The organism is Agromyces archimandritae (genome assembly GCF_018024495.1).
Classification (GTDB): Bacteria; Actinomycetota; Actinomycetes; order Actinomycetales; family Microbacteriaceae; genus Agromyces; species Agromyces archimandritae.
Genome location: NZ_CP071696.1, coordinates 2,221,859 through 2,277,954, shown reverse-complemented (window position 1 = coordinate 2,277,954; position 56,096 = coordinate 2,221,859). Strand labels below are relative to the sequence as shown.

Sequence of the window (56,096 nt, the reverse complement as noted above, 5' to 3'; positions counted from 1 at the left end):
GCGCATCGACTCGCCCGACGGCCCCCATCTCGTCGTCGACGGCATCGAGCACTGGAGCCGCCGCGCCGTCGCCGAGGGCCGCACCTTCGCCGAGCTCGGGGCTCCGTGGGCCGTGGCCGAGCCGAGGTAGCCCCGGGTGCGGCGAACGGGCGCCGCATCCGAAGATGCGACGCCCGTTCGTGCGTTGCTGGAGGCTGCCGCCCCTCACACCGATGCCCGCGGAACGCGGGCGCCGGATCACTTGAGGGTGACGGTGGCGCCGGCGCCCTCGAGGGCTTCCTTCGCCTTGTCGGCGGTCTCCTTGTTGGCGCCTTCGATGACGGCCTTGGGAGCACCGTCGACGACGGCCTTGGCCTCGCCGAGGCCGAGCGAGGTGAGCTCGCGGACGACCTTGATGACCTGGATCTTCTTGTCGCCGGCGGCCTCGAGGATGACGTCGAACGAGTCCTTCTCCTCCTCGGCCGGGGCGTCGCCGCCGGCGGCCGGGGCACCCGCGGCGGCAACCGCGACGGGGGCGGCGGCGGTGACCTCGAAGGTCTCCTCGAACGCCTTGACGAACTCCGAGAGCTCGATGAGGGTCAGGCCCTTGAACTGCTCGAGCAGCTCCTCAGTGGACAGCTTTGCCATAATGTCTTCTCCTTGTTTCTGGGTACTCACCGCGTGCGGGCTCTCGCCTACGCCGCGGACTCCTGCTTCTCACGCAGCGCGTCGACCGTGCGGACGGCCTTCGAGAGCGGTGCGTTGAACAGATATGCGGCTCCGAACAGCGAGGCCTTGAAGGCGCCGGCGAGCTTCGCCAGGAGCACTTCGCGGGACTCGAGGTCGGCGAGCTTGCCTACCTCTTCAGCGGTCAGGGGCTTGCCGTCGAAGAAGCCGCCCTTGACCACGAGGAGAGGGTTCGCCTTGGCGAAGTCGCGCAGGCCCTTCGCGACGGCGACGGGGTCGCCGTGCACGAACGCGATCGCCGACGGGCCCTTGAGGTCGTCGTCGAACGCGGTGATCCCGGCCTTGTTGGCCGCGATCTTGGTCAGCGTGTTCTTCACCACGGCGTAGCTCGCGTCCCCACTGATGGACTTGCGCAGCTCCTTGAGCTGGGCAACAGTGAGGCCGCGGTATTCGGTCAGCAGAACGGCGGTCGAGCTCTCGAACAGCGTCGTGAGTTCGGCAACCGAGGCTTCCTTGTTCGCCATGGCCACTCCTTGTATCTTCCACGTGCACCGCAGCGGCGGTGCACGGCCTCGACACGACGGGCCCGTGACATCAAAAAAAGCTCCGACGCAGTTGCGCGGAGCTTCGGCCCGGTCTCCCGGGAAGTCTTCGTCACACCTGCGCAGGCCTCTCGTTCCTCACGAGACTTCGGTCGCGGCGAACAAGCGGGGCTTGCGCGCGCACGAACGACCGGCGGTCTTCGGCTCGGATCAGCTTACGACATACCGGGCGCACCGCCAAATCGGCGGCAGCCCGGCATCCGCACCCGGCACATGCCCCGGCTCAAGTGTCGCGTTCGGGGATGGCGTCGTCCTCGCGGTGGTCGTCGGTGCCGCCGGGCGGGTAGTCTTTCCGTCCGGGGCGGCGGCCGAGCGCGATCATGCTCGCGATCATGCCGCCCCACACGACGAGGAGCGCGAACACCATGAGGGCGATGGCCGCAGCGTTCATCGCGTCGCCTCCTTCCCCTCCGGCACGGCCGGCGGGTACGGCGGCCATGCGGTGAAGCGATCCGGATCCCGCCGCCAGCGCATGGCCGAGAGCAGGAGCGCCCCGGCGAGCAGCACGACGATCGTGCCCCATCCGGCGATGAGCAGGTATCCCGCGTCGTATCCCTCATAGCCGTTCACGATGAGATCCACCACCCGCGAGACGAGCATGTAGCCGAGGATCGCCGGCACGACGACGCCGACGCACACGTACCACCAGCGGCCGACCTGGAACGTCGAGACGGCGTTCAGGTGGGCGCGCAGCTCGGGGCCCTTCCGCAGCACCCAGACGAGCAGGATCGTCATGACCACCGCCGAGGCGACGATGCCGATGTTGTTCGCCCAGTTGTCGATCGTGTCGAGGGCGATGAGGCCCGTCGTCGTCGCGAAGCCGGCGATCGAGAGCACCGCGGCGACTCCGCCGATCCAGAACACGGCCTGGAGGCGCGTGAGGCCGAACTTCTCCTGGAAGGAGGCCATCACCACCTGCAGGATCGAGATGAGCGAGGTGAAGCCGGCCACGGCGAGCGAGAGGAAGAAGAGCGCGCCGAAGATCTGGCCGGCCGGCATCTGCGAGACGACCGCCGGGAAGGTCACGAACGACAGGATCGGCCCGGTGATGCCCTCGAGCTCGGCGACGCCGACGCCCTGCTCGTGGGCGAGGAAGCCGAGGGCGGAGAACACGCCGATGCCGGCCAGCAGTTCGAAGCCGGAGTTCGAGAACGCCACGACGAGGCCGGGCGAGGTGAGGTTCGCCCGCCGCGCCCGGTAGGAGGAGTAGGTGATCATGATGCCGAAGGCCACCGAAAGCGAGAAGAAGATCTGCGAGTAGGCGGCGATCCACACGTTCGGGTCGCCGAGGGCGCCCCAGTCGGGCGTGAAGAGCGCGTTCAGCCCGTCGACGGCGCCGTCGAGGAAGAGGGAGCGGACGACGAGGATGCCGAAGGCGATGACGAGGATCGGCAGGAAGACGATGTTCGCCTTCTCGATGCCCTTGGCGACGCCGGCGGCGAGGACGGCGATCGTGGCGATCCAGACGATCGCGAGCGGGATGAGCACGGCCGGCACGAAGTCGAGCGTGAACCACGGCTCGCCGGCGGCGGTGTCGGACAGGCGCAGGTACTCCCCCGTGAAGAAGGCGGCCGTGTCGGCGCCCCAGCGCAGGTCGAAGGAGTAGACGAAGAAGCTCAGCGCCCAGCCGATGATGACCGCGTAGTAGATCGCGATGACCAGGCAGATCATCACCTGGAACCAGCCGAGGCCCTCGAGCCAGCGGCGGATGCGGCGGAGGGCCATGGGCGGTCCGCCGCGGAAGCGGTGGCCGATCGCGTAGTCGAGGAAGAGGATCGGGATGCCGGCGGTCAGCAGCGCGATGATGTACGGCAGCAGGAAGGCGCCGCCGCCGTTCTCGTAGGCGACGCCGGGGAAGCGCCAGATGTTGCCGAGGCCGACGGCCGAGCCGATCGCCGACAGGATGAATCCGAGCTGGCCGGTGAACTGCTCCCTCGGCGGCTGGGACGTGGACGCACTGCTCATCCGATCCAGCCTCCCCGCTCGGCCGGGCGAGGTCAAATACCCCCGGACGCGGGTCGGGAATAGTTGACCGACGTCCATAGTTGACATCTCTCAACGATCAGGTATCGTTGATCTTCGTCAACTTTTTTCTGAGGGGTTCTCCACACTTGACTGTCACTCCACCTGAAGCCGAGACGAAACGCTCGCACCGCGAGGTCCTCACCGCGATCTCCGGCCTCGTCATGGGCATGTTCGTCGCCGTCATCTCCGGCACCGTCGTCTCCACCTCCATGCCGATCATCGTCGGCGACCTCGGCGGCGACCAGACCGCCTACACCTGGGTCGTCACGGCCAACCTCCTGGCCACCGGCGTCACCACCCCGATCTGGGGCAAGCTCGCCGACCTCGTCAACCGCAAGATCCTCTTGCAGGTCGCCCTCTCGCTCTTCGCCGTCGGCACCGTCATCGCCGGCCTCTCGCAGAACATCGAGTGGCTCATCTCCATGCGCGTCGTGCAGGGCATCGGCGCCGGCGGCCTCATGTCGCTCGTCATGATCGCCATCGCCCTCATCATCTCGCCGCGCGAACGCGGCAAGTACATGGGCTTCGTCGGCGGCATCATGGCCCTGGCCACCATCGGCGGCCCCCTCCTCGGCGGCGTCATCACCGACTGGCTCGGCTGGCGGGCCAACTTCTTCGTCGGCGTCCCCTTCGCCATCGCGGCCCTCATCCTGATCCAGATCACCCTGCACCTGCCGAACCCGAACGGCAAGGTCCGGATCGACTACCTCGGCATCGTGTTCCTCGTCGTCGGCATCTCGACCCTGCTCATCTGGGTCTCGCTCGGCGGCAACCAGTTCGACTGGGACTCGACGACGAGCTACGCCCTCGCCGCCGTCGCCGGCGCCGGCATCATCGCCTTCGTGGTGACCGAGTTCTTCGTGAAGGAGCCCATCGTGCCGATGTCGCTCTTCGCGAACCGCACCTTCACGCTCTCGGTCGTCGCCTCCATCGGCATCGGCGTGGCGATGTTCGCCACCGCGATCTACCTCGCCCAGTACTTCCAGCTCGCCCGCGGCGCCACGCCCACCGAGTCGGGGCTCCTCCAGATCCCGATGATCGTCGGGCAGATGGGCGCCTCGATCGTCATCGGCCAGGTCATCAGCCGCTTCGGCAAGTGGAAGGGGTGGATGATCTTCGGCAGCGTGCTCGCGATCGCCGGCGTCAGCCTCATGTCGACCATGCGGCACGACACCCCCTACGTGTTCGTCGCGATCTACATGGTCGTCCTCGGCGCCGGCCTCGGCATGGTCATGCAGAACCTCACGCTCATCGTCCAGAACGACACCCCGGCCAAGCACCTGGGCGTCGCCAGCTCGAACGTGAACTTCTTCCGCACCGTCATGGGCACGGTCGGCGTGACGATCATGGGCTCGGCGCTGGCCAGCCAGGTCACCGAGCACATCACGAACGGCTTCGACGGCTTCGTGCCGAAGTCGCCGGAGGAGATCGAGGCGCTGAAGGGCCTCTCCTCGGGCGCCGTGCCCACGGTCAGCGCGCTGCCCGAACGCATCCGCGTGATCGTCGAGAGCGCCTACGGGCACGGGATCGGCGACGTGTTCCTGCTCGCCATCCCGCTGGCGGTGCTGAGCCTCGTGGCGATCCTCTTCATCAAGAACAAGCCGCTGTCGACGAAGAACGCCGCCGAGGAGCTGCGCGAGCAGGCCGAGGCGTCGGCCATCGAGGTCGCCGAGGCCGAGATCGGCGCGTCGGCGACCGGCTCGATCGCCACCGTCCACGCCGGCGGATCGGACGGATCGCCGGCGACCGGATCGGTCGCCGTGCTCGAGCGGCCGGACGACGAGGAGCGGACCCGCTGAGATGACCACCGCGGCGCGCGCTTCCGTCGAGGGCACCGCCCTCGGCGGAAGCGGCGACGTCTCCGCCCTGCCGGCCGAAGAGATCGAGGCGGCGATCGTCGAAGTCGAACTCGGCATGAACCTCGCCTTCAACCGGGCACGGCTGCGCTGGAAGGAGTCGGCGGCCGAGATCGCACCCGAACTGCAGCCGGCCGGCTACAAGCTGCTCTCCTACATCGCCCGGGCCGGCGAGGCGAACGCGCACCAGCTCGCAGAGGTCTTCGAGATGGACAAGTCCGTCGTCAGCCGTCAGGTGCGGATGCTCGAGGAGCTCGGCCTCATCGTCTCGCGCGCCGACGAGCACGACGGCCGTCAGCGCATCCTCACGGCCACCCCCACGGCGAGCGCCTGCATCGCCCGCGCGCACGAACGCAACCGCGCGCGCTTCCACGAGGTGCTCGGCGAGCTCCGGCCCGAAGAGCTCGCGGCGGCCGCGAAGGTCTTCCGCCGCATGGCCGAGAGCTGAGCGGATGCCGGCCGAGCGCGGTACGCCCGGCATCCCGCGCCGCGCGCCCGCACCGGCATCCGGCGACCGTCGTACACTTGCGGGCATGACCGTCGACGCCGCGCCGGGCGAACCGCCCGCCGACGCCCAACGCCCCGCCGAAACCGCCGGCCCCCTCGCCGGCGACACTCCGGACGATCTCGAGACGGCCGTCCGCCGCGTCGAGCAGGAGCTCGGTGCGCTGTTCGCACGCATCCGCAGCGGTTGGCGCGAAGCGTCCTCGACCGTGCACCCCGAACTGCAGCCCTTCGGCTACCAGGTGCTGACCTCGATCGAGAGCGGCCGGGCGACCACGGCCGGGGCGATCATGGAGCGCCTGCAGACCGACAAGTCGACCGTGAGCCGTCAGGTGCGCCGCCTCGAAGAGCTCGGCCTCGTCGAGAGCGTGCCCGACCCGGCCGACCGGCGCGCCCGCATCCTCGCGGCGACCCCGCTCGCCCGCGAACGCATCACCCGGGCGCGGGCGAAGTACCAGTCGAACATGGGCGACCGCCTGCGCGACTGGTCTGAGGAGGATCTGGCCCGGTTCAGCGAGCTGCTCGGCCGCCTCGGGCGATAGCCGCTACGCGCCGGCCGGGGCGTCACCGGCATCCCGGCCGTCGCCCGCCTCGCCCAGCGGCAGCACCACCGTGAACACCGTGGAGCCCGGTTCGCTGTCGACCTCCACCCGGCCGCCGTGCCCCTCGGCGACCGCGCGCACGATCGAGAGCCCGAGGCCGGTGCTGCCGGCCCGGCGCGAGCGCGAGGAGTCGCCGCGGGCGAAACGCTCGAAGAGGGTGTCGCGGAGTTCGGCCGGGATGCCGGGGCCGTCGTCCGCGACGACGAGGCGCGCCTCGCCCGCATCCGCCGTCACCGAGACGCGCACCCGGGTGCCCTCGGGCGTATGCAGGCGGGCGTTCGCGAGCAGGTTCGCCACGAGCTGCCGCAGCCTCCCGTCGTCGCCCGAGACGTGCACGCCCTCCTCCGGCGCCTCCAACGACCAGTCGTGGTCGGGGCCGGAGACCTGCGCGTCGCCGACGGCGTCGGCCACGAGGGCGCCGAGATCCACCGGCCGGCGTTCGAGCTCACGGCCCTCGTCGAGCCTGGCGAGCAGCAGCAGCTCTTCGACGAGGGTCGTCATGCGCACCGACTCCGACTCGATGCGGCCGAGGGCGCGGCGGACGTCCTCCGGCAGTTCGCCGCCGTGCAGGCGCATGAGCTCCGAGTAGCCGCGGATGGACGCGAGGGGTGTGCGCAGTTCGTGGCTCGCGTCGGCCACGAAGCGGCGCACCTGGCGTTCGCTGCGTTCGCGCGCGTTCAGCGCCGTCGAGACGTGCCCGAGCATGCGGTTGAACGCGGTGCCGAGGCGGCCGACCTCGGTGCGCGGATCGCCCGTCGGCACCCGTTCGTCGAGGTCGACGTCGCCGCGGTCGAGCGGCAGTTCCGAGACCGCCTGCGCGGTGGCGGTGACCCGCTCGAGCGGTTCGAGCGCACGCCGTACGATGAGCGAACCGGCCACGAGCGCGACGACGACCCCGCCGAGGGCGACCACGGCGACCGTGACCGCCAGCTGCCTGGTCTGGGCGGCGACATCGGCCAGGGGCAGCGCGAGGATGACGGTGACACCGGGGTCGGTCTGCACGGCCAGCGCCCGGTATTCGCCGTAGCCGCGCGCCGTGATCGTGTGCGGCCGCCGGTCGGCGGCGACGTCGGCGAGCGCGGCGAGGGCGGCCCGCGATTCGGTGCCGAGATCGACGATGACGCCGTTGTCGATGACGGCGGCGACGGTCCGCCCGTCGTAGCGGAGGCCGGCGAGCGTACCGTTGGGCTGGCCGGGCACGCCGAGGAACTGGCGCACGGTCTGCAGCGGGTCGGCCGGCGCCCCCGAGGGGGCGACGGCCGTGGCCCGGTCGGATGCGGCCCCGAGGCTCGCGTCGAGCCGGCCGACGGATGAGGCGTGGAAGAGCAGCACGCCGACGACGCCGATCGCCGCGCTCACGGCGATCAGCAGGGCGGCGATGAGGACGAGCAGGCGTCGGCGGAGCGTCCAGGGGGCGCGCGAGCCGGCATCCACCGCCGCCGCGTCGCCCTCGCGCACCGCCGCCTCGCGCGCCGCCCGCGCGGCGGCGGCGTGGCCCGGCTCGCCCGGTTTCGTCATCCGGCGGCTTTCAGCACGTATCCGGCCCCGCGGACCGTGTGGATCATGGGCGTGCGGCCGGCGTCGATCTTCTTGCGCAGGTAGGAGATGTAGAGCTCGACGACGCTCTCGCGGCCGCCGAAATCGTAGTTCCAGACGCGGTCGAGGATCTGCGCCTTCGAGAGCACGCGGCGGGGGTTGCGCATGAGATAGCGGAGCAGTTCGAATTCGGTCGCGGTGAGGTCGATCTCGTCGCCGTCGCGGGTGACCTCGTAGGCGTCCTCGTCGAGCACGAGGTCGCCGACGACGATGCGCGGGTCGTGCTCCTTGGCGAGCATGAGCGTCGAGCGGCGGATGAGGCCGCGCAGGCGTGCGACGACCTCTTCGAGGCTGAAGGGTTTCGTGACGTAGTCGTCGCCGCCGGCGGTGAGGCCGGCGATGCGGTCGTCGAGGGAGTCCTTGGCGGTGAGGAAGAGAACGGGCACCTCGGAGCCGTCCGAGCGCACCCGCTGCAGCACCTCGAGTCCGTCGATGTCGGGCAGCATGATGTCCAGCACGATGGCGTCGGGGCGGAACTCGCGGGCGGCGCGGACCGCGCCGAGGCCGTCGGCGGCGGTGCGCACCTCCCAGCCTTCGTAGCGGAGGGCCATCTTGAGCAGGTCGGTGAGGGATGCCTCGTCATCGACGACGAGGACGCGCACGGGGGTTCCGTCGGCCTTCTCGATGGCCTGTGCGCGAGCGGGGGAAGGAGTCATGTCTCCAGTATTGCGATTCCACTTTGCAATTCCTATGGATTCCACGAAGAAGCCCTTCATGTTTCATAGCGCCGCCATAGCGCCGCGGCGTGGATGCCATAGCCGCGCGGCATACCGTGACGGCCATGTTCCCGACCCTGCTCCGGCGCGAGCTCGCCGGCCGACGGCGCCAGACGATCGTCATCGCCCTCGGCACCGCGCTCGCCGTCGCCCTCGTCATCCTCGTCAACTCGATCGCCACCGGGGTGAAGGACGCCCAGGCATCCGCCCTCGCCTCGGTCTACGGCGTCGGCACCGACCTCACCGTCACCGCGGCGACCCCCGAGCCCTCCGCGGACGGCGGCCGCGGCGAGGGCGGCCCCGGCCGCTTCGAGTTCGGCTCCGGCGACGGCACGAGCGACGGCGACTCGACGAGCCTGTCGACCTCGCGCCTGACGGCCGGCTTCGGCTCGCAGACCTTCGACGCGGCCGCGGCCGAGACCGTCGCCGGCATCGACGGAGTGCAGGCGGCCGCCGGCATCCTCGAACTGCAGAACACGAGCTTCTCGGGCGAGCTGCCCGACTTCTCCGCCATGCAGCAGGGCGAGGCGCCCGCCGCGCCGGGCGCCGGCGGGGCCGGCGACGAAACGGCGAACGAGGGCGGGCGCGGCGGCTTCGACGGCCGGGGCGGATCCGCCTTCGACGTCGACACGTTCTCGGTCATCGGCCTCGACCCGGCCCAGGAGTCCGTCGGCCCGCTCTCTGCCGTCGAACTCGCCGACGGCCGCGGCCTCGACGCATCGGACGCCGGCTCCGAGGTCGCCGTGCTCGACGCCGGCTACGCGACCAGCGCCGAGCTCGCCGTCGGCGACACGATCGACATCGGCGGCACGGACTTCGAGATCGTCGGCACCGTCGCGAGCACCTCGGCCGACGCCGACACCGCCGCGAACGCCTACATCCCCCTCGACATCGCCCAGCTCGTCTCGGGCGAGGAGGCGATGATCTCGACCGTCTCGGTGTCGGCCGCCTCCGCGGCATCCATCGGCGAGGTGCAGGCCGCCATCGAGGCCGCACTGCCCGAACTCGACGTCGCCACCCAGTCCGAGCTCGCCGAGACCGTGTCGGGCTCGCTCGGCTCGGCCTCGACGCTCGTCTCCTCCCTGGGCCTGTGGCTGTCGGTCGCGGTGCTCGTCGCCGCCTTCCTCATCGCCGTGCTGCTCACGCTGCAGTCGGTCTCGCGCCGCACCCGCGAGTTCGGCACCCTCAAGGCGATCGGCTGGTCGAACGGCCGCATCGTCGGCCAGGTCGCCGGCGAATCGCTCGTGCAGGGCCTCATCGGCGGCGCCGCAGGCCTCGCGCTCGGCCTCGCGGGCATCTGGATCGTGAACCTCGTGCGGCCGACCATCGGCGGCGGGGACGTGAGCGCCGGCGGGCCGGCGGGGATGCCGGACGGCGGCATGGCGGACGGGATGGGCGGCGGGATGCCCGGCGGGATGCCCGGCTTCGGGCAGGGCGGCGGCAGCACCCTGGCGAGCGCCGAGATCGTGCTGAGCGCCCCCGTCACCCCCTGGGTCATCGCCATCGCCGTCGCCATCGCGATCGCCGGCGGGCTCATCGCCGGCGCCTTCGGCGGATGGCGCGCCGCCCGACTCCGGCCGGCCGCAGCGCTCCGGAGCATCCAGTGACCGCGCAGCCCTCCCCCGCACCCACCGCACCCCCAACGGAGAACGCCATGACCGACACCGCCGCCGCCGCAGGCCTCGCCGCCGACGCGGCCTCGCCCGCGGCATCCGCACCCCGGCCGCAGACCGCCTACGAACTCGACGCCGTCACCAAGCGCTACCCGCAGAACGGCCGCACCGTGACCGCGCTGAACGACGTCACGCTCCGCATCGGCGCCGGCGAGCACGTGGCGATCCAGGGCCCGACCGGCGGCGGCAAATCCACCCTGCTGCAGATGCTCGGCGCACTCGACCGGCCGAGCTCGGGCACCGTCCGGCTCGGCGACGTCGAACTCTCCCGCATCGGCGACCGGCAGCTCACGCGCGTCCGCGCCGAACGCATCGGCTTCGTCTTCCAGAACTTCAACCTCGTGCCCACCCTCACCGCGCAGGAGAACGTCGAAGCCGCCCTCGTTCCGCTCGACGCGACGCCCGCCGACCGGGCCGAGCGGGCCGCCGCCGCGCTCGCCTCGGTCGGGCTCGCCGACCGGGTCACGCACCGACCCGCCGAGCTCTCCGGCGGGCAGCAGCAGCGCGTCGCCATCGCCCGTGCCATCGTGAAGGACCCGGGCGTGCTCCTCGCCGACGAACCCACCGGCGCCCTCGACGAAGACACCCGCGACGACATCATGGCGCTGCTCGAACGGCTCCGCGCCGACCGCGGCCTCACCCTGGTCGTCGTCACCCACGACTCGGCCGTCGCCCGGCGCGCCGACCGGCGCCTGCACCTGAAGGCGGGGCGCGTCAGCGAGCGGTGAGCCGAGGGCGAGGCGGAGCCTCGTTCGCCACCCGCGACTCCGACACGCCCGCGCGCCCGCGTCGCCGGGCCCGAGTACCCTCGAAGGGTGACCGACACGCCCTTCGCCCTCTTCGAGCTCGACGGCGAGGCGGGCGTGAAGGCCGAGGCCGCCGGAGCCGATCGGCGGCTGCCCCACGAACGGCGCATCGTCGCCGACTCGGGCGACCGCGTCGCCTGGCTCCGGGCGAGATCGCAGGGCATCACGGCGACGGATGCCGCCAAGCTCGCCTCGCCGGCATCCGTCCGCGGGGCCGTCTGGGAGAAACGCCACGGCACCCGCTTCGGCGGCAGCGCCTACACCGACCACGGCCGGGCGCGCGAACCCGAGATCGCGAAGTGGGTGCTGCGCGAGCACGGCATCGCCGGATCCACGCTGCTCTTCCACGCCGAAACAGAACGCCGCCACCTCGCCACACCCGACGGCCTCCGCGTCGACGCCGGCGGCCGGCTCGAACTCTGCGAGATCAAAACGACCTCGAAGCCGTGGCGGGCCATCCCCCGCAACTACCTGCGGCAGGTGTGGTGGCAGCAGTACGTGCTCGGCGCCGAACGCACCCTCGTCGTCTGGGAACGGCACGAGGACTTCGTGCCCGTCGGCGACCCCGAATGCCGCTGGGTCGACCGCGACGACGACCAGATCGCCGTGCTCGTCGGCCTCGCCGGGCAGCTGCTGGCGGCCCTCGGGAGCGGCCGGTGACGACCCTGCTGCTGCACGGCCTCGGCGCCGACCGCCGCCAGAGCCTCGAACTCTTCGCACCTGCGGTGCGCGCCGTGTTCGGCGAAGACGAACTCATGGTCTCCCCCGATGTGCGGGCGCACGGGGCATCCACCGCGATCGGCGATCCGGCCGACTTCGCACTCGACCGGCTCGCCGACGAGGTCGTGCTCGAAACGCTCGAGGCCGCCGACGCCGCCGGCCGCCCGCGAGGCGAACCGGTGACCGTCATGGGCCTGTCGATGGGCGCCGCGATCGCGCTGCGCATCGCCCTGCGCGGGCTGCTGCCGATCGAACGCGCCGTCTTCGTCCGCCCCGCCTTCGGCGACCGGAGCCTGCCGCCGAATCTGCGGCCCTTCCCCGTGATCGGCGAGTTCCTGCGCACCGGCGGGCCGGCGGCCGTCGACCGCTTCCGCGAGACGAGCGTGTTCCATGCGGTGGATGCCGTCTCGCCGTCCGGCGGGCTGGGACTCCTCTCCCAGTTCGCGGCCCCCGCCGCCGCCGCACGCGCGATCCGCCTCGTCGAGATCCCCCGCAACCGCGCCTTCGACGACGACGCCGAACTCGCCGGGCTCGCCGCCCGCGGCATCCGCAGCCTCGTCATCGCCGCCCCGCGCGATCCCGTGCACCCCCTCGAGCTCGGCGAACGCTGGGCCGGCGGCCTCGGCGCCGCCTTCGGCCTCGCCCCCGCCCGCGACGACGGCCCCGCCGCCCAGCAGACGTGGATGCGCGAGCGCATCGCCGACTGGCTCGGCTCGGGGGCGTAAGGGCGGTCGCCGACACGTTCGGCGCACGGGTCGCCGACCAGCTCGGCGCACGCGTGGGTCGCACGCGCGGATCGCCGGGCGCCCGGCGTCGGCGGTCCGTGGCAGCATAGGCAGCGGACGAGAGGACATCATGCGCGCACTGACGATCGACCGCACCGGCGGGCCCGAGGAACTCACGATCGGCGAGGTGCCCGACCCCGTCCGTGTGAGCGACGAGGTGCTCGTGCGCGTCATCGCCGCGGGCGTGAACCCCATCGACGCGAAGACGCGCGCCGGGCGCGGGGTCTCGGCTGCGATCCGCGACTACCCCGTCGTGCTCGGCGGCGACTTCGCCGGCGTCGTCGAGGCCGTGCCGTACGCCGCGCATCCGCTGCAGCCCGGCGACCGGGTCTACGGCATGGCACGTGTGCCGCGCACCGGCGGCAGCTACGCCGAACTCGTCTCGGTCAGCAGCCTGAGCGTCGCGCCGATGCCCGCCGGGCTCGGCTTCGGCGAGGCGGCCGCGGTGCCCTTGGCCGCCCTGACCGCCTGGGGTGCGGTCGTCGAAACGGCCAAGGTGCACGACGGGCAGCGGATGCTGATCCACGCCGGGGCCGGCGGGGTCGGCCACTTCGCGGTGCAGTTCGCCCGCATCTTCGGCGCGCGGGTCACGGCGACCGGCTCGGCACGGAACGCGGAGTTCCTGCGCGAGCTCGGCGCCGAACGCGTCATCGACTACCGCAGCGAACGCTTCGAAGACGTCGCCGGCGAGCAGGACGCCGTCATCGACCTCATCGGCAACGTCGCCGACGACACCGGCACCCGCTCCCTCTCGCTCCTCGGCACCGACGGCATCATCGTCAACGTGCCCACCGGCAGCTGGCCGACGATGGCCGAGGAGGCCGCCGCCCGCGGCATCCGCGCCACCGGGTACTCGGTCGCCCCCGACGCCCGCACCCTGCAGACCGTCACCCGCCTCATCGAAGACGGCGAACTGCGAGTGCACGTCGAACGCGAGTTCCCGCTCGAAGACGGCGCCGAGGCCCACCGCCTGCTCGAGGCCGGGCATGTGCGCGGCAAGCTCGTGCTGCGCGTCGCCGCCGAACCCTCGTGAGCGGGGCCCCCACCCCTCGCACGCGCAACCTCATCGGGCGGATCTCGGCATCCATCGCCGACCCCGTGCTGCGCGTCCTCGTGCTCGCGACCGCGATCAGCCGCACCGGCCGGGGCGTCTTCCTCACCGTCACGGTGCTGTACTTCACCCTCGTCGTCGGGCTCACAGCGGGCGAGGTGGCACTGATCCTCGCCGCGACGAGCGCCGCAGGCCTCGTCACCTCGGTACTCGCCGGGCAGGCCGCCGACCGCTTCAGCGCCCGCCGTATGCTCATCGGCTTCACCGCCGCAAGCGGCATCGGCCTGATCGGCTACGTGTTCGCCGGCGACTTCGTATCGGCGCTCATCGTCGCCGTCTTCCTCGGCGTCACCGACCAGGGATCGAACTCGGCCCGCATGGCGATCATCGCCCGCGCCTTCGACGGCCCCGAACGTGTGAACGCGCGCGCGATCCTGCGCACGGTGACCAACCTCGCCATCGCGATCGGCAGCGGCGCCGGCGCCATCGCCCTGGCGGTCGGCACCGGCGAGGCGTACCGCATCGCCCTCGCGGGGGCGGGCGTCGTGTTCCTCGCCGGGATCACGCAGCTCGTGCGGCTGCCGGCACGAGTGGATGCGCCGCGGGCCGCGGGGGCCGGCGGCGGTGCGGCGGGCGACGGCGGTGCGGCGGGCGACGGTGCGGACGCGGTGGACGATGCCGGCGCCCGGGACGACGGGGTGGATGCCGCGGTGGATGCCGCGGACTCGGCCGACGGCGACGACACGGCGGGCACCGCGAGCCCCGCGAGCACCGCCCGGGCGGCGGGCGCCGCGGCACGGCAGCGGGCCGGGGCATCCACACCCGGACGCTCGCCCTGGCGCGACCCTCGCTACCTGCTGCTGACGCTGCTGAGCGCGGTGTTCGGCATGCAGTTCGGCGTCGGCGAGGTCGCCGTGCCCCTCTGGATCGCCCACGACACGGCGGCGCCCGAGGTGCTCGTGTCGGCCGTGCTCATTCTGAACACGATCGTCGTGATCGTCTTCCAGGTTCCGCTCTCGCGCGGAACCCACGACCTCCGCGTCGCGGGGCGAGTCAGCGGCATCGCCGCCGTGCTCATGGGAGTCGCGTGCCTCGTCTACGCGATCGCCGCCGACGGTCCGGTGTGGTGGGCGGTCGCGTGCATCGTCGCCGGCGCCCTCGCCCACGGCTTCGCGGAGGTGCTCTCGCAGGCCGGCGGCTGGGGCATGAGCTTCGAGCTCGCCGACCCGGAACGCCCTGGTGCCTATCAGGGGGTGTTCTCGATGGGGTATTCGCTGGCGTCGCTGGCATCGCCGCTGCTCGTGAACGCGACGGCCCTGTCGATGGGATTCGCCGGCTGGGCACTGCTGGCCGCGATCTTCCTGGTCTCCGGCCTCGGCCTCGCCGCGGTCGGCATCCGTGCCGCCCGCCCCTGACCCACCCCTCCGCGCTCCTCCGCCCCCTGCTTTCCGCCCTGCTCTCTCTGTTCGGCCCTTGCACTCCCCCTCCCCTGCTCTGCTCTGCTCCCTCTCTCCCTGCGCAATGCAGGAGTGCAACCGTGTCGCGGGGCGTTCTCCCGCATGGCGGGGACGACACGCCGGGTGCGTTCCTGCATTGCGCAGAAAGCGGGAGCGAATTCGGGGCCGGGTGCAGCGGGCGGCATCTGGGGGCGGCGGATGCCGGGGGCGGATGCCGGGGGCGGATGCCGGGGGCGGTGGATGCCGGCTGCATCTACAGCGGCAGCCCTTGCGCAATGCAGGAGTGCAACCGTGTCGCGGGGCGTTCTCCCGCATGGGCGGGGACGACACGCCGGGTGCGTTCCTGCATTGCGCAGAAAGCGCGGGCGAATGCCGGTGCGGATGCGGTGGGCGGCGGATGCGGTGGGGGTTGCCGAGGGCGGAGGGTGCGCGCATACTGGAGGTGTTCGTATTGCGGAGTTCTGTTCGCATCGCGAACCGGATCGGAGCCGGATGCGCTGAGCGGCGCGCCCCGGCATCCACACCCGAAGCCCGCGCACGCCGAGACCGAGAAGGCCGCATGATCCAGAAAACCGCAGGCAGCATCGACGCCGCCGTCGCCGACATCCCCGACGGGGCGACCGTCATGATCGGCGGATTCGGCCGCGCCGGCCAGCCGGTCGAGCTCATCGACGCGCTCATCGCCCAGGGTGCGCGCGACCTCACGATCGTCAACAACAACGCGGGCAACGGCGAGACCGGCCTGGCCGCGCTCCTCGCCGCCCGTCGCGTGCGGAAGATCATCTGCTCGTTCCCCAGGCAGTCCGACTCGCAGGTGTTCGACGCCCTCTACCGGGCCGGCGACATCGAGCTCGAGCTGGTGCCGCAGGGAAATCTCGCCGAGCGGATCCGCGCGGCCGGCGCCGGCATCGGCGCCTTCTACACGCCGACGGGCTTCGGCACGGAGCTCGCCGTCGGCAAGGAGACCCGCACGATCGACGGCCGCGACTACGTCCTCGAGCACCCGCTGCGCGCCGACGTCGCTCTCATCTCGGCGCTCGCCGGCGACCGCTGGGGCAATCTCGTCTACCGCAAGACGGCGCGCAACTTCGGCCCGATCATGGCGTCTGCGGCGGCGATGACGATCGCGCAGGTCGACCGCATCGTCCCCCTCGGCGAGCTCGACCCCGAGCGCGTCGTCACGCCCGGCATCTTCGTGGACCGCGTCGTCGAAGTCGGCGTGCGCCCGTGGCTGCGGGATACGGATGCCGGTGCGGATGCCGCGAGCGCCGGTCCGGCATCCACTCACGAACCCCCGACACCCACCTCGACCTCGACCTCGAAGGAGCAGCACGCATGAGCGGCCGCATCGGACGCACCGAACTGGCCGCGCGCATCGCAGCCGACATCCCCGAGGGCGCGATCGTGAACCTCGGCATCGGAGCCCCCACCCTCGTCGCCGATCAGCTGCCGGCCGACCGCGAGATCATCCTGCACACCGAGAACGGCATGCTCGGCATGGGCCCGGCGCCCGAGCCGGGGCACGAGGATCCGGACCTCATCAACGCCGGCAAGCAGCCCGTGACCGAGCTGACGGGTGCTGCGTACTTCCATCACGCCGACTCGTTCGGGATGATGCGCGGCGGGCACCTCGACGTGTGCGTGCTCGGCGCGTTCCAGGTCTCGGAGCGCGGCGACCTCGCGAACTGGTCGACAGGCGAGCCCGGGGCGATCCCCGCCGTCGGCGGCGCGATGGATCTCGCGATCGGCGCGAAAGCCGTCTACGTCATGACCGACCTGTTCACGCGGGCCGGGGAGCCGAAGCTCGTCGAGACGTGCGGCTACCCGGTGACCGGCCTCGGTTGCGTGACCCGCGTCTACACCGACCACGCGGTCTTCGACGTCACCGAGGCGGGTTTCGCTGTGACGGAGCTGTTCGCCTGCAACACGGTCGCCGAGCTCTCCGAGCGCACCGGGCTTCGGCTCGTGGATGCCACGGGCGGCGCGGGCGCGGCCGCCGCCCCCGAGGAGACCGCACGATGAGCGCCGCGTACGTCTACGACGCCGTCCGCACCCCCTTCGGCAAGCTCGGCGGCGGGCTCGCCGGCATCCGCCCCGACGACCTCGGCGCGCACGTGATCGCTGCGCTCGTCGAGCGCAGCGGCATCGACCCGGCCACGATCGACGAGGTGTCCTTCGGCGACGCGAACCAGGCCGGCGAAGACAACCGCAACGTCGCCCGCATGTCGGGGCTGCTCGCCGGGCTGCCCACCTCGGTGCCGGCCGTGACGGTGAACCGTCTCTGCGGGTCGAGCGTCGAGTCGGTGATCCAGGCGAGCCGGGCGATCGAGACCGGCGATGCCGGGGTCGTCGTGGCCGGCGGGGTCGAGTCGATGAGCCGGGCGCCGTGGGTCGTCGGCAAGCCCTCCCGGCCGTACCCGCACGGCGACCAGGTCATGCACTCCTCGACGCTGGGCTGGCGCTTCGTGAACCCGCGGATGGATGCCCGGTGGACGATCCCGAACGGGGAGTCGGCCGAGATCCTCGCCGACCGTTTCGGCATCTCGCGCGAGGAGCAGGACGCCTTCGCGGTGCGTAGCCACCGAAACGCGGCCGCCGCCTGGGACACCGGTGCCTATGACGCCGAGTCGGTTCCGGTGCCGGGCACCGCGCTCGAGCGCGACGAGGGCATCCGCCCGGCATCCACCCTCGAGACCCTGGCCCCGTTGAAGCCCGCGTTCCGCGCCGACGGAACCGTCACCGCCGGCAACTCCTCGCCCCTCAGCGACGGCGCCTCGGCGCTGCTCGTCGGCGGCGAAACGCTGCCCGGCTCCGCTGTCGAACCCCTTGCCCGTATCACCGGCCGTGGCATCGCCGGCAACGACCCCGACGTCTTCGGCATCGCCCCCGTCGAGGCCGCGAACCGTGCCCTCGCGCGCGCCGGACGCAGCTGGGCCGACGTCGACCTCGTGGAACTGAACGAGGCCTTCGCGGCGCAGAGCCTCGCGTGCCTCCGACTCTGGCCCGAGCTCGACCCCGAGAAGCTCAACGTGCACGGCGGGGCGATCGCGCTCGGGCATCCGCTCGGGGCATCGGGCGGGCGTATCGTCGGTCACCTCGCCCACGAACTGGCCCGCACGGGCGGGCGCGTCGGCGTCGCCGCGATCTGCATCGGCGTCGGGCAGGGCCTCGCGGTCGTACTGGAACGATGAACGCGCCGATACGCTGAGCAGGATGAACGAGCGAGTGGATGCCGCCGGCGACGCCCCGAGGCGCGCGGCCTCCGAACCCCCCGGAGCGGAGTCCCCGATCGAGGCATCCGCTCGGATGGCGCTCGAGGCGATGCCCGGCGACGGATTCGTCCAGTCGCTGGCCCGTGGTCTCGCCGTCGTGCGCGCCTTCGACGCCGAGCACACGCGCATGACGCTCAGCGAGGTCGCCTCCCGCACCGGGCTGACCCGGGCGACCGCGCGCCGATTCCTGCTCACGCTCGCGACGCTCGGCTACGTTCGCGCCGAGGACGGCCGCTTCGAGCTCACGCCGCGCGTGCTCGAACTCGGGTACGCGTACCTGTCGGCGCTACGGCTGCCGGAGATCATCCAGCCGCATCTCGCCGACCTCTCCCGGCGCATCGGCGAATCGTCATCAGCCTCAGTGCTCGACGGCGACGACATCGTCTACATCGCCCGCGCATCCACCCGACGCATCATGCGCGTCGACATCATGATCGGCACCCGGATGCCCGCGGCGACCACCGCGATGGGCCGCGTGCTCCTCGCCGGGCGCGCGGCGGATGCCGGAGTGGATGCCGTAGGAGCAGCAGGTCCCGCGGGAGCGGTGGATGCCGGGGCGGCCGCCGTGGATGCCGCGGGCTCCGCCCCCGGAACCCTGGACGTCGCTGCGGCGGTCGCCCGCGCCGCCGCCGACGGATTCGCCCTGGTCGACGGCGAACTCGAGCCCGGGCTGCGCTCGGTCGCCGTGCCCGTTCATGCCCGCGGCGGCGAGGTCGTCGCGGCCGTCAACGTCGCCGTGAGCACCCGCACCCCGCTCGACGAGCTCGCCGGCCCGCTGCTCGACGCCCTCCGCGACACCGCCGCACGCATCGAATCCGACCTCGCGCTCCAGTGACCCGTGCCGGCGCCGCGCGCAGGCTCAGCCGGGGAGGCCACGCGCGCGCAGCCGGGGTGCGAGGTCGCGGGCGAAGAGCTCCTGGAAGCGCAGCTGATCGGCTCCCGGGGCATGGAAGACGAGGTGGTTGAAGCCCCAATCGAGATACTGCCCGATCTCGTCGGCGACGGCGTCGGGGTCGGTGCCGACGATCCAGCGCTTGGCGATCTGCTCGATCGGCAGGGCGTCGGCGGCGCGTTCCATCTCGATCGGGTCGGTGATGGAGTGCTTCTGCTCGGGCGTGAGCGACAGCGGCGACCAGAAGCGCGTGTTCTCGAGCGCGGCCTCCTCGCTCTCCTCGTAGCTCAGCTTGATCTCGATCATCCGGTCGATCGAGTCGAAGTCGCGGCCAGCGGCCTCCGCGCCCTCCTTGACCGCCGGGATGAGCTTGTCGGTGTAGAGCTCCGCGCCCTTGCCGCTCGTCGCGATGAAGCCGTCGCCGACGCGGCCGGCGTACTTCGCGACGGTCGGCCCGCCGGCGGCGATGTAGACGGGGACGCCGCCCTCGGGCACGTCGTAGATCGACGCGTCGTGCGTCGAGTAGTAGTCGCCGGCGAAGCTCACCCGGTCGCCGCGCCACAGTTCGCGCATGAGCCGCACCGACTCGCGGAGCCTCGCGAAGCGCTCCTTGAACTCGGGCCACTCCTGATCGCCCGCGCCGCGGAAGCCGGTCGCGATCTCGTTCAGCGCTTCGCCGGTGCCGAACCCGGCGACGATCCGCCCGGGCGAGAGGCAGCCGAGGGTCGCGAAGGCCTGTGCGACGACCGCCGGGTTGTAGCGGAACGTGGGCGTCATCACGCTCGTGCCGATGCGGATGCCGCTCGTGCGCTCGCCGACGGCCGCCATCCACGCGAGCGAGAACGGCGCATGCCCGCCGTCGTGCCGCCAGGGCTGGAAGTGATCGCTCGTGAAGACGGATTCGAAGCCGTTGCCCTCTGCGGCGACGGCGATCTCGACGAGCTCGCGCGGGGCGAACTGCTCCGCCGATGCCTTGTATCCGAGGGTGAGGGGGCGCGGTTCGGTCATCCCCTCAGGCTACCGCCGGGCCGGGTGTGGATGCTCGGGGGCACCGCAGTCGCACGGCCGCCGCCCGGCAACCGCCGACCCCCGGCATCCACACGCCCTCATTCCTCCGACGGCGTCGGGATGCGTGGCTGCCGGCATCCGCCCGCCCCGGCATCCACTCGCGCCTACTCCTCCGACGGCGTCGGGATGTCGACGGGCCCGCCCCACTGCAGGAAGGTGTTGCTCGTCGTCGCCGTCTGCCCCTCGTAGCCCTCGGTCGCCGTGTAGTACGCGGGCAGCCCGTCGGCGCCGATCCACAGGGCCACGTCGGTGAGCACGACGTCTTCGAGCGGGATCGGGGCGGCCGGCTCGAGGTGCCAGGCGGTCGTGCGGGCGGCGTCGGCTGCGGGCACCTCGTCCTCGGCGAGCACCGTCCACGTCTCGACCATCGCGAGCGACTGGCCGAGGTTGCGCGGGTCGGCGAAGGGGCGCAACGACTGGCCGATCATCGCCGCGGTGGCGAGGGCCTCGTCGTCGGAGTTCGGGTCGGCGGCGACCCAGCGGGCGCCGTCGTAGAGCCAGCCGCGCTGGTCGTCGATGACCATCTCGACGCCGGCGCGCTGCACGAGCATGCCGAAGGCCGGCTGCCAGCGGAACGATGCGCTCGTCGCACCCAGGCCGTCGACGTCGGTGTCGACGCGCTGCGCCCCGGTGCCGGCGGCGCTCATCGCGGCCATGAGGCAGTCGGCGAGCGAGGTGCCGGCGATCGCGGAACCGGGCGCGAAGTCGAGTGCGGCGCACGCCTCGGGGGTGGGGATGGGGGTCGGCTCGAGTTCGGCGGCCCGGCCGGTTTCGGCGGGGGTCGACGCGGCCGGCGCGTCGGGCGTCGGCGCGCATCCGGCGAGGACGCCGGCGAAGGCGATGGCGAGCACGAGCGACAGGGAACGGAACGGGGTGGGGATCTGCACGGGCGGGTTGGGACGAGTGGTGTGCGGGGGCATCACGCGACATTGTCGCAGACGCCGGCCCGGAGCGGCAGGGGTGGACGGCGGCCGATCGCGGCGGATCATGCGCAGCGAAGCGTCGCGCCAGGGCGGCGGCACGCAAGCGGCGACGGCGCGGGCATGGGACGGCGGCACGGGCAAGGCACGCGAAGGCGCGGCGCATGACGAAGGGGTGCGGATGCCGCAGGTCGCCCCGCGGCATCCGCACCCCGTCCCGGGTTCGGCGGGATCCGCATCCCATCGCCCGCCCCGGTTCGCGCCTCAGAGGTAGCGCGCGTACGCCCCGACCGTGAGGAACGTCGGGAACTCCGGCTCGAGCGCGACGGTGCGGAACACCTGGATCGCATCGTCGAAACGGTCGCCGTCGAACCGCTGCAGGGCTGCGACGGCCTCGCCCATCGCCGCGACGATGTACGCCTGGTCGATGGTGCGCCCCTCGGCGGTGACGGTGTTCTCGTGCAGCCACTGCCAGATCTGCGAGCGCGAGATCTCGGCGGTCGCCGCGTCCTCCATGAGGTTGTCGATCGCCGCGGCGCCGATGCCCCGCAACCACGACTCGAGGTAGCGGATCGCGACCGAGACGTTGTCGACGACCCCGGCATCCGTCACCGACCCACCGGCCGACGGGATGTCGAGGAGGTCCGCGGCGCTCACCGACACGTCGTCGCGGAGGCGCCCGACCTGGTTCGGCGCTTCGCCGAGCACCGCGTCGAACTCGGCCCGCGCGACCGGGATGAGGTCGGGGTGGGCCACCCAGGTGCCGTCGAAGCCGTCACCGGCCTCGCGGCGCTTGTCGGCCGTGACCGCCGCGAAGGCACGCTCCGTGACCTCGGGGTCGCGACGGTTCGGGATGAACGCGCTCATGCCGCCGATGGCATGCGCCCCGCGCTTGTGGCAGCTCGCGACGAGCAGTTCGGTGTAGGCCCGCATGAACGGCACCGTCATCGTGATGTCGGTGCGGTTCGGCAGCACCCAGCGGCGGCCGCGGCAGCGGAACGTCTTCACGATCGAGAAGATGTAGTCCCAGCGCCCGGCGTTCAGGCCCGCGCAGTGCTCGCGGAGCTCGTAGAGGATCTCCTCCATCTGGAACGCGGCCTGGATGGTCTCGATGAGCACGGTCGCCCGGATCGTGCCCTGCGGGATCCCGAGGTACTCCTGCGCGAACACGAAGATGTCGTTCCACAGCCGTGCCTCGAGGTGGTGCTCGAGCTTCGGCAGGTAGAAGTACGGCCCGCGGCCGAGCTCGATGAGCCGGGCGGCGTTGTGGAAGAAGTACAGGCCGAAGTCGACGAGCGAGCCGGAGGCGTGCATGTCGCGGCCCGCCCGGTCGTGGAAGCGGATGTGCTTCTCGACGAGGTGCCAGCCGCGCGGGCGCAGCACGATCGTCGGGGTCTCGATGATGTCGCGTGCGACGCGGTATTCCTTGCCCTCGGGGCTCGTGTACGACAGCCGCCCGCGCAGCGCGTCGAAGAGCGACAGCTGCCCTTCGATGACGTTCGCCCAGGTGGGGCTCGTGGCGTCCTCCTGGTCGGCGAGCCACACCTTCGCGTCGGAGTTCAGCGCGTTGATGGCCATCTTGCGGTCGGTCGGGCCGGTGATCTCGACCCGGCGGTCTTCGAGGCCGGGGGCCGCGCCGGCGACCCGCCATTCGGGGTCGAGGCGAATCCACTCGGTTTCGGGCAGGAACTTCGGGTCGCGGCCGTTGGCCGTGTCGATCCGCGTCTGCAGGCGGGCGGCGAGCAGCTCGTGCCGGGTGCCGGCGAAGCGGTCGTGCAGGGCGGCGAGGAAGTCGAGGGCGGCGGGCGTCAGGATCTCCTCGTAGCGCTCGCCGTACGGCTCGGTGACCTCGATGCGCGAGGCGACGGTCTCGAAGCTCTCGGAGACGGATGCCGTCTCGCGCTCCTCGAGCGTGGCGCTGGGCGTGGTGTTCATCGTCTGCTCCTCACTGCTGTTCAGAACTGGGCTTCTTCGGTGGATCCGACGAGGGCGAGGGTCGCGCTCGACGGGTTCAGGGCGGTGGCGATCTTGTCGAAGTAGCCGGTGCCGACCTCGCGCTGGTGGCGGGTGGCGGTGTACCCGTTCGCCTCCGAGGCGAACTCGGCCTCCTGCAGTTCGACGTAGGCCGACATCTGACGGTCGCGGTAGCCGCTGGCCAGCTCGAACATCGAGTGGTTCAGCGCGTGGAAGCCCGCGAGGGTGATGAACTGGAACGCGTAGCCCATGGATGCCAGTTCGCGCTGGAACTTCGCGATCTGGTCGTCGTCGAGGTGGCGCTTCCAGTTGAACGACGGCGAGCAGTTGTAGGCGAGGCGCTTGCCGGGGAACTTCGCGTGCACCGCCTCGGCGAAGCGGCGGGCGAGCGCCAGGTCGGGCTCGGCCGACTCGACCCACAGCAGGTCGGCGTATTCGGCGTAGGCGAGGCCGCGGGCGATGACCGGCTCGATGCCGTTCTGCACCTCGTAGAAGCCTTCGGCGGTGCGCTCGCCGGTCACGAAGGGGCGGTCGCGCTCGTCGTGGTCGCTCGTCAGGAGCGTCGCGGCGAGGGCATCCGTCCGCGCGATGATGATCGACGGGACGCCGGCGACGTCGGCCGCGAGACGGGCCGCGTTGATGGTGCGGATGTGCTGGCTCGTCGGCACGAGCACCTTGCCGCCCATGTGGCCGCACTTCTTCTCGCTGGCGAGCTGGTCCTCCCAGTGCACGCCTGCGGCGCCGGCCTCGATCATCTGGTGCATGAGCTCGTAGGCGTTCAGCGGGCCGCCGAAGCCGGCCTCGGCGTCGGCGACGATCGGCGCCATCCAGTCCTTCTCGTCGGTTGAGCCTGTCGAAACCCCCTGCTCGATCTGGCCGGTGCGCAGCAGCGCGTTGTTGATGCGGCGGACGACGGCGGGCACCGAGTTCGCCGGGTACAGCGACTGGTCGGGGTAGGTCTGGCCGGAGAGGTTCGCGTCGGCGGCGACCTGCCAGCCCGACAGGTAGATGGCCTTCAGGCCCGCGCGGACCTGCTGGACGGCCTGGTTGCCGGTGAGGGCGCCGAGCGCGTACGACCACTCCGGGTCGTCCTGCGGGGCGAGGGCGGTGCCGGTGTTCTGCTGGATCTGCTCCCACAGCTTCTCGGCGCCGCGACGGGCGAGCGTGCGCTCCTCGCGGACGGGGCCGCGGAGGGCGATGACGTCTTCGGCGGTGTAGTCGCGCTTGACGTCGGTCCAGCGCGGGTCGGCCTGCCACTCGAGCTCGAGTTCGGCGGCGGTCTGGGTCTGGTCTCCGGGGCGGGTGGTGCTCATCGGTTCGGCTCCTCGTGAGTGGTGCGGATGTGCTGTGGCATCCACTCTGCGGGCGCCCGGGCCCCCTCACCCGACATTTCGTGGGGTGAACTTCCGGCGTTCTTCTGCGCCGCGGAACTCCGGCCGTCCGTCGCCGCCTCGCCCCCTCTCACCCTCCCCTCCTGCTCTCCCCCTCCCGCCGCCCGCACGCATCCACCCGCCCGCCTCCCCGTCGAGATGCCACCTTTTGCGGGAATAACCCTCGCCATTCCTGCAGAAAACGTCATCTCGATGCCGGCGGCCAGCCCTGAACGCGCAGCGCCCGAGTGACGCGCGCGACGAGTTCCGTCTCGCTCATCGCCTTCGTCACCCGGATGACCTGCCACCCGTCAGCGACGAGGTCGTTGTACCGCTCGATATCGATCGCCCACTGCCGTGCGTCAGTCAGATGGTGCTCGCCCTCGTACTCCAGCAGCACGCGGAAGACGCGGAACACGAGATCGCCGCGGACCCATCGGCCGGTCGAGAGCACGATGCGCGCGTTCAGCTCCGGCTCCGGCAGGCCGGCCCGTGCGATCCGCAGCCGGGTACGACTCTCCCTCGGCGAGAAGGAGCCCGCGCGCATCGCACCCCTCGCCGCGGCGAGCGCCCGCGACCCGCGGCGGGAGCCGTGACGCTCGATCGCGGCATCGATCTGCCGCGGGTCGGCGAGCGGGCGCGGCAGGCCGATGAGGCGATCGCCGGCGATCACGAGGTCCTCCTGCGCGAGCATCGCCCCCAGCGCGCACCATGTGTCGGCAGCCGTCGTCATCCGGGTGCGGATGCCGGGCGCCGGCACGGTCGCCGGCACCGCCGCCGTGGTGCTCCCGGCGACGCCGTTGCGGCACATCGCCCGCCGGCCCCCGATGGAGAGGACGTGCAGGGTCTCGTCGCGATCGACATGTGCCGGCAACGGGATCCCATACAGCCGCGCCGCGGTCGGTCCGGCGAACACGTGGTGCTCCTCCATCACCGCGGCGAGCGCCCGGCATCGCTGGACGAACGACGGATCCGCGCGGGACGGCACGCGCGTTCCGCTGAACGGCGCCCGGAGGTCTCCGGCGCGCAGGCGCGTCGACCGCACGCCGGCCGCGAGCGCGTCGCGGGTCGAGAAGGGCTGAGCGCGGAAAGGCGTCGGCAACGGGCTCGGAGATCGCATTCGACGAGCGTGGCAAGCCCCCGGCATCCACGGTCGCCTCTCACGGAATCTGTGGACCCTTACCCGCCCGGCCGCCGCTGTGGAGGACCGGTGCGCCCTCGACGCGCCGCCACCGCCCCCAACGGCCACCCCACCGAGATGCCATCTTTTGCGGGAATGACCCACCCATTCCCGCGAAAGGTGGCAACTCGATGAGGAGCGGGGTGGCGCGGGCGGCGCGGCAGCGCGCTACGCGCCCAGCTTCGTGAGCAGCAGCGCCTGCGCGGCGGTCATGCGCTGCAGTTCGGCGGGGTCGACCGATTCGTCGGAGGCGTGGATGCGGGCGTGTTCGGTGTCCTGCACCCCCCACAGCACGATCGCCGCCTTCGGCGCGACCTTCTGGATCGAGGCGACGAGGGGGATGGATCCGCCCGAGCCGATCGCTTCGACGTTCTTGCCGTAGACCTCCGAGAGCGCGTCTTCGGCGGCCTTGATGGCCGAGGCGGAGGTGTCGACGGCGAAGGCGTGGCCGGTCTTGACCTTCTCGACCTCGACCTTGCAGTTCCACGGCGTCTGCGCCCGCAGGTGCGACATGAGCGCGTCGAGCTGGGCGTCGGCGTCGGAGCCGGGGGCGATGCGGAGCGAGAGTCGCGCCTTCACCGAGGGCAGCAGCACGTTGGAGCCCTCCACGGTGTTCGGCACGTCCATGCCGATGACGGTGACGGAGGGCTTGGCCCAGATGCGGTCGGAGAGCGAGCCGGTGCCGAGGTAGTCGACGCCGTCGAGGATGGCCGATCCGGCGCGGTAGACGGGTTCGTCCATGGCGGCGCCCGGCCAGGTGCCGCTGTCGACGCCGGGGATGACGGTGTCGCCGGCGTCGTCGTGGAGGCCGGCGAGGATGCGGATCATGGCGGTCATCGCGTCGGGCGCCGCGCCGCCGAACAGGCCGGAGTGGACGGGGTTCGCGAGCGTCGAGACGGTGATGGTGCAGGACACGTCGCCGCGGAGCGCGGTGGTGAGGCCGGGCCGGTTCACGGCTTGCGGGCCGATGTCGGCGATGACGGCCACGTCGCACGCGAAGCGTTCGGGGTTGGCTTCGACGAAGGGTTCGAGGTGCGAGATGGTCTCCTCTTCGCCTTCGACGAGGATCTTGATGCGGCACGGCGGGTTCGCCGCGAGCAGTTTCAGGGTGCCGTAGTGCATGGCGAGGCCGGATTTGTCGTCGGCGGCGCCGCGTCCGTAGATGCGCCCGTCGGCCTTCTTCGTCGGCTCCCACGGGTCGCTCGTCCAGCCTTGCTCCTTGGGGGCGGGCTGCACGTCGTAGTGGGCGTAGAGCAGCACGGTCGGCGAGCCTTCGGGGCCGGGGATGTCGGCGTAGACGCACGGGTAGCCGTCCGGCACGGCGAGCAGTTCGGCGTCGGCCGCGCCGGCGTCGCGGAGCATGTCGACGACGGCCTGCCCCATCTCGTGCACGGGTTTCTCGTCGAAGCCGGGGAACGCGATGGACGGGATGCGGACGAGTTTCGCGTGCCGGTCGAGCACGTCGGGCATGAGTGCGTCGAGTTTCTGCATGAGTTCGGCTGCGTCGGTCATGGTTCGCCTTTCCTGCGGTGCCGGCCCGGCCGGCGGTGGATGCCTGTGCTGCGATGGATGCCTGTGCTGCGGTGGATGCCGTGGCGCGCGGCGGACGCGCCCGGGCATCCGCTCACGGGATCAATTGGATGAGCAGTCCGACGCCGACGACGGCCACCCACGACACGAGCATCGGGATCGTGAAGGAGTGCCAGATCGGCACGGGCGAGAGTTTCGTCGTGCCGGTGCGGTCGGTTTCGACGGCGGCGATCTGCGAGCCGTTCGCGGGGAACAGCCAGACGCCGATGAGCGAGGGCCACATCGCCGTGATGACGCCGGGTGCGACGGCGGCGGCGATCGCGATGGGCACGATCATGTTCGTCGTCGCGGACTGGCTGGTCGTGAGGCCGCAGACGATGAAGAGGGCGACGGCCAGGAGCAGCGGCGCGTGCGTGATGAGGTCGCCGAGCGGGTCGATGATCGTCTCCTGGTTGCCGCCGATGAAGGTGTCGGCCATCCAGGCGATACCGAAGAGGGCGATCGCGGCGATGAAGCCGGAGGCCATGAGGGACTGGTCGAGGACCTTGGCGGGCTTGACCTTGCGCATGATCATGATGACGAGCGCGGCCGTGAACATCAGGATCTCGATGACGATCGACATGCTGATGGCCTCGGTCTCGCCGTCGTCGCCGGTGGGCACCTGCGGCCGGATCGAGGGGAACAGGCCGAGGGCGACGATCACGATGATCGCGGCGATGAAGACCCAGGCGGAGGATCGGCCGCCCTTCGGCACGGGCTGCTCGTGCGGAGCCGTGGCCTCCACGGTGGATGCCGGGGAGCCGCCCGATCCGCTGCTCGTATCGTTCCCGGCGTCCGTCGCCGTCGCACTGCCCGCGGCATCCGCCGACGACGAGCCGCCGACGCCCCCGCCCGCACCGCCCTCGGCGGCCAGCTTCGCACGGTACTTCGCGGCGAGCACGGGCGGCATCTCGACCTCGCCGGCTTCGACGCGCTTCAGGAACTTCGGGTCGTCGATGAGTTCCTTGCCGATGCGCTGCTGCACGAAGGAGGTGACGATGCACGCGACGATGGCGGCGGGCACGGTGATCATGAGGATGCGAGGCAGCGGGAACCCCTGCGGTTCGACGAGCACGAGGTAGGCGGCCATCGCGGCCGACACGGGGCTCGCGGTGATGCCGAGTCCGCTGGTCACGGTGGATGCCGCCAGCGAGCGTTCGGGCCGTTGCCCGTTGCGGTAGGCGGTCTCGTAGATGACCGGGATGAGCGCGAAGAAGATGTTCGAGGTGCCCGAGAGCGCGGTGAACGCGAAGGCGACGAGCGGGGCGACGTAGGTGAGGCGTTTCGGGTTGGCCCGGATGATCTTCGAGGCGATGCCGACGAGGTAGTCGATGCCGCCTGCGGCCTGCATCGCGGCGGATGCCGTGATGACCGCGATGATGATGAAGAACGCGTCGATGGGCAGATCGCCCGGTGCCAGGCCGAAGCCGAACACGAGCACGCCGGTGCCGACGACGCCCCAGAGGCCGAGGCCGATTCCGCCCATTCGAACGCCGAGCACGATGGCGCCGAGCACCACGCACGCTTGCACGATCGCGAGAAAGATCTCCATTCGCCCGCTCCCCCCGGAGGCGACGGCCGCTCCCCCCGAAGCGGCGCACGTGGGATGAGCATATCCCGATTCCTATGGGTCGGGCCAGCGTCGCCCCTCTTGCGCCCCGTGCGCGGGCGGCGGTTGAATGGCGCACGGGGGAGGTTGTCGTGCGGAGTCCTTGGGGTGCGGGCCGACCCGTGCGGGTGCTGGCCGGCGAGTCGGCGGCCGAGCGGATCGGGCGCGATCTCTCGCGCCGGCGCTTCCTCGGCATGGCGGCGGTCGCGGGGGCGACGGGGCTGTTGGCGGCCTGCACGCCGAGCGGCCGCGGCCCGAGTCCGGCGCCGTCGGGCACCGATCGGCGGATCGCCGGCGGCCTGTCGATCGGCACCTGGGGCGCCTACGACGCCCCCGAGGTGCTGGAGTCGTTCACGCAGACGTTCGGCCCGGCGGTGACGCTGGATTCCTACGGGTCGAACGAGGAGATGCTGGCCAAGCTCGACGCGGGCGCCGCCTACGATCTCGTGGTGCCGACGAGCACGTATCTGCCGCCCATGATCGCCCGGGGGCGCCTGCGGCGTCTCGACCGCGACCGCATCCCGAATCTCGCGAACGTCGACGCGGCATACCGCGGCATGCCGTGGGATCCGGACGACGAGTTCTCGGTCTGCAAGGCGTGGGGCACGACGGGCTTCCTGTACGACACGACGGTCATCCGCCGTGAGCTGTCGACGTGGGCGGACTTCCTCGATGCCGCCCAGCGCGAGGCGAGCGGGGCGACGACGATGCTGGATGCGAAGGAGGACGTCGCGGGCGCGTATTTCTGGGCGAACGGCATCGACTGGATGACGACGGACGAGGCCGAGCTCGCGGCCGCCGAGGACTTCCTGGTGAACACGCTCGCACCGCATCTGCAGGGGTTCGATTCGGCGCCGAGCGAGGCGCGGATCCCGGATGCCACGAGTGCGCTCGTGCAGGACTGGAACGGCGATGCGCGCTTCGGCATCCTCGCGAGCGATGAGCCGGAGCGGTGGCGCTGGGTGCTCGGAGCCCCGCGCACGGAGCTGTGGATGGACTGCTGGGCGATCCCGGCCGATGCGGCGAACCCGGACGCGGCGCACGCGTTCATCGACTGGGTGCTGGAGCCTCCGCATTCGCTCGCCGAGCTCGAGTTCACGGGCTATCACACGGGCACGGCCGGCGTCGAGCGTGCGGCCCGGGATGCCGGCGTGGAACTGCCGGAGATGATCTTCTTCTCCCCCGAGCAGCTCGAGACGATGGACGAGGGCGAGCTGACGGCGGCGCAGCCGCGCCTGGTGGAGATCCTCGACGCGGCGAAGGCGCGCGTCGGCGCCTGAGTGCGATTTTCGCAACACCCGCGGTTTTTTCCGGGTGTGGATGCCGGGATGCCGCGCGTACCGGCATCCACACCCCTGCTTCGCAGAACTTCTCTTGTTCTTCTGTTTGCCATCGACGCAGGCTCGTGTGAGCATGAACCATGGTCATCGTCGATTCGGGTCGAACGCTCACCGCATCCGCGCACCAGCCTGCGCAGGCCGAGGCCGACGGGCACGACGTCGATGCGCTCACCCTCGGCCGCCGCATCCGCGAACGCCGCACCGCACGCGGCATGACCCTCGGCCAGCTCGCCGCCGGCGTCGACCGGGCACCGAGCCAGATCTCGATGATCGAGAACGGCAAGCGCGAACCGCGCCTGTCGATGCTCCGCCAGATCGCCCTGACCCTCGGCACGAGCGCCGACGAACTCCTCGAAGAAGAGCCGCCCTCCGAGCGGGCCGCGCTCGAGATCGCCGTCGAACGCGCCCAGCGCGGCCCCGTCTTCGAAGCGCTCGGGCTGCCGCGCTTCCGCATCGGCAAGGGCCTCAGCGACCAGACCCTGCAGACCCTGCTCGCCCTGCACAACGAGATCGACCGCCTGCACCGCGAGCGGGCCGCCACGCCCGAGGAGGCCCGGCGGGCCAACGCCGAACTCCGCGACGAGATGCGCGCCCGCGACAACCACTTCCCCGAACTCGAGGCCGAGGCCGCCGAACTCCTGGCCGCCGTCGGCCACTCCGGCGGGCCCGTCTCCCACCAGCTCGTCGGCGACATGGCCGCCCATCTCGGCTTCTCGCTGCACTACGTCGGCGACCTGCCGCACTCCACGAGATCCGTCACCGACAAACGCAACGGCCGCATCTACCTGCCGACGACGCACTCGCCCTCGCGCGACTCCCGCTCCCCCATCCTGCAGGCCCTCGCGAGCCAGGTGCTCGGCCACGAGGAGCCCGAGAGCTACGCCGAGTTCCTCCGCCAGCGCGTCGAGACCAACTACCTGACGGCGGCGATCCTGCTGCCCGAGGAGGCCACGGTCCGCTTCCTCACCGAGGCGAAGAACCTCCGGCGCATCTCGATGGAAGACCTCCGCGACGCCTACGCCGTCTCCTACGAGACCGCAGCGCACCGCTTCACGAACCTCGCCACCGCTCGCCTCGGCATCCCGGTGCACTTCATGAAGGTGCACGAGTCGGGCACGATCATCAAGGCGTACGAGAACGACCAGGTGCGCTTCCCGTCCGACGCGCTCGGTGCGATCGAGGGCACGACCGTGTGCCGCAACTGGACGGCGCGCACCGTCTTCGACGTCGAGGACCGCTTCAGCCCCTGGTACCAGTACACCGACACCCCCTCCGGTACCTTCTGGTGCACCTCCCGCATCGAGAAGGCGAAGGAGGGCGAGTACTCGGTGTCGGTCGGGGTGCCGTTCCAGCATGTGAAGTGGTTCCGGGGCCGCGAGACCGCGAATCGGGCGGTGTCGCGCTGCCCCGAGGAGTCGTGCTGCCGGCGGGCGCCGGGCGGACTCTCCGAGCGATGGGCGGATGCCGCATGGCCGGCCGCGCGCACCCCGACGAGCCTGTTGGCGGCACTGCCGACGGGCGGCTTCCCGGGCGTCGACGAGACCGAGGTGTACGAGTTCCTCGAGGCGCACGCCCCCGCCGAGTAACCGCGCGGGGCTGGTCTCGATACGGCCGCCAGCGGCCTACTCGACCGACGGAGGGGGGCTCGCTGGTCTCGATACGGCCGCCAGCGGCCTACTCGACCGACGGGCGGCGCCCCTCCGCCGGTCGAGGAGCGAGCGCAGCGAGCCCCCTTCCGCCGGTCGAGGAGCGAGCGCAGCGAGCCCCCTTCCGCCGGTCGAGGAGCGAGCGCAGCGAGCCCCCCTCCGCCGGTCGAGGAGCGAGCGCAGCGAGCGTCTCGAGACCCCCGCCGATCAACTACCCGAGGCACCGACCCAGACCGGCGGCTTCGCCCCGGTTTCAGCCGAGATCGCAGTCCAGGGCGAGTTCGGCGTAGCCGATCACGGCCCCGCGGCATTCGCCACGGTCGAGATCCACCCCGACGAGCGGGTAGAGATCGTATGCGTCCTCGAGCGCGACGATGTTCCGGGCGACCATGGACAGTTCCTGCCTCGGGCGGAAGGCACCGAGCGCGACCCCGATCTCGATCGTGGATCGGTACAGCATGACCTGACGTTCGACGATCGAACGGTGCAAGGGCTTGTAGCTGGGCTTCTCGCGCAAGAGCCCGATGCTCTCGTAGACGATCCTGAGATCGCCGCTGATCTCGTCCGGCACCCCGGCTTCGATGAGTGCGCGCAAGCGGGCGACCGGGTCGGGCTCGCGGAGGGTGATCGCCCGGCGACGCTCGTAGAACTCCTCCAGCACGCCTTCCACCGCGGCGAGCTGCAACTGTTCGAAGTTCTCGAAGTAGTACAACACGCTGCCGACGCTCATCTCGGCCTCCGCGGCGACCGCGCGCACGTTCGCCTGCGCGAGGCCCTGGTCACGGGCGACACGGCGCAGCGCCGCGACGAGTTCGCCGCGACGCTCCGTCCGTTTCACGCCCCGCGTCACTCGGCCCCCACGCGGGGCCCGGCCGCAGCCGCGTCGTCGAGGTTCTCGGCGAGCGCCGCATACCGTGCGGGATCGCGCCGTCTGATGACCATGCCCATGACGATACCGGCGATGAACAGCACGGGCGTGGGCGCGAGGAGCACCCAGTTGATCGGCCCCGTGAAGGTCGTGACGATCTCGAAGTTGAAGGCGATGAGCAGGAACCCGGTGATGAGGCCGGCGGCACCGAGCGCCGGGGCGACGAGCACGCGCCACGGGCTGTGCCCGCGGCGGTTCCGTGCGAAGAACCCGACGACGGCGACGGCGGCGACCCCCTGTGCGAAGACGAGCCCGGCGACCCCGGTCGCGTAGGTCCAGATCGCGAACTGGAGGAACGGGTCGGCGCCGAGGGCGAAGGCCACGAGGATGGCGACGAGCGCGAGCACGCTCATGACGGCGCTCGCCGCGTGCGGGGCCTTCGTCTTCGCATGCGTCCGGCCGAGGACGGCCGGCAGCAGCCGTTCCCGCCCGAGCGCGTAGAGGTAACGACTGGAGGCGTTGTGGAACGCGAGGACGCAGGCGAAGAAGCTCGTCACGATGAGCACCTGCATGACGACGGCAGCCCACGCGCCCAGGTACTCCTCGCCTGCGGCGAAGACCATCGTCTCGAAGGCGTCGGACCGGGCCATCTCGATGACGCCGTCGGCACCGAAGGCGACCGTCAGCATCCAGAACGTGAAGGCGTAGAAGACGCCGAGGAAGGCGATGGCGACGTACGTCGCGATGGGGATCGTGCGCTTCGGGCGCTTCGCCTCCTCGGCGTAGATCGCGGTGCCCTCGAACCCGAGGTATGCGCCGAACCCGACGACGAAGAGGCTTCCGGAGCCGGCGGCGAAGAAGATCTCCCGCGGGTCGAAGGGCGCCGCGCTGATCGGCTCTGGTCCGCCCTGACCGAGCACGGCGATCGCGAGCGCGAGCAGGATCACGACTTCGAGCGTGAGCAGGACCCCGAGCACCTTCGCCCCGACGTCGATCTTGCGGTACCCGAGGACGGCGACGAGTGCGGCCGCGATGAGCGACCAGACCACCCACGGCAGTTCGATGCCGAAGATCCCGCCGAAGGTGAGTTCGCCGAAGAAGCCGATGAAGCCGTAGAAGCAGACCGAGAGGATGGCGTAGGCGAAGATCGTGACGAAGGCCACGCCCGTGCCGGCGGGCTTGCCGATGCCGCGGGCGACGTAGGCGTAGAAGGCGCCCGTGTTGCGCACGTGCGTCGACATCGCCGTGAAGCCCGAGGCGAAGAGGATGAGCACGACCGCGCACACGAGCATCGCACCGGCCGCACCGATGCCGCCCATGCGCATCGAGGTCGGGGCGGCGCTCGCGACCACCGTCAGCGGGGCCGCGGCCGAGACGACGAAGAAGACGATGTCGCCGACGCCGAGCCGCCCGGCGGCGAGTGCGCCTCTTCGTGTGGATGGAGCTCGTTCGCCGCTGTTGACCGTCTGTTCGGACATCGTCGTCTCCTCCGCTCGGGGCCCGTCCGGTACGGGATCCTGGATTTGAACGCCCATTCAAGCCACAGGTAAGAATGCCTGTCAAGAGTGCTAAGTTGTGCCGCAGACGGTTTGAACGTCTGTTCAGCATTTTGAGGAGCGTCGATGACGACCACCGCACCCCGCGCGAGAGACCTCGGCATCCCCTTCGACGGGCGCGCCGGGCGCTGGAACGCGATCACCGACGTTCCGGGCGTCGAGGTCGGCTACGCGACGATCGCGTCCGGCGATCCGGCGGGCCCCGGCTCCGCGTCCGTCGCCCGTACGGGGGTCACGGCGATCCTCCCCCGAGGGAGGGACGGTATCGGCGTGCCCTGCGCGGCGGGGACCTTCTCGCTGAACGGGAACGGCGAGCTCACCGGGCGCACCTGGATCGACGAGTCCGGCGCGCTCACCCTGCCGATCGCCCTCACGAACTCGCATGCGGTCGGCGCCGTGCACCGCGGGGTCGACGAATGGGTGCATCGCACGCGCCCCGACCTTTCCGCGCAGTGGATGCTACCCGTCGTCGGCGAGACCTGGGACGGATACCTGAACGCGATCAACGCCGGCAACGTCCGGCCGGAGCACGCCGGCGCCGCGCTCGACGCCGCGCACGGCGGAGCGATTTCCGAGGGTTCCGTGGGCGGCGGCACCGGCATGACCTGCTACGGCTTCAAGGGAGGTTCGGGCACGGCGTCCCGCCTCGTCGAGGTCGGCGGTGAGCACTACACGGTCGGCGTGTTCCTGCAGGCGAACTTCGGCTCCCGCGACGAGCTGCGCATCGATGGGCGCCGCCTCGGCCGTTCCTCGGCTGCACCGAATCCCATGGAGACGACCGCCTGGCTCGAACGCGACGGGGAACGCGCCCGAGTCGCCGGGGGATCGGGCAGCGTGATCGTCGTCGTCGCAACGGATGCCCCCTTGCTGCCCGGTCAGTGCGCCGCGCTCGCGCGGCGCGTTCCCCTCGGCCTCGCCCGCACCGGGACCACCGCGAGCCATTTCTCCGGTGACATCTTCCTCGCCTTCTCGACCGCGAACCCCGGCGCTCTGACCTCGATGCTCGGCCACGAGCAGGGCCGCGGTCTCGAGACGCTCGCCTTCGTGCCATGGGGGCGGATCGATCCGTTCTTCGCCGCCGTCGTCGAGGCGGTCGAGGAGGCCACGGTCAACGCTCTCGTGGCCGCCCGTGACACGGTCGGCCGTGACGGGCACGTCGCCTTCGCCCTCCCGCATGACGAGGTGCGGTCCGCCTTCGCGGCACCGCCGCACCCGTCCCCCTCCGTGCCGACCACCGACCGCCAGACCGTGAAGGAGCACGAATGACCGATACGACGAGCGCACCGGCGCATGCCATGCCGTTCACGGCCCCGACAGGCACCCGGCATCCGCTGCCGGCGCCTGAGCTCGGGGCCGCAGTGCGCGCGGACGACCGCGCGCACGTCTTCCACTCCTGGAGCGCGCAGTCGCTCATCGACCCGCTGCCCGTCGCCGGCGGATCGGGCTCGACCTTCTGGGACTACGAGGGCAACGCCTATCTCGACTTCTCGAGCCAGCTCGTGAACCTGAACCTCGGCCACGGGCATCCGGACCTCGTCGAAGCCATCCGGCACCAGGCCGGACGACTGGCGACGATCCAGCCCTCGATGGCGTCCGACGTGCGCGGCGAGCTCGCGCGACGCATCGCAGAGGTCGCACCGGGTGATCTCGACCGGGTCTTCTTCACGAACGGCGGGGCCGACGCGAACGAATACGCGGTGCGGATGGCGCGCCTGGTCACGGGCCGGCGCAAGGTGCTCTCGGCGTACCGCAGCTACCACGGTGCGACGGCCACGGCGATCTCGCTCACGGGAGACCCGCGCCGTTGGGCGAACGAGCCCGGCGACGGCAGCGTCGCCCACTTCTTCGGCCCGTACCCGTATCGTTCCGCGTTCCACTCGTCCACCCCGGAAGAGGAGGCCGATCGTGCGCTCGCGCATCTCGAACAGGTCATCGTCCTCGAGGGCGCGGAGACGATCGCAGCGATCATCCTCGAGACGATCGTGGGCACGAACGGGGTTCTCGTGCCGCCGCCCGGATACCTCGCCGGCGTACGCGAGCTGTGCGACCGGTACGGCATCGTTTACATCGCCGACGAAGTCATGGTCGGGTTCGGCCGGGTCGGCGAGTGGTTCGCGGTGAACGGCTTCGGCGTCGTGCCCGATCTCGTGACCTTCGCGAAGGGCGTGAACTCGGGGTACGTCCCGCTCGGCGGGGTGATCATGTCCCCGTGGATCGCGGCGTATTTCGACGAGCGGCCGTTCCCCGGCGGGCTCACCTACTCCGGGCACCCGCTCGCCTGCGCGGCCGGCGTGGCGACGTTCGAGGTCTTCGAGCGGGACCGCATCCTCGAACACGTCCGCGACCTCGGCGAGCGCATCGTCGCCCCGCGTCTGGCCGCCGTCGCCGATGCGCATCCCTCGGTCGGCGAGGTCCGCGGGCGCGGCCTGTTCTGGGCGATCGAGCTCGTGCGGGATCAGGGCACGCACGAGCCGCTCGTCCCCTTCAACGCCTCCGGTGCCGATGCAGCGCCCGTCGCCGCAGTGGCCGCCGCCTGCAAACGCGCCGGGCTCTGGCCGTTCACGCATTTCAACCGGGTGCACGTGGCCCCGCCGCTCGTCATCGCGGAGGAGGAGCTCGCCCACGGCCTCGACATCATCGACGAGGCGCTCGATGTCGCCGACGCACACCTCGGCTGACGCGGCGCGGGGCCCCGGCCGCATCCGCCCTCAGAACGCGCCGAGGCCCGTCAGCTCGCGGCCGATGACGAGCTGGTGGATCTCGTCCGTGCCCTCGTAGGTGCGGACCGATTCGAGGTTGGCAGCGTGCCGCATCACCGGGAACGCGCTCGTGATGCCGTCGCCGGCCAGGATCGAGCGCGCCTGGTGGGCGATCTCGAGCGCCTCGCGCACCGCGTTCAGTTTGCCGACCGAGATCTGCGCCGGCGTGAGCGCCCCGCGCTCCTTCGCACGCCCGAGGTGCAGCGCGAGCAGGTACCCCTTCTCGAGTTCGACGGCCATATCGGCGAGCTTGGCCTGGGTGAGCTGGGCGGCGCCGATGGGGCGGCCGAACACCTCGCGTTCGCTCGCGCGGCCGACGGCGGCGTCGAAGCAGGATCTGGCCGCGCCCATCGCCCCCCACACGATCCCGAAGCGCGCCTCGTTCAGGCAGCCGAACGGGCCCGACAGGCCCGCCGCATCCGGCAGCATCGCCTCGGCCGGCAGACGCACGCCGTCCAGGCGCACATCGCACTGCACCGAGGCGCGCATCGAGAGCTTTCCGGTGATCGGCGTCGCCTCGAAGCCGGCCGTCGCGGTCGGCACGAGGAAGCCGCGCACCGCCCGGGCACCGGTGCCGAAGCCGTCCTCCTCGACCCGCGCCCACACCACGGCGACGTCGGCGAGCGAGGCGAGGCCGATCCACCGCTTGGCGCCGTCGATGACCCAGTCGCCGCCGTCGCGCCGGGCGACGGTCGTCATCGCGCCCGGGTCGCTGCCGCCCTGCGGTTCGGTGAGCGCGAAGCATCCGACGAGGGTGCCTGCGGCCATCCCGGGCAGCCACTGCTCCTTCTGCGCCTCCGTGCCGTATTCGGCGATCGCGCTCATCGCGAGCGAGCCCTGCACCGAGACGAAGGTGCGCCACCCCGAGTCGGCGGCCTCGATCTCGCTGCACACGAGCCCGTACGAGACGGCGCCGGCGCCGGCGCAGCCGTACCCGGTGAGGTGCATGCCGAGGAAGCCGGCCTCGCCGAGCGCGGGAACGAGTTCGCGGCGGAAGTGCGCGCGCTCCCAGTCGTCGTCGACGACGGGGGCGATGTGTTCGGCGGCGAAGGCGCGCGCCCGGTCGCGCCAGCCGCGTTCCTCCTCGCTGAGCAGGGCGTCGAGGTCGAAGATGCGGTCGAGCGCGGTCACGCGGGTTCCTTTCTCGGGTGCGGATGCCGTGGCGCGGCGTTCTCGGCCGCGCCGGCGCGCCCGTCGGGGGCGTCGCCCGGGCGCGCCCCGGCATCCGCCCATACCGCGCCGTCGTGCTCGCCGAGCCCGGGCGGCCCCTCCGTGTACGCGGCCGGCGTGCGGCCGAGGCCGACGGGGTTCGCGATCGAGGCGCCGCCGGGGGCGACGGGGTCGAGCCCCAGCCCTTCGGCGAACGCGACGGCCTCGGCGATGTCGTTGACGAGCCCGGCCGGAACGCCGGCGTCCGTGCACACCCCCACCCACTCGGCCGCCGGCCGCGTCGCGAAGGCGGCCTCGAGGAGGGGTTCGAGCTCGTCGCGTGCGGCGACGCGGGCCGGGTTCGTCGCATAGCGGGGGTCGTCGGCGAGCTCGGGTCGGCCGATGAGACGCGCGAGGGTGCGGAACTGGCGGTCGTTGCCGACGGCGAGCACGAGCTCCCGGTCGGCGGCGCGGAACACGGCATACGGCGCGATCGAGGGGTGCCGGTTGCCGAGTCGCGCCGGCGCCTGCCCGGTGGCCAGCGTCGAGGAGGCCTGGTTCACGAGGGCCGACAGCAGGCTCTGCAGCAGGTTCACCTCGACGTGCTGGCCGATGCCGCTTCGATCCCGCTCGCGGAGGGCGAGCAGGATGCCGCTCAGCGCGTTCTGCGCGGTGATGACGTCGACGAGGGCGACGCCGGCTTTCACCGGCTCGCCGCCCGGGTGCCCGGTGACCGACATGAGGCCGCCGACGGCCTGCACGAGCAGGTCGTAGCCGGGCATCCCGGCCCCGGCGCCGAATCCGGTGATCGAGCAGCTGATGATCGCGGGGTTCCCGGCGGCGAGCGAGGCGTGGTCGAGCCCGAAGCGGGCCATCACCCCCGGGCGGAAGTTCTCGACGACGACGTCGGCGGATGCCGCGAGCCGTCGCGCCCGGGCGAGCCCGGCCTCCGTCGTCAGGTCGAGCACGACGGATCGTTTGCCGCGGTTCACGGCGCCGAAGTAGGTGGATCGGCCCAGGGCATCCACCGGCGGACGCCATGCGCGCGTCTCGTCGCCGCCGGGCGGCTCGACCTTGATCACGTCGGCGCCGAAGTCGGCCATGAGCATCGTCGCGTAGGGGCCGGCGAGCACCCGCGAGAAGTCGGCGACGCGGATGCCCGCGAGCACTGCCTGCACCTCGGCCTCCTCGCCGTCGTCGCCGGTTGCCGCGAACAGCGCCACCGTGCACGGCCACCATACCCGTAGGCTGGTGCCCGACGGCGCCGACGCCGAACCTGCGGGGCCCGTCGTTCGCATACCCGTGGAAGGAGCCTCATGAGCTACGCCGTCGTCGACCCCGCGACCGGAGCAACGATCGAGCAGTACCCCACCATCACCGACGCCGAGCTCGAGGCGGCCCTGGGCCTGGCCGACGCCGCGCATCGCGACTGGTCGAAGACCTCGACGGTCGGCGAGCGCAGCGCCCTCATCCGCCGGGTCGGGCAGCTGCATTCGGAGCGGCGCGAGCAGCTCGCGAAGATCATCGTGCGCGAGATGGGCAAGCCGATCGAGCAGGCTCTCGGCGAGGTCGATTTCGCCGCCGAGATCTACACGTACTACGCCGACAACGCCGAGGCGATCATGCGCGACGAGCCGATCGATCTGCTCGCCGGCGAGGGCTCGGCGTTCATCCGCCGCGATTCGCTCGGGGTGCTGCTCGGCATCATGCCGTGGAACTTCCCGTACTACCAGGTCGCCCGCTTCGCGGGGCCGAACCTGGTGACCGGCAACACGATCGTCCTGAAGCACGCCCCGCAGTGCCCCGAGTCGGCGATCGCGATCGAGCAGATCTTCCGCGACGCCGGCTTCCCCGCAGGCGCCTATGTCAACATCCTCGCCTCGAACGAGCAGATCGAGGGCGTCATCGCCGACCCGCGGGTGCGCGGCGTCTCGCTCACCGGCTCGGAGCGGGCCGGCACGGCGGTCGCCGAGCTCGCCGGCCGGCACCTGAAGAAGGTCGTGCTCGAGCTCGGCGGTTCGGATCCGTTCCTGCTGTTCTCGACCGACGACCTCGATGCGACGGTGGATGCCGCCGTCTCCGCCCGCCTCGACAACAGCGGTCAGTCGTGCAACGCCGCCAAGCGTTTCATCGTGGTCGACGGGCTGTACGACGCGTTCCTGGAGAAGTTCACGGCGGCGCTCACCGCGGTCGAGGCGAAGGATCCGTCGTCGCCGGATGCGGTCATCGGCCCGCTGTCGTCGGCGGCGGCCGCCGAGCGGCTCGAGGGCCAGGTGCAGCGGGCCGTGGCCGGCGGGGCGACGCTCGTGGCCGGCGGCGGCCGCAGCGGCAACTTCTTCGAGACGACGGTGCTGACCGAGGTGGATGCCGGAAACGACGCGTACCGCGAGGAGTTCTTCGGACCGGTCGCGGCCGTCTACCGCGCCGCCGACGAGGCGGAGGCGGTGCGGATCGCCAACGACACCCCGTTCGGCCTCGGCTCGTACGTGTTCACGACGGATCCCGAGCAGGCGCTGCGCGTGGCGGATGCGATCGAGGCCGGCATGGTCTTCATCAACGCGGTGGGCGCAGAGGGCGCCGAGCTGCCCTTCGGCGGTGTGAAGCGTTCGGGTTCGGGCCGCGAGCTCGGCCGTCTCGGCGCCGACGAGTTCGTCAACAAGAAGCTCATCCGCATCGGCGGCTGAGCGGGCGCGCGCCGCGGCGAACGGATGCCGCGGCGCGCCGCCTCCGCTCCCGCTCCTCCCCGCCCCCGGAAACGACGAAGGGCCCGCCGAGGCGGGCCCTTCGTGTACGCGGTGTGCGTCAGATCGCGTTGACGTCCAGCGGGATGCCGGGGCCGAACGTGGTCGACACAGCGCCCTTCTGGATGTAGCGGCCCTTCGCGCTCGACGGCTTCAGGCGCACGACCTCTTCGAGGGCGGCCTTGATGTTGTCGTCGAGCTGCTGCTCGGAGAACGAGGCCTTGCCGACGACGAAGTGCACGTTGGCGTGCTTGTCGACGCGGAACTCGATCTTGCCGCCCTTGATGTCCTCGACGGCCTTGGCCGGGTTCGGGGTCACCGTGCCGGTCTTCGGGTTCGGCATCAGGCCGCGGGGGCCGAGCACCTTGCCGAGACGGCCGACCTGGCCCATGAGCTCGGGCGTGGCCACAGCCGCGTCGAACGAGGTGTAGCCGCCGGCGACCTTCTCGATGAGCTCGGCGCCGCCGACCTCGTCGGCGCCCGCGGCGATCGCGGCCTCGGCCGCGGGGCCGGTCGCGAAGACGATGACGCGGGCGGTCTTGCCGGTGCCGTGCGGGAGGATGACGGTGCCGCGCACCATCTGGTCCGCCTTGCGCGGGTCGACGCCGAGCTTGACGGCGACCTCGACGGTCGAGTCGGTCTTGGCCGAACCCGTCTGCTTGGCGAGGGCGACGGCCTCCGACGGGGTGTAGTACTTGCCGGCCTCGATCTTCTCGGCCGCGGCCCGGTAGGCCTTGGACTTCTTCGCCATGTTGGTTCTCCTTGAGAGAGTGTGGTCATCGCGCCTGGCGGGCGCTGCCACGATGTGAGTTCTGTGCGGGATGCCGCGCGATGCGGCGTCCTCGATCTCGTGGCCTCGAGACGCGCTTCGCGCTCCTCGACCGACGAGATCGGCCGGTTATTCGACCGTGATGCCCATCGAACGGGCGGTGCCCGCGATGATCTTCGACGCGGCGTCGAGGTCGTTCGCGTTCAGGTCGGCCATCTTCTGCTCGGCGATCGCGCGCACCTGGTCGTTGCTGATCTTGCCGACCTTGGTGGTGTGCGGGACGCCCGAGCCCTTGGCGACGCCGGCGGCCTTCTTGATGAGCTCCGCGGCGGGCGGGGTCTTCAGGACGAAGGTGAACGAGCGGTCCTCGTAGACGGTGATCTCGACGGGGATCACATTGCCGCGCTGCGACTCGGTCGCGGCGTTGTAGGCCTTGCAGAACTCCATGATGTTCACGCCGTGCTGACCCAGGGCGGGGCCGATCGGCGGGGCGGGGTTCGCGGCGCCGGCCTTGATCTGAAGCTTGATCAGACCGGTGACCTTCTTCTTCGGTGCCATGATTTCTCTCTTTCTGTTCGAACGCCCGCATCGGGGCACTCTCCCGCGGTCCCGGTCGATCCGGGATGCGGTGGGGATGTGCGCGAAGGCACAACCGCTCAAGCATAGCGGATGCGCCTGCGCGCCGACTGGATCGTTAGAGCTTGGTGACCTGGTCGAAGCTCAGCTCGACCGGCGTCTCGCGCTCGAAGAGCGAGACGAGCACCGTGAGCTTGCCGCTCTCGGGCTTGATCTCGTTGATCGTGCCGGGCAGGCCCGCGAAGGAGCCGTCCTTGATCGTGATGGTCTCGCCGATCTCGAAATCGACCTCGGCGATGACCGGGCGGGCAGCCTGCGCGCCGCCGGCCTGAGCCTTGCCGCCCTTGGCCGCCGGAACCTCCTTGGGCTCGACGAGGCTCTTCAGCATGTTGAAGGCCTCTTCGAAGCGAAGCGGCGTGGGGTTGTGGGCGTTGCCGACGAAGCCGGTGACGCCCGGGGTGTGACGGATGACCGACCAGGAGTCCTCGTTCAGCTCCATGCGCACGAGCACATAGCTCGGGATGCGCACGCGCGTGACCATCTTGCGCTGGCCGTTCTTGATCTCGACCACGTCTTCCATGGGCACTTCGACCTGGTAGATGTAGTCGGCCATGCCCATCGACTCGCGACGCTGTTCGATGTTCGCCTTCACACGACGCTCGAAGCCCGCATACGAGTGCACGACGTACCACTTGCCGGGCTGGAAGCGCAGTTCGGCACGGAAGTCGGCGTAGGGGTCGACCTCTTCCGCCTCGTCCTCCGCGGCGTCGGCCGCGGCCTCCGCCTCCTCGGCGGAGTCGATGTCGAGCGCGTCGTCGACGACCGCATCGGCCTCGGCGTCCTTCGCCTCGGCGAGGGAATCGAGCGCGGCCTGCAGGTCGGTCTCGTCATCGCCGTCGACGTGCATGGCGCGCTCCTCGGCGGGCTCGACCGAATCCTCGGCCTGCTCGAGGACGTTGCCCTCCTGGGCCTCGTCGTCGTCGGCCGACTGCTCTGCGGCGGTCGCCCAGTCGGCGTCCTCGTACTCGCTCTTTGCCACTTCTCTATCCTTCTCGCTGGTCTGTGCCCCCCGGCCGTGCGCCCCGACCGCCGGCCGGCTCCCGCCGGAAGGTCCGATCAGGCGCCCGGTTGACCGAAGGTCCAGAGCACGGCCCATCCGAACAGCTGGTCGAGGCCCCAGACGATCGCCATCATGATGACCACGAAGACGAGCACCACGCCGGTGAAGCTGAAGAGCTCTTTGCGGGTCGGGGTGACGACCTTCTTGAGCTCGTTGACGACCTGACGGATGAACAGCGCGATCCTCGAGAACGGGTTCCGGCGCGCAGCGCGCTGGCGCTTCGCGTCGGCGACGACATCCTCACTGGGTTCGTCGATGATTTTCCGAGCCACCTCGTCACCTTTCGGATGGGTCGGCATTCGCTGCCGACTCGCAGGGCGGACAGGACTCGAACCTGCAACCTGCGGTTTTGGAGACCGCTGCTCTACCAATTGAGCCACCGCCCTTCAGGGGAATCAACCCCTGAAGCTGCACGACGCCCGATCCGTTCCGCACCCGTGAAAACGGGCGCAGTCGAGCTTGGTCGTCGTTCGCAACCTCAGCAAGTCTAGGTGACGCCGGGCCCTCGGCCAAACCGCCCGGCGCGGGAATCCTCGGCAGGGGCCGGAGCCGCTCGCGCACGGCGCCGCGGCGCAATAGATTCGTGGATAGCAGCCGCTCGGAAGGGGGACGCATGCAGCCCGAACGCGCCGCACGCCGCTTCGCCGAACCGAATCGCGGCCTCGAACCGAGCGGCGAGCACGCCGAATTCCGCGCCGACCTCGAACGCATCCGCTTCTCGCCGTACTTCTCCCGGCTCTCGGCCGTCACCCAGGTCATCGCCCAGCCGGGAGCCGGGCCCCTCATCCACAACCGGCTCACCCACTCGGTGAAGGTCACCGCCGTCGCCCGCACGATCGCCGTGGAACTCGCCGCCCCGGACTCGCCGGCCCGCGAACTCGCCCTGGCCTCGGGCTGCGACGCCGTCGTCGTCCAGGCCGCCGCAAGCGCCCACGATCTCGGGCATCCCCCGTTCGGCCACCTCGGCGAACGCGTCCTCGACCGGCTCGCCCGCGATACCCTCGGCCTCGCCGACGGGTTCGAAGGCAACGCGCAGAGCTATCGCATCCTCGCCACCCTCGACGTCTCGGCGACCGCGCCGCGCGGCCTGAACCTCACCGCCGCGGTGCGGGCGGCCGTCGCCAAGTATCCGTGGACGCGCTTCGTCGACGCCGCCGCCTACGGCGACGGCCCGCTGCCGCGCGGCCTCCGGCGCACCCCGGGCGTCGGCGGGGCGCCCGGCACCGTCGAGGCCCCCAAGTTCTCGGCGTACGACCTCGACGCCGCCGACCTGTTCGGCGCGCGCGCCGGTCTGCCGCCCATGCAGCAGTCCCTCGAATGCTCGATCATGGACCTCGCCGACGACATCGCCTACTCCATCCACGACGTCGACGACTTCTACCGGGCGGGCCTCCTCGGCCAGGGCGCGGTCGCCCGCGAGTTCCGCGGCTGGACCGAGGCCTCGAGCGAACTGGCCGCCCTCGACGCCGAAGCCCTCGCCGAACGCGGCGCCCCGCCCGGCGCCGCCCTCGACGCCCTCCGCCGGAAGCTGCACCGCAGCGACCCCTGGATCGCGGACGACGATGCCTTCGCCGACGCCGTCTCCGTCGTCGCCGACGACCTCGTCGACGGCCTGCTCGCGACCCCGTTCGACGGATCCATCTCCGCCGAACGCGCCCTCTCCTCCTTCACCGGCCGCTGGATCGCGCACCTGCAGGCCTCCGTCGTCCCCGCGCCGGAGGGCGTCGTGCGATCCGGCCTCGTCACCCTCGACCGGCGGGCCTGGCACGAGGTCGAGGTGCTGAAGTTCGTGCACCGGCACTTCATCCTCGACCGCGCCGACATCGTCATGTACCAGCGCGGCCTCAGCCGGGTGCTGACCCGCGCCGTCAAGGGCCTCGCCGCCTGGATCACCGACGAAGAAGACCGCACGCGCGTGCCCGAACGCCTCCGCGAACTCGTCGAGATCGCCGCAGACGGCTACGCGCGACTGCACGACGAACGCCCCGACGGCATCCCGCTGCCCGACCGCGCCGACGTGCCGAGCCTCGCCGTCGCCCGCGGCGTCGTCGACTACGTCGCCTCGCTCTCCGACGACCAGGCCCTCGCCGTCTCCGAAGCCATCGACGGCCGCCCCGACCGGCTGTGGGACATCGGGCAGAACCTCTGAGCGTCGCTACTCGACAGGCGGATGCGGATGCACGTCGGTCGAGCAGGCGCGTAGCGCCGTATCGAGACCCGGTGCCCGGGGGTCTCGATACGCTCCTGCGTCGCTCCTCGACCGGCGGATGCGGATGCACGTCGGTCGAGCAGGCGCGCAGCGCCGTATCGAGACCCGGTGCCCGGGGGTCTCGATACGCTCCTGCGTCGCTCCTCGACCGGCGGATGCGGATGCACGTCGGTCGAGCAGGCGCGCAGCGCCGTATCGAGACCCGGTGCCCGGGGGTCTCGATACGCTCCTGTCCGCGAGTGGGTGCCGAGACGCTGCGCCCCGGACGGGCGGCCCCGGGCATCCACCCGGGGCATGGGGCCGTCGGTAGACTCGGTGACGTGACCCTGCACCCGCGCCTGTCCGCCCGCATCTCACGTATCGCCGAGTCCGCGACGCTCAAGGTCGACGCCAAGGCGAAGGCCCTGAAGGCCGAGGGCCGCCCGATCGTGTCGTACGCCGCCGGGGAGCCCGACTTCCCGACGCCCGAGCACATCGTCGAGGCCGCCCTCGCCGCCGTGCACGACCCGAAGAACCACAAGTACACGCCCGCCGCCGGCCTGCCGGAGCTGCGCGAGGCGATCGCCGCGAAGACGCTCCGCGACTCGGGGCTCGAGGTCTCGCCGTCGCAGGTCATCGTCACCAACGGCGGCAAGCAGGCCGTGTACGAGGCGTTCCAGACGATCCTCGACGACGGCGACGAGGTCATCGTCCCGACCCCGTTCTGGACGACCTACCCCGAGGCGATCAAGCTCGCCGGCGGCACCCAGGTCGACGTGTTCGCCGGCTCCGAGCAGGGCTACCTCGTCACCGTCGAGCAGCTCGAAGCCGCCCGCACCGAGCGCACGCGCGCCCTGCTGTTCGTCTCGCCGTCGAACCCGACCGGCGCCGTCTACCCCGCCGACCGCGTCCGCGAGATCGGCGAATGGGCGCTCGAGCACGGCATCTGGGTCATCGCCGACGAGATCTACCAGAACCTCACCTACGCCGACGACCCCGACGGCATGCCGCCGCGCGCGGTCTCGATCGTCGAAGCCGTTCCCGAGCTCGCCGGGCAGGCCCTGCTCGTCAACGGCGTCGCGAAGACGTACGCGATGACCGGCTGGCGGCTCGGATGGATGGTCGGGCCCGCCGACGCGATCAAGGGCGCCGCCGACCTGCAGTCGCACCTCACCTCGAACGTGTCGAACATCTCCCAGCGGGCCGCGATCGCCGCCCTCACCGGGCCGCAGGAGCCCGTCGAGGAGATGCGTCGCGCCTTCGACCGCCGGCGCCGCACCATCGTCGCCGAGCTCTCGAAGATCGAAGGGCTCTCGGTGCCGGTTCCGCAGGGCGCGTTCTACGTGTACCCCGACGTGTCGGGCCTGCTCGGGCGCGACTGGGGCGGTATGACGCCGCGCACCTCGCTCGAGCTCGCCGACCTCATGCTCGAGCGCGCCGACGTCGCGGCGGTGCCGGGCGAGGCGTTCGGGCCGAGCGGGTTCCTCCGCTTCAGCTACGCCCTCGGCGACGAACCGCTGCTGGAGGGCGTGCAGCGGCTGCAGCGGCTGTTCGGGTAGGCGTTCAGCGCAGGACGGCGCGGGCTTCGGCGACGACCGCCTCGGCGACGGCGTCGAGCAGCGGCGAGCCGAGGTTCCACTGCTGCCAGTGCAGCGGCACGTCGATCGGATCCCCGGCCAGGCGCACGAGCGCACCTGCGTCGAGCTCGGCCTCGCACTGCATGCGCGGCAGCATCCCCCACCCGAGCCCGAGCTTGACGGCCTCGGCGAAATCGTTCGACGCCGGCACGTAGTGCCTGGGCGGCGCCTCGGGGTCGATGCCCCGGGCGGCGAGATACTGGGCCTGCAGTTCGTCGCGGCGGTCGAAGTCGATGAGCGGGGCGGATGCCTCGGGGGCGTTGGATGCGTCGCGCCGGGTGGATGCCGCGGGCGCCGCGGATGCCGCCGGCGCCGCCGGCGGGGGCGGTGCCGGGCGGGCGGGGTGCGCTCGGGCATCCACTCGGGGCAGGCGCCAGCGTTCGGCGAAGGCGGGCGTCGCCACCGGCAGGTACCGCATGACGCCGAGCGGGCGGGTGACGCAGCCGGCGACCGGGCGCTCCTGCGAGGTGACGGCGGCCATGACCGTGCCGGATTCGAGCAGGCCGGCGGTGAAGTCCTGGTCGTCGCGGTGCAGGTCGAAGACGACCGCGCGGCCGGCGGCGACGCGGGCGAGCGCGGGCAGCAGCCAGGTGCCCATCGAGTCGGCGTTCACGGCGAGCGGCAGGGACACCGGCTGATCCGGCTCCGGGTCGAGGCCGAGGGCGGCGAGGGCGTCGTGCTCGAGCAGAGCCGCCTGCCGTGCGAGCCGGACGATCGCGGCGCCGGCCTCGGTCGGGCGCACGGGTTTCTGCCGGACGACGAGCACCCGGCCGAGCTGCCGCTCGAGCGATTTGATGCGCTGCGAGACGGCGGACGGCGTGATGCGGAGCCGTGCGGCGGCCGCGTCGAAGGTGCCCTCGTCGACGGCGGCGACGAGCGTGCGGGCGGCATCCATCGGAATCTGCATCTGAAGCCATGCTAACGCCACTGAAGAATCCTGAGCTGGACTGTCGGCGGACCGCTGCGTACCGTCGAAGGCGTGCTCAGTCCCGCGCTGGCCGGCCTCGGCCTCGGCCTCTCCCTCATCATCGCCATCGGCGCCCAGAACCTCTTCGTGCTCCGTCAGGGCGTGCGGCGCGAGCACGTCTTCGCGATCGCCGCGATCTGCGCCCTCAGCGACCTCGTGCTCATCGCCGCAGGCGTCGCCGGCGTCGGCGCAGTGATCGCCGCGGTGCCGTGGCTCGTCGAGGCGATCCGCTGGGCGGGCGCGGCGTTCCTCGTCGTGTACGGACTGCTCGCCGCGCGACGCGCCTGGAAGCCGAGCGGGAACGTGCTGGATGCCGCGGCCGCCGCCCCGGAGGCCGCGCCCGGGTCTGCGCCCGCCGCCCCGGAGGCCGCTTCCCGGTCCGTCCCCGCCGCCCCGGAGGCCGCTTCCCGGTCCGTCCCCGCCGCCCCGGAGGCCGCTTCCGTTTCCTGCGCAATGCAGGAACGCGTCGGCGTGTCGCCGGCCGCCATCGGCGAGTCGGGGGCGACACGCCCATCCGTTCCTGCATTGCGCAGTGGTGGGGGCCCGAGGCGAGGGTGGATGCGGGGGCGGGGGTGGATGCGGGGGCGGGGGTGGATGCCGGGGGCACGGCGAGCGCCGGGGGCACGGCGAGCGCGGGGTCGGCGCGCCGGGGCATCCGCACCCGGGGGCTGCTGGCGGCGATCGGCACGTGCCTGGCGCTCACGTGGCTGAACCCGCACGTGTACCTCGACACGGTGTTCATGCTCGGGTCGATCGCGAACTCGCACGGCGAGGGGCGCTGGGCGTTCGCGGCCGGCGCGGGGGCGGCGAGCATCCTCTGGTTCTTCGCGCTCGCCTACGGGGCTCGGCTGCTCGGGCGCGTGCTCGCCAGCCCGCGCGCCTGGCGAGTGCTGGACACGGTCATCGCCGTCGTCATGATCGCGCTCGGCATCTCGCTCGTGCTCCACTGACGCGGGCGGGCGGGCGGGCAGCGTCGGCGCGGGCGGCGCGTTCGCGCCACCGAATCGGAGATCGCCACGGAATCGGATGGATGGAGCTGATTCCATCCGGAACGGTGGCGATCTCCGGAACCGTGGCGGCCGGTGAGGGTGCAGCGACTGAGGGGACGACCGAGCCGGGGCGGCGGGGCCGCCTGGCGCCGCCCCACCGAATCGGAGATCGCCACGGAATCGGATGGATAGGGCTGATTTCATCCGGAACGGTGGCGATCTCCGGAACCGTGGCGGCCGGAAGGACGGCGACGGTCGAGAGCAGGGTGAGGGCGGCACGGGTGAGGGCGGCGGGGAGAGCGGCGGCGGGGAGAGCGGCGGCAGGGAGAGCGGCGGCAGGGAGAGCGGCGGCGGCGGGGAGAGCGGCGGCTGGCGAGAGCGGCGGCAGGCGATCGAGGCGGCAGGGGTGAGGGCGGCAGGGGTGAGAGCGGCAGGGAGAGCGGCGGCTGGTGCGAGCGGCGGGTGGAGTGCGCGACTACAGCAGGCGGCGCTTGCTCGCCCAGACGGTGAGCTCGTGCCGGTTCGAGAGCTGGAGTTTGCGGAGCACCGCCGACACGTGGGTCTCGACCGTCTTCGTGGAGATGAAGAGCTCGGCGGCGACCTCCTTGTAGGCGTAGCCGCGGGCGATGAGACGCATCACCTCCTGCTCGCGCGCCGACAGGCGATCGAGTTCGTCGGAGGCCTCGGCGGTCTCGCCGAGGGCGGCGCCGAAGGCGTCGAGGACGAAGCCGGCCAGGCGCGGCGAGAAGACCGCATCCCCGCCGGCGACCGCGTGGATCGCCCGCGACACATCCTGCCCCGAGGAGCCCTTCGTGATGTACCCGCGGGCGCCGGCGCGGATGACGCCGACGACGTCGTCGGCCTTGTCGGAGACGCTGAGGGCGAGGAACCGCGTGCCGGGCACGGATGCCGCCGCACGCCGCATGACCTCGGCGCCGCCGGTCGAGCCGGCCGGCACGCCCTCGCCGGGCAGGTGCACGTCGAGGAGCACGACGCCCGGCGCCTCGCCGCAGACGACGGTGACGGCAGACTCGACGTCATGGGCCTCGCCGACGACCTCGATCGTGTCGTCGAGTTCGGCGCGCAGCCCCGAACGGAACACGGGATGGTCGTCGACGACGACGACGCGGACGCGCTCAGGCAATGCCGACCTCCTCGTTCGGGCGCGACGCGGCGCGGGCCCCCGCAGGGCGGGCAGGCGGGGTGTGGATGCCGGATGCACCGCCCCCGGCATCCACCCGGCCCGCCTCGCGGACCCCGAACGCGAGATGCACCTCGGTGCCGACGCCGCCGGCGCCCGGCGCGACCGTCGCCGAACCCCCGGCCCGGCGCATCCGCCCCACGATGGACTCGCGGACGCCCAGGCGGTCCCCCGGCACCCCGGCCGGGTCGAAGCCCGGGCCGCGATCGCGGACGAACACGTCGACCCGATCGGGGCCGCCCTCGAGGTAGACGGAGACCTCGCCGCCGGCATGGCGGGCGGCGTTCAGCATCGCCTCGCGGGTCGCCGCGGCGAGCTCGCCGTGCGCGCCCTCGGCCGAGGCGCCGACCTCGACGACGTCGAAGGTGACGGGGTAGTCGATCTCGAGGGCTGCGGCGAAGTCGCGCACGTCCGTGCCGAGGTCGGCCTCGCGGGGCACGTCGCCGGCGTGCAGCCAGTCGCGCAGCTCCCGCTCCTGCGCGCGGGCGATGCGGGCGACCTCGCTGGAGGCCCCGGCGCGGCGCTGGATGAGCGCGAGGGTCTGCAGCACGGAATCGTGCAGGTGGGCGGCGATCTCGCTGCGCTGCTCCTCGCGGACGCGCCGGGTGCGTTCCTCGCCGAGTTCGCGGACGCGGGCCGCGAGCGGCGGGGCGAAGACCAAGCAGACCTCGACCACGAGCACCATCGCGACGATGACGCCCTCCGTCGACAGCAGCACCTGCGTCCACAGCAGCAGCACGAGCATCACGCTCGGCACGGCGAACGCGGCCAGCCGCACGAGGCGCTCCACAGCGGGCCCGCGGGCCGGGTCGACGCGGTCGACGAACGTCGTCCAGCTCGCGGCGGCGACGGCGAACGCCCCGGCGGCGGGGGCGAGCAGCATCCACCCGCTGCCGAGCACCATCGATGCGACCGTCAGCACCGCGAATACGGCGGCGAGGCCGAGCAGCACCCAGGCGACGGGGGCGCGGCGCGTCGGCGCGGCCGCCGGGGCCGGCTGCGCCACGGCATCCGCCCACGGCATCGTCGCCCACAGCCACAGGTAGAGCAGCACGCCCGCCCCGGCGAACGGAACGAGGAGGACGAAGGCGAAGCGCACCGCGTCGGCGGGGACGCCGAGGTGGGTGCCGAGGCCCTCGGCGACGCCGGTCGCCAGGCACGCGCGCGGCCGGGCGAGCGGGGGCCTGGTCGGCGGCGGCGTGCGCGGGGGCATGCCGGTATCCAAGCAGACGCGGGCGGCGGCGGCACATCCCCGGGGCGCGGATCAGGGACGCGTCAGGGCGAACCCCCATAGCGGGCCGCGCGGCCGAGCCGGAAGGATCGAGGGCATGACGAACGATCCCCCCACGTCGCCGCTGCGCGGTCTGGCGAGAGTGCCCGCGTCCATCTCGGGTGAGGACGGCGGCGCCGGCCGGCCGGGCGGCGACACGGGCGATGCGCCCGCGAACGGGAGCGCACGGCTGCGGTTCTTCGACTGGGTGCGCACGCTCGACGTCGAGCGCCGCGACGGCTGGCTCGGCGGCGTCTGCGCCGGGGTCGCGGCCCGCATCGGCATCGACCCGCTCATCGTCCGCGGCATCGTGGTCGTGGCGGCGATCTTCGCATCGCCGGTGGTCTTCGTCTACCTCCTGGGGTGGATGCTGCTGCCCGATCGGCGCGGCCGCATCCACCTCGAGGAGCTGTTCGCCGCCCGCTTCGACGCGACGAACATCGCCCTGCTCGTGCTCGCCATCGCGAGCCTCGCCCTGTCGACGCAGAACCTGATCGGCTCGGCGAGCATGTGGCTCGACAGCTTCTGGTGGCCGCTTGCGGCCGTGGCGGTATCGCTGCCGGTCGTCGGCATCCTGCTCGTGGCCGGCCTCGTCGTCCTCGTGGTGTGGATCGCGCGGCGCGCCGAGCGCGGGCCGGCGTCGCGTTCGGGGTGGATGCCGCGGGCGCCGCTGCGGGGGCGGGGGCCGCTCGGGGGCGGGCGCTGCCGCCGGGCCGGGCGCTGCTGCTGCCGGGGCGGGGCCCGCTCGGGAGGCGGATGCCGCGGGCACCGCGGCATCGGGCTCCGCGGATGCGGCGAGCGCGGCATCCACCGCGGCGTTCTTCCACCCGCCCCACCCCGACTCGCCGGCCGCGCGCATCGCCGACCCGGCCGAGACGGCCGCGCCCGCCTCCCCGTCGGGCCGCCGCCGGCGCCGCCCGTGCGCCCCGTGAACGCGAGCGACGACGAACTCGAAGCCTGGCGCCGCCAGCACGAGGCGTGGAAGGCGGAGCGGGCCGCCTGGAAGGCCGATGTCGCCGAGGCCGACCGGCGCGCGAAGGAGCACTGGGCCGAGGAGTACCGGGCCGGCGCCGCCGACTTCGCCCGCCAGTCCGCCGAGGCCAAACGCGCCCGCCGCGCCGCCCGCCCGCGGGCCGGGTTCGCGTTCGTCGCGACGCTCGTGGGAGCGGCGCTGCTCGTCGGTGCGTTCCTCGCCATCGGGGCACGCGGCACCGCCGAGATCGCTAGCTACGCCGTGAGCGTCGGCCTCGTCGGCGCCGGGCTCGTCGTCTCGCTCGGCATGATCGTCGCCGGCGTCATGCGGCGACGCAGCGGATTCCTCGCGTTCCTGGCCGCGGCATCCCTCGTCGTCGGCATCGGGGCCGCCGCTATCCCGCGGAACACGGAGGTGCTGTGGCCGAGCGCCTATGTGTCGCTGCCGGGCATCGAGCCCTCGTACACGCAACCCTTCGGTGCGCTGTGGATCAGCGACAACGGCTGGACCCTCGACCCCGGCCGGCCGTTCGCGACCACGATCGACAAGAACTTCGGCGACGTCGGCATCGACCTGCAAGCGGCGACCCCCCTCGAGGTCGTCGTCGAGCTCGGCGGATCGGGCGTGGTCAGGATGCAGCACATCACGCCGAGCGGGGAGGCCACCGACCGGACCCTCGCCGGCACAGAGGAGGACGGCGTGACCCGCTACCGCATCCGCACCGCCGGCGACTCCGAACCCGTCGGAACCCTCACCGTCCGCATCCGCCAGCAGGGCGATGTCACCTTCACGATCTGGGAGCAGGAATGAGCGACACGACCCCGACGATCCCGCTGCCGGACGGGGCTCCGGCGCTCGACGGCACCCCGGCATCCGCTGCAGCCCCGGTCGACGGTTCCCCGGCATCGGCCGCCGCATCGCCGGCCGCCCCGGCCGGGCCGCGCATCCGCTGGGCCGCGATCCTCTGGGGCACCGTGTTCGCCGTCATCGCCGCGGTGAGCCTGGCCGTGCTGCTCGACGCCCCGCGCCGCATCGCCTTCGCGGAGTGGATCGGCGCCCTCTCCCCCGGCCTCGCGACCCTCTACGGCGTGCTCATCCTCGGCGGCATCGTGCTGCTCGTCGGTCTCCTCGGCCTCATCCGCGGCGCCGAGCGCCGGTTCGCCGCCCGCCGCGCCGCCGAGGATTCCGCAGTGGATGCCGGGGCGCACTGAGCGGCCGCGGTCAGCGACCGAGGATCCCATCGACGAACGACGTGCACTCGGCGATCAACTCACCGAACTGCTCCGGTGTGGAGTCCGTGAGCCGTTGCTTCCTGCGCCAGGCCGCCCATCTGGCCTGGGCAAGATCGGGCATCTGCACCAGCAACGGCCCCAAGGGTTCGAGGGAGATGCCGCGGTGGGCAGCCACATCCGTCAACGCGTGACGCAGTTCAACGGTGTCGATGCTTCGGCTCCGCGAGACCGCGACGATGTCCACGAAGTCCCGCCACTGCGTGTTCTGCTCTCCGCGGTCGATCGCGGTGACGATCTTCTCGCTCGATCTCGATAGTCTTCCGAACACGCGCTTCCACATCGGCGATGTCGTTCGAGAGGCCCCTCGCTGCGAGGTCGATATCGCGAGTCGGCCGCCGGGACGCGAACGCCGCCATCAGCACGCCGCCCTTCAACACGAAGTCGGGAGCGAACGGCGACGACGTCAAACGCGCGAGGAAGCCTTCGAGCGCATACACGGTGAAGTACTCCATCGGTTCGCGCCCGCGCTGCTTGGCGAGGTTCCGCAGATCGTTGAACGCCCGACCGGCCGAGTCATCGCGCGCCGGTACTGGAGGGGCGGTCACAGGAGCACCGCCAGTGCCACCCTCAGCTTCGGGAGTGCTTTCGGGAATGCCGCCGCGATTTTCAGCAGCTTCGACGGCGAGCTTCCGCGTCGTCGCAGCCATCGACGGAGGGCTTCGTGCGCCACGTCGTCTCCTTCACGGTGCATGAGACGAAACGTGTCGACGATCGCTCGCTCCGCCGAATACACGGCGACACGGACCCCGCCGCCGGCATCGATGAACTCGCGGCCGAGCGCGAAGGTCGCATCGTCGAAGCTGTGCCACACGACATGCTCGAAGCCCGCGGGGTGTCGGACGCCTCGGGGCAGGGCGATATCGCTTGCGAACGGGATCGCGTCACTCAGGTCGTGGTGCACGAGTGCGCTCGTCAGGCACAGGGTCGAGGCCGGATGTATCGCCGATGCCGCAGCGAGCGAGATGAACGCGGGGTCCACGACATCGGACCGAATGAAGACGCCTCGGCCGATGCGTTCGATTTCTCCGCGATCGAGCATTCCGTACACCTGGTCCTTCCGCACACCGCTCCGTCGTGCGGCATCGAGCGTGAACGCAGCAGGCAGATCGAGGGACATCATCAACTCCTAACTGTCTGCAGGCAGATAGTATCTGTGTACAGTTCGGAAGACAAGGCGCGCATACACGGGGGATCCACGGCATCCACACGCCTCCACGCACGGAGCGGCCGCACATCGAGCGATCGCGTCAGTCGACGTCGAGGGTGATCTGCCGGATGACGGCCTGCGGGACGACGGAGCCGCTGTCGACGGCGTCGGCGTAGCAGTCGATCGTGAGGACCGGGGCGACGCCGGCGTCCGGCATCGAGCGGGCTCGGACGAGCATCAGGTGTTCGACGCCGTCCAGCCGATACCGCACGAGGTCCTCCGAGAATTCGATCTCGCTCGAACCGTCCGGAGTCGCCGCCGGCACCCGCACGACGGCGGTGCCGTGCGAGACGAGGTCCTCGAAGTCGGCGAGCAGCATGTCGAGGTAGGACTCGGTGTCGGCCGCATCCGAGATCGGGGCAGGGTCGAAGGTCACGGTCTCGGCGTAGAGCAGGCAGGATTCGTGCTCGAGCTGGAAACCGGGCACGTCGTCGCCGGGATCGACCTCGACCCAGCCCGCGATCGTCGGCGGCCGGTGCCAGTCCGCGGAGAGCCCCGGGAAGTCCTCCTCGAGCGGCAGCCGTTTCGGGAAAGCACCGGGCTCGACGGGTTCTTCGGGAACGAAGATGTCCGGGTCGCGGTACGGCGCGGCATCCTGTACGCCCTCGCGCGCCGACTCCTCCAGCGCCCACTGCCAGACGAGCAGCCCTTCGGGCGTCTCGCCGCGTGCGACGACGCCGGCCGTGATGCCGCCGAGCGCCCCGAACAGCGAGGCCGCCGACGCCCCGAGCACGCCGGCGGCGAGCAGCGCCCAGCCCCATGACGGCATTCCGCGACGGAACGGGCTCGGTTCGGACGCGGCGGGCGCGCGCGGGGGTTCTACGGTCACGGTCGGGCCTTCCTGGGGGCGGTGTCGGGGAGCACCGACCGGATGCTATCCGGCGCCGCACCGGCGGGTCAGTCCCCCGTTCGGGGGCGTCCTTGCGCGCGACGGT

General features: G+C 71.7%; 51 protein-coding genes, 1 tRNA gene and 2 pseudogenes (1 of these 54 cut by a window edge). 25 read left to right on the top strand and 29 right to left on the bottom strand.

Features of this window, described 5'->3' with window-relative positions:
• Nucleotides 1–130: the end of a Gfo/Idh/MocA family protein gene (locus G127AT_RS10370; RefSeq protein ID WP_210896623.1), read on the top strand. The gene continues 1,007 nt to the left of window position 1, outside the view; 130 of the gene's 1,137 nt are visible here — the last part of the coding sequence; its start codon lies off the left edge, out of view; it ends in the stop codon at nt 128–130.
• 107 nt (nt 131–237) lie between these two features.
• Here G127AT_RS10370 and rplL read toward each other — a convergent pair whose 3' ends face one another.
• The 4 genes from rplL to G127AT_RS10350 all read right to left on the bottom strand — a co-directional run bounded on the left by rplL (nt 238) and on the right by G127AT_RS10350 (nt 3,233).
• The gene (gene rplL, locus G127AT_RS10365) at nt 238–627 is read right to left on the bottom strand and encodes a 50S ribosomal protein L7/L12 (RefSeq protein WP_210896621.1); all 390 of its coding nucleotides are present in this window, start codon (nt 625–627) and stop codon (nt 238–240) included.
• Between the two features lie 47 nt (nt 628–674).
• A complete protein-coding gene (gene rplJ, locus G127AT_RS10360) occupies nt 675–1,190 on the bottom strand; it encodes a 50S ribosomal protein L10 (RefSeq protein WP_210896619.1) in 516 nt (171 codons plus the stop codon).
• Between the two features lie 301 nt (nt 1,191–1,491).
• The gene (locus tag G127AT_RS10355; protein ID WP_210896617.1) at nt 1,492–1,659 is read right to left on the bottom strand and encodes a methionine/alanine import family NSS transporter small subunit; all 168 of its coding nucleotides are present in this window, start codon (nt 1,657–1,659) and stop codon (nt 1,492–1,494) included.
• The gene (locus G127AT_RS10350; protein WP_210896615.1) at nt 1,656–3,233 is read right to left on the bottom strand and encodes a sodium-dependent transporter; all 1,578 of its coding nucleotides are present in this window, start codon (nt 3,231–3,233) and stop codon (nt 1,656–1,658) included. Before G127AT_RS10350 ends, G127AT_RS10355 begins: the two co-directional genes overlap by 4 nt.
• A gap of 146 nt (nt 3,234–3,379) precedes the next feature.
• Between G127AT_RS10350 and G127AT_RS10345 the strand changes: the two genes are divergently transcribed.
• The 3 genes from G127AT_RS10345 (at nt 3,380) to G127AT_RS10335 (ending at nt 6,195) form a co-directional block, all read left to right on the top strand.
• Complete coding sequence (locus G127AT_RS10345) at nt 3,380–5,092, top strand: MDR family MFS transporter (protein WP_342344038.1); 1,713 nt, start codon at nt 3,380–3,382, stop codon at nt 5,090–5,092.
• A gap of 1 nt (nt 5,093) precedes the next feature.
• A complete protein-coding gene (locus tag G127AT_RS10340; protein ID WP_210896613.1) occupies nt 5,094–5,597 on the top strand; it encodes a MarR family winged helix-turn-helix transcriptional regulator in 504 nt (167 codons plus the stop codon).
• A gap of 85 nt (nt 5,598–5,682) precedes the next feature.
• The gene (locus G127AT_RS10335; RefSeq protein ID WP_210896612.1) at nt 5,683–6,195 is read left to right on the top strand and encodes a MarR family winged helix-turn-helix transcriptional regulator; all 513 of its coding nucleotides are present in this window, start codon (nt 5,683–5,685) and stop codon (nt 6,193–6,195) included.
• Nucleotides 6,196–6,198: 3 nt separating this feature from the next.
• Here the strand turns inward: G127AT_RS10335 and G127AT_RS10330 are convergent, their stop codons facing one another.
• Both G127AT_RS10330 and G127AT_RS10325 read right to left on the bottom strand, forming a co-directional pair.
• Nucleotides 6,199–7,773, bottom strand: coding sequence for a sensor histidine kinase (locus tag G127AT_RS10330; protein WP_210896610.1), 1,575 nt, complete (start codon nt 7,771–7,773; stop codon nt 6,199–6,201).
• Nucleotides 7,770–8,507, bottom strand: a complete 738-nt coding sequence (locus G127AT_RS10325; protein WP_210896607.1) for a response regulator transcription factor — start codon at nt 8,505–8,507, stop codon at nt 7,770–7,772. The genes G127AT_RS10330 and G127AT_RS10325 overlap by 4 nt, the downstream gene beginning before the upstream one ends.
• Nucleotides 8,508–8,632: 125 nt before the next feature.
• Between G127AT_RS10325 and G127AT_RS10320 the strand changes: the two genes are divergently transcribed.
• The 10 genes from G127AT_RS10320 to G127AT_RS10275 all read left to right on the top strand — a co-directional run bounded on the left by G127AT_RS10320 (nt 8,633) and on the right by G127AT_RS10275 (nt 19,166).
• The gene (locus G127AT_RS10320) at nt 8,633–10,174 is read left to right on the top strand and encodes an ABC transporter permease (protein ID WP_210896605.1); all 1,542 of its coding nucleotides are present in this window, start codon (nt 8,633–8,635) and stop codon (nt 10,172–10,174) included.
• A gap of 47 nt (nt 10,175–10,221) precedes the next feature.
• Nucleotides 10,222–10,968, top strand: coding sequence for an ABC transporter ATP-binding protein (locus tag G127AT_RS10315; RefSeq protein ID WP_210896603.1), 747 nt, complete (start codon nt 10,222–10,224; stop codon nt 10,966–10,968).
• A 168-nt stretch (nt 10,969–11,136) separates the two neighbouring features.
• Complete coding sequence (locus tag G127AT_RS10310; protein ID WP_244857978.1) at nt 11,137–11,706, top strand: YqaJ viral recombinase family protein; 570 nt, start codon at nt 11,137–11,139, stop codon at nt 11,704–11,706.
• Entirely contained in the window at nt 11,703–12,491 is a 789-nt protein-coding gene (locus G127AT_RS10305; protein WP_210896601.1) for an alpha/beta fold hydrolase, read from the top strand. The genes G127AT_RS10310 and G127AT_RS10305 overlap by 4 nt, the downstream gene beginning before the upstream one ends.
• Before the next feature lie 130 nt (nt 12,492–12,621).
• Entirely contained in the window at nt 12,622–13,584 is a 963-nt protein-coding gene (locus G127AT_RS10300) for an NADP-dependent oxidoreductase (RefSeq protein ID WP_210896598.1), read from the top strand.
• Nucleotides 13,581–15,017 (top strand): MFS transporter, encoded by a 1,437-nt coding sequence (locus G127AT_RS10295; protein WP_210896596.1) that lies wholly within the window; start codon nt 13,581–13,583, stop codon nt 15,015–15,017. The genes G127AT_RS10300 and G127AT_RS10295 overlap by 4 nt, the downstream gene beginning before the upstream one ends.
• A gap of 601 nt (nt 15,018–15,618) precedes the next feature.
• Nucleotides 15,619–16,398: a 3-oxoacid CoA-transferase subunit A gene (locus tag G127AT_RS10290; RefSeq protein ID WP_210896594.1), complete on the top strand. Its 780-nt coding sequence runs from the start codon at nt 15,619–15,621 to the stop codon at nt 16,396–16,398.
• Nucleotides 16,395–17,081 (top strand): 3-oxoacid CoA-transferase subunit B, encoded by a 687-nt coding sequence (locus tag G127AT_RS10285; protein ID WP_210896592.1) that lies wholly within the window; start codon nt 16,395–16,397, stop codon nt 17,079–17,081. Before G127AT_RS10290 ends, G127AT_RS10285 begins: the two co-directional genes overlap by 4 nt.
• Nucleotides 17,078–18,250, top strand: a complete 1,173-nt coding sequence (locus G127AT_RS10280; protein ID WP_210896590.1) for a thiolase family protein — start codon at nt 17,078–17,080, stop codon at nt 18,248–18,250. Before G127AT_RS10285 ends, G127AT_RS10280 begins: the two co-directional genes overlap by 4 nt.
• Before the next feature lie 115 nt (nt 18,251–18,365).
• On the top strand, nt 18,366–19,166 hold the full coding sequence (locus G127AT_RS10275) for an IclR family transcriptional regulator domain-containing protein (protein WP_210902039.1): 801 nt from the start codon (nt 18,366–18,368) through the stop codon (nt 19,164–19,166).
• Between the two features lie 24 nt (nt 19,167–19,190).
• Here the strand turns inward: G127AT_RS10275 and fgd are convergent, their stop codons facing one another.
• From fgd to G127AT_RS10240, 7 genes are all read right to left on the bottom strand, one after another.
• Entirely contained in the window at nt 19,191–20,231 is a 1,041-nt protein-coding gene (fgd, locus tag G127AT_RS10270; protein WP_210896588.1) for a glucose-6-phosphate dehydrogenase (coenzyme-F420), read from the bottom strand.
• 164 nt (nt 20,232–20,395) lie between these two features.
• Nucleotides 20,396–21,178: a hypothetical protein gene (locus G127AT_RS10265; protein WP_210896586.1), complete on the bottom strand. Its 783-nt coding sequence runs from the start codon at nt 21,176–21,178 to the stop codon at nt 20,396–20,398.
• A 297-nt stretch (nt 21,179–21,475) separates the two neighbouring features.
• A complete protein-coding gene (gene aceB / locus G127AT_RS10260; RefSeq protein WP_210896584.1) occupies nt 21,476–23,146 on the bottom strand; it encodes a malate synthase A in 1,671 nt (556 codons plus the stop codon).
• Between the two features lie 20 nt (nt 23,147–23,166).
• Nucleotides 23,167–24,498: an isocitrate lyase gene (aceA, locus tag G127AT_RS10255; protein ID WP_210896582.1), complete on the bottom strand. Its 1,332-nt coding sequence runs from the start codon at nt 24,496–24,498 to the stop codon at nt 23,167–23,169.
• Nucleotides 24,499–24,760: 262 nt separating this feature from the next.
• The gene (locus tag G127AT_RS10250) at nt 24,761–25,675 is read right to left on the bottom strand and encodes a hypothetical protein (RefSeq protein WP_210896580.1); all 915 of its coding nucleotides are present in this window, start codon (nt 25,673–25,675) and stop codon (nt 24,761–24,763) included.
• Nucleotides 25,676–25,903: 228 nt separating this feature from the next.
• The gene (locus G127AT_RS10245; RefSeq protein ID WP_210896578.1) at nt 25,904–27,247 is read right to left on the bottom strand and encodes a M20/M25/M40 family metallo-hydrolase; all 1,344 of its coding nucleotides are present in this window, start codon (nt 27,245–27,247) and stop codon (nt 25,904–25,906) included.
• 112 nt (nt 27,248–27,359) lie between these two features.
• Nucleotides 27,360–28,856, bottom strand: coding sequence for an anaerobic C4-dicarboxylate transporter family protein (locus G127AT_RS10240; RefSeq protein ID WP_210896576.1), 1,497 nt, complete (start codon nt 28,854–28,856; stop codon nt 27,360–27,362).
• 149 nt (nt 28,857–29,005) lie between these two features.
• Between G127AT_RS10240 and G127AT_RS10235 the strand changes: the two genes are divergently transcribed.
• Nucleotides 29,006–30,193 (top strand): polyamine ABC transporter substrate-binding protein, encoded by a 1,188-nt coding sequence (locus G127AT_RS10235; RefSeq protein WP_244857525.1) that lies wholly within the window; start codon nt 29,006–29,008, stop codon nt 30,191–30,193.
• A gap of 140 nt (nt 30,194–30,333) precedes the next feature.
• Nucleotides 30,334–31,839, top strand: a complete 1,506-nt coding sequence (locus G127AT_RS10230; RefSeq protein ID WP_210896572.1) for an XRE family transcriptional regulator — start codon at nt 30,334–30,336, stop codon at nt 31,837–31,839.
• A 313-nt stretch (nt 31,840–32,152) separates the two neighbouring features.
• On the opposite strand, the gene G127AT_RS10225 is transcribed toward G127AT_RS10230, so the two are convergent.
• Together G127AT_RS10225 and G127AT_RS10220 are read right to left on the bottom strand one after the other, a co-directional pair.
• A complete protein-coding gene (locus tag G127AT_RS10225; RefSeq protein WP_244857524.1) occupies nt 32,153–32,737 on the bottom strand; it encodes a TetR/AcrR family transcriptional regulator in 585 nt (194 codons plus the stop codon).
• Between the two features lie 8 nt (nt 32,738–32,745).
• Complete coding sequence (locus tag G127AT_RS10220; protein ID WP_210896568.1) at nt 32,746–34,245, bottom strand: APC family permease; 1,500 nt, start codon at nt 34,243–34,245, stop codon at nt 32,746–32,748.
• A 144-nt stretch (nt 34,246–34,389) separates the two neighbouring features.
• Here G127AT_RS10220 and G127AT_RS10215 point away from each other — a divergent pair, with 144 nt between their 5' ends.
• Together G127AT_RS10215 and G127AT_RS10210 are read left to right on the top strand one after the other, a co-directional pair.
• A complete protein-coding gene (locus G127AT_RS10215) occupies nt 34,390–35,589 on the top strand; it encodes a DmpA family aminopeptidase (protein WP_210896566.1) in 1,200 nt (399 codons plus the stop codon).
• Nucleotides 35,590–35,618: 29 nt separating this feature from the next.
• Nucleotides 35,619–37,001, top strand: coding sequence for an aspartate aminotransferase family protein (locus G127AT_RS10210; protein WP_244857976.1), 1,383 nt, complete (start codon nt 35,619–35,621; stop codon nt 36,999–37,001).
• A gap of 30 nt (nt 37,002–37,031) precedes the next feature.
• Here G127AT_RS10210 and G127AT_RS10205 read toward each other — a convergent pair whose 3' ends face one another.
• Nucleotides 37,032–38,213, bottom strand: a complete 1,182-nt coding sequence (locus tag G127AT_RS10205; protein ID WP_244857523.1) for an acyl-CoA dehydrogenase family protein — start codon at nt 38,211–38,213, stop codon at nt 37,032–37,034.
• A complete protein-coding gene (locus G127AT_RS10200; RefSeq protein WP_425305900.1) occupies nt 38,210–39,400 on the bottom strand; it encodes a CaiB/BaiF CoA transferase family protein in 1,191 nt (396 codons plus the stop codon). Before G127AT_RS10200 ends, G127AT_RS10205 begins: the two co-directional genes overlap by 4 nt.
• A gap of 147 nt (nt 39,401–39,547) precedes the next feature.
• On the opposite strand from G127AT_RS10200, the gene G127AT_RS10195 reads away from it, so the two are divergent.
• Nucleotides 39,548–40,915: an NAD-dependent succinate-semialdehyde dehydrogenase gene (locus G127AT_RS10195; protein ID WP_210896558.1), complete on the top strand. Its 1,368-nt coding sequence runs from the start codon at nt 39,548–39,550 to the stop codon at nt 40,913–40,915.
• 118 nt (nt 40,916–41,033) lie between these two features.
• Here G127AT_RS10195 and rplA read toward each other — a convergent pair whose 3' ends face one another.
• The 5 genes from rplA to G127AT_RS10170 form a co-directional block, all read right to left on the bottom strand.
• Entirely contained in the window at nt 41,034–41,723 is a 690-nt protein-coding gene (rplA, locus tag G127AT_RS10190) for a 50S ribosomal protein L1 (protein ID WP_210896557.1), read from the bottom strand.
• Nucleotides 41,724–41,870: 147 nt separating this feature from the next.
• Nucleotides 41,871–42,299, bottom strand: coding sequence for a 50S ribosomal protein L11 (gene rplK / locus G127AT_RS10185; protein ID WP_210896555.1), 429 nt, complete (start codon nt 42,297–42,299; stop codon nt 41,871–41,873).
• A 136-nt stretch (nt 42,300–42,435) separates the two neighbouring features.
• On the bottom strand, nt 42,436–43,356 hold the full coding sequence (nusG, locus tag G127AT_RS10180) for a transcription termination/antitermination protein NusG (RefSeq protein ID WP_210896553.1): 921 nt from the start codon (nt 43,354–43,356) through the stop codon (nt 42,436–42,438).
• A gap of 77 nt (nt 43,357–43,433) precedes the next feature.
• Entirely contained in the window at nt 43,434–43,709 is a 276-nt protein-coding gene (secE, locus tag G127AT_RS10175) for a preprotein translocase subunit SecE (RefSeq protein WP_210896551.1), read from the bottom strand.
• A gap of 41 nt (nt 43,710–43,750) precedes the next feature.
• Nucleotides 43,751–43,823 (bottom strand) — tRNA-Trp (locus tag G127AT_RS10170).
• Nucleotides 43,824–44,050: 227 nt separating this feature from the next.
• Between G127AT_RS10170 and G127AT_RS10165 the strand changes: the two genes are divergently transcribed.
• On the top strand, nt 44,051–45,586 hold the full coding sequence (locus G127AT_RS10165; protein ID WP_210896549.1) for a deoxyguanosinetriphosphate triphosphohydrolase family protein: 1,536 nt from the start codon (nt 44,051–44,053) through the stop codon (nt 45,584–45,586).
• Between the two features lie 380 nt (nt 45,587–45,966).
• Nucleotides 45,967–47,184, top strand: a complete 1,218-nt coding sequence (locus tag G127AT_RS10160) for a pyridoxal phosphate-dependent aminotransferase (RefSeq protein ID WP_244857522.1) — start codon at nt 45,967–45,969, stop codon at nt 47,182–47,184.
• A gap of 4 nt (nt 47,185–47,188) precedes the next feature.
• Here the strand turns inward: G127AT_RS10160 and G127AT_RS10155 are convergent, their stop codons facing one another.
• Nucleotides 47,189–48,169: a LysR family transcriptional regulator ArgP gene (locus G127AT_RS10155; RefSeq protein ID WP_210896545.1), complete on the bottom strand. Its 981-nt coding sequence runs from the start codon at nt 48,167–48,169 to the stop codon at nt 47,189–47,191.
• Nucleotides 48,170–48,241: 72 nt separating this feature from the next.
• Between G127AT_RS10155 and G127AT_RS10150 the strand changes: the two genes are divergently transcribed.
• Together G127AT_RS10150 and G127AT_RS10145 are read left to right on the top strand one after the other, a co-directional pair.
• The gene (locus G127AT_RS10150; RefSeq protein WP_210896543.1) at nt 48,242–48,940 is read left to right on the top strand and encodes a LysE/ArgO family amino acid transporter; all 699 of its coding nucleotides are present in this window, start codon (nt 48,242–48,244) and stop codon (nt 48,938–48,940) included.
• Nucleotides 48,898–49,179: pseudogene (locus tag G127AT_RS10145) on the top strand (LysE/ArgO family amino acid transporter); the annotation flags it as partial. The gene G127AT_RS10150 and the pseudogene G127AT_RS10145, both read left to right, overlap by 43 nt.
• Nucleotides 49,180–49,693: 514 nt before the next feature.
• Here the strand turns inward: G127AT_RS10145 and G127AT_RS10140 are convergent.
• Complete coding sequence (locus G127AT_RS10140) at nt 49,694–50,362, bottom strand: LuxR C-terminal-related transcriptional regulator (protein WP_244857521.1); 669 nt, start codon at nt 50,360–50,362, stop codon at nt 49,694–49,696.
• The gene (locus tag G127AT_RS10135; protein ID WP_210896539.1) at nt 50,355–51,632 is read right to left on the bottom strand and encodes an ATP-binding protein; all 1,278 of its coding nucleotides are present in this window, start codon (nt 51,630–51,632) and stop codon (nt 50,355–50,357) included. Before G127AT_RS10135 ends, G127AT_RS10140 begins: the two co-directional genes overlap by 8 nt.
• Nucleotides 51,633–51,747: 115 nt before the next feature.
• On the opposite strand from G127AT_RS10135, the gene G127AT_RS10130 reads away from it, so the two are divergent.
• The gene (locus G127AT_RS10130) at nt 51,748–53,472 is read left to right on the top strand and encodes a PspC domain-containing protein (protein ID WP_210896537.1); all 1,725 of its coding nucleotides are present in this window, start codon (nt 51,748–51,750) and stop codon (nt 53,470–53,472) included.
• Complete coding sequence (locus tag G127AT_RS10125) at nt 53,469–53,873, top strand: hypothetical protein (protein ID WP_210896535.1); 405 nt, start codon at nt 53,469–53,471, stop codon at nt 53,871–53,873. Before G127AT_RS10130 ends, G127AT_RS10125 begins: the two co-directional genes overlap by 4 nt.
• A gap of 10 nt (nt 53,874–53,883) precedes the next feature.
• Here G127AT_RS10125 and G127AT_RS16140 read toward each other — a convergent pair whose 3' ends face one another.
• The 4 genes and pseudogenes from G127AT_RS16140 to G127AT_RS10110 form a co-directional block, all read right to left on the bottom strand.
• Complete coding sequence (locus tag G127AT_RS16140) at nt 53,884–54,234, bottom strand: nucleotidyl transferase AbiEii/AbiGii toxin family protein (protein WP_244857520.1); 351 nt, start codon at nt 54,232–54,234, stop codon at nt 53,884–53,886.
• Between the two features lie 21 nt (nt 54,235–54,255).
• A pseudogene (locus G127AT_RS16390) lies at nt 54,256–54,406 on the bottom strand (nucleotidyl transferase AbiEii/AbiGii toxin family protein); the annotation flags it as partial.
• An 89-nt stretch (nt 54,407–54,495) separates the two neighbouring features.
• Nucleotides 54,496–55,071 (bottom strand): type IV toxin-antitoxin system AbiEi family antitoxin domain-containing protein, encoded by a 576-nt coding sequence (locus tag G127AT_RS10115; protein WP_244857519.1) that lies wholly within the window; start codon nt 55,069–55,071, stop codon nt 54,496–54,498.
• A 130-nt stretch (nt 55,072–55,201) separates the two neighbouring features.
• Nucleotides 55,202–55,930 carry a hypothetical protein gene (locus G127AT_RS10110; RefSeq protein WP_210896529.1) on the bottom strand — a complete coding sequence of 243 codons (729 nt, stop codon included), beginning with the start codon at nt 55,928–55,930 and terminating at the stop codon, nt 55,202–55,204.
• Nucleotides 55,931–56,096 lie beyond the last annotated feature (166 nt).

What these genes read in the sequence shown, in the direction of transcription:
- rplL (WP_210896621.1), bottom strand. Translation starts at nt 627, where the DNA reads ATGGCAAAGCTGTCCACTGAGGAGCTGCTCGAGCAGTTCAAGGGCCTG.
- rplJ (WP_210896619.1), bottom strand. Translation starts at nt 1,190, where the DNA reads ATGGCGAACAAGGAAGCCTCGGTTGCCGAACTCACGACGCTGTTCGAG.
- G127AT_RS10355 (WP_210896617.1), bottom strand. Translation starts at nt 1,659, where the DNA reads ATGAACGCTGCGGCCATCGCCCTCATGGTGTTCGCGCTCCTCGTCGTG.
- G127AT_RS10350 (WP_210896615.1), bottom strand. Translation starts at nt 3,233, where the DNA reads ATGAGCAGTGCGTCCACGTCCCAGCCGCCGAGGGAGCAGTTCACCGGC.
- G127AT_RS10340 (WP_210896613.1), top strand. Translation starts at nt 5,094, where the DNA reads ATGACCACCGCGGCGCGCGCTTCCGTCGAGGGCACCGCCCTCGGCGGA.
- G127AT_RS10335 (WP_210896612.1), top strand. Translation starts at nt 5,683, where the DNA reads ATGACCGTCGACGCCGCGCCGGGCGAACCGCCCGCCGACGCCCAACGC.
- G127AT_RS10330 (WP_210896610.1), bottom strand. Translation starts at nt 7,773, where the DNA reads ATGACGAAACCGGGCGAGCCGGGCCACGCCGCCGCCGCGCGGGCGGCG.
- G127AT_RS10325 (WP_210896607.1), bottom strand. Translation starts at nt 8,507, where the DNA reads ATGACTCCTTCCCCCGCTCGCGCACAGGCCATCGAGAAGGCCGACGGA.
- G127AT_RS10320 (WP_210896605.1), top strand. Translation starts at nt 8,633, where the DNA reads ATGTTCCCGACCCTGCTCCGGCGCGAGCTCGCCGGCCGACGGCGCCAG.
- G127AT_RS10315 (WP_210896603.1), top strand. Translation starts at nt 10,222, where the DNA reads ATGACCGACACCGCCGCCGCCGCAGGCCTCGCCGCCGACGCGGCCTCG.
- G127AT_RS10300 (WP_210896598.1), top strand. Translation starts at nt 12,622, where the DNA reads ATGCGCGCACTGACGATCGACCGCACCGGCGGGCCCGAGGAACTCACG.
- G127AT_RS10290 (WP_210896594.1), top strand. Translation starts at nt 15,619, where the DNA reads ATGATCCAGAAAACCGCAGGCAGCATCGACGCCGCCGTCGCCGACATC.
- G127AT_RS10285 (WP_210896592.1), top strand. Translation starts at nt 16,395, where the DNA reads ATGAGCGGCCGCATCGGACGCACCGAACTGGCCGCGCGCATCGCAGCC.
- G127AT_RS10280 (WP_210896590.1), top strand. Translation starts at nt 17,078, where the DNA reads ATGAGCGCCGCGTACGTCTACGACGCCGTCCGCACCCCCTTCGGCAAG.
- G127AT_RS10275 (WP_210902039.1), top strand. Translation starts at nt 18,366, where the DNA reads ATGGCGCTCGAGGCGATGCCCGGCGACGGATTCGTCCAGTCGCTGGCC.
- fgd (WP_210896588.1), bottom strand. Translation starts at nt 20,231, where the DNA reads ATGACCGAACCGCGCCCCCTCACCCTCGGATACAAGGCATCGGCGGAG.
- aceB (WP_210896584.1), bottom strand. Translation starts at nt 23,146, where the DNA reads ATGAACACCACGCCCAGCGCCACGCTCGAGGAGCGCGAGACGGCATCC.
- aceA (WP_210896582.1), bottom strand. Translation starts at nt 24,498, where the DNA reads ATGAGCACCACCCGCCCCGGAGACCAGACCCAGACCGCCGCCGAACTC.
- G127AT_RS10250 (WP_210896580.1), bottom strand. Translation starts at nt 25,675, where the DNA reads ATGCGATCTCCGAGCCCGTTGCCGACGCCTTTCCGCGCTCAGCCCTTC.
- G127AT_RS10245 (WP_210896578.1), bottom strand. Translation starts at nt 27,247, where the DNA reads ATGACCGACGCAGCCGAACTCATGCAGAAACTCGACGCACTCATGCCC.
- G127AT_RS10240 (WP_210896576.1), bottom strand. Translation starts at nt 28,856, where the DNA reads ATGGAGATCTTTCTCGCGATCGTGCAAGCGTGCGTGGTGCTCGGCGCC.
- G127AT_RS10230 (WP_210896572.1), top strand. Translation starts at nt 30,334, where the DNA reads ATGGTCATCGTCGATTCGGGTCGAACGCTCACCGCATCCGCGCACCAG.
- G127AT_RS10220 (WP_210896568.1), bottom strand. Translation starts at nt 34,245, where the DNA reads ATGTCCGAACAGACGGTCAACAGCGGCGAACGAGCTCCATCCACACGA.
- G127AT_RS10215 (WP_210896566.1), top strand. Translation starts at nt 34,390, where the DNA reads ATGACGACCACCGCACCCCGCGCGAGAGACCTCGGCATCCCCTTCGAC.
- G127AT_RS10210 (WP_244857976.1), top strand. Translation starts at nt 35,619, where the DNA reads ATGCCGTTCACGGCCCCGACAGGCACCCGGCATCCGCTGCCGGCGCCT.
- G127AT_RS10195 (WP_210896558.1), top strand. Translation starts at nt 39,548, where the DNA reads ATGAGCTACGCCGTCGTCGACCCCGCGACCGGAGCAACGATCGAGCAG.
- rplA (WP_210896557.1), bottom strand. Translation starts at nt 41,723, where the DNA reads ATGGCGAAGAAGTCCAAGGCCTACCGGGCCGCGGCCGAGAAGATCGAG.
- rplK (WP_210896555.1), bottom strand. Translation starts at nt 42,299, where the DNA reads ATGGCACCGAAGAAGAAGGTCACCGGTCTGATCAAGCTTCAGATCAAG.
- G127AT_RS10165 (WP_210896549.1), top strand. Translation starts at nt 44,051, where the DNA reads ATGCAGCCCGAACGCGCCGCACGCCGCTTCGCCGAACCGAATCGCGGC.
- G127AT_RS10155 (WP_210896545.1), bottom strand. Translation starts at nt 48,169, where the DNA reads ATGCAGATTCCGATGGATGCCGCCCGCACGCTCGTCGCCGCCGTCGAC.
- G127AT_RS10135 (WP_210896539.1), bottom strand. Translation starts at nt 51,632, where the DNA reads ATGCCCCCGCGCACGCCGCCGCCGACCAGGCCCCCGCTCGCCCGGCCG.
- G127AT_RS10130 (WP_210896537.1), top strand. Translation starts at nt 51,748, where the DNA reads ATGACGAACGATCCCCCCACGTCGCCGCTGCGCGGTCTGGCGAGAGTG.
- G127AT_RS10125 (WP_210896535.1), top strand. Translation starts at nt 53,469, where the DNA reads ATGAGCGACACGACCCCGACGATCCCGCTGCCGGACGGGGCTCCGGCG.
- G127AT_RS16140 (WP_244857520.1), bottom strand. Translation starts at nt 54,234, where the DNA reads ATGTGGAAGCGCGTGTTCGGAAGACTATCGAGATCGAGCGAGAAGATC.
- G127AT_RS10115 (WP_244857519.1), bottom strand. Translation starts at nt 55,071, where the DNA reads ATGTCCCTCGATCTGCCTGCTGCGTTCACGCTCGATGCCGCACGACGG.
- G127AT_RS10110 (WP_210896529.1), bottom strand. Translation starts at nt 55,930, where the DNA reads ATGCCGTCATGGGGCTGGGCGCTGCTCGCCGCCGGCGTGCTCGGGGCG.